Source organism: Mesorhizobium sp. M1006, assembly GCF_040318825.1.
GTDB lineage: Bacteria > Pseudomonadota > Alphaproteobacteria > Rhizobiales > Rhizobiaceae > Mesorhizobium.
In genome coordinates, this window is sequence record NZ_JAMYMZ010000011.1 from 55,195 (window position 1) to 110,443 (window position 55,249).

60 protein-coding genes, 1 tRNA gene and 1 pseudogene (2 of these 62 running past the window's edge) are annotated in these 55,249 nt (G+C 61.8%); 47 read left to right on the plus strand and 15 right to left on the minus strand.

All coding sequences use genetic code 11. The features are described 5' to 3' along the window. From coaD to NKH60_RS13105, 8 genes are all read left to right on the plus strand, one after another. Positions 1 to 20 carry the end of a pantetheine-phosphate adenylyltransferase gene (gene coaD / locus NKH60_RS13070; protein WP_352448768.1) on the plus strand. 481 nt of this gene lie to the left of the window's left edge, so the window shows 20 of its 501 coding nt (coding positions 482-501); its start codon lies beyond the left edge, outside the window; its stop codon occupies positions 18 to 20. Positions 21 to 95: 75 nt separating this feature from the next. Continuing rightward, entirely contained in the window at positions 96 to 686 is a 591-nt protein-coding gene (locus NKH60_RS13075; protein WP_352471695.1) for a peptidylprolyl isomerase, read from the plus strand. Positions 687 to 715: 29 nt separating this feature from the next. After that, positions 716 to 1,228, plus strand: a complete 513-nt coding sequence (locus NKH60_RS13080) for a peptidylprolyl isomerase (protein ID WP_352471694.1) — start codon at positions 716 to 718, stop codon at positions 1,226 to 1,228. Beyond that, positions 1,225 to 1,623, plus strand: a complete 399-nt coding sequence (locus tag NKH60_RS13085; protein ID WP_352471693.1) for a hypothetical protein — start codon at positions 1,225 to 1,227, stop codon at positions 1,621 to 1,623. Before NKH60_RS13080 ends, NKH60_RS13085 begins: the two co-directional genes overlap by 4 nt. Positions 1,624 to 1,635: 12 nt before the next feature. Continuing rightward, a complete protein-coding gene (queA, locus tag NKH60_RS13090) occupies positions 1,636 to 2,721 on the plus strand; it encodes a tRNA preQ1(34) S-adenosylmethionine ribosyltransferase-isomerase QueA (RefSeq protein WP_352471692.1) in 1,086 nt (361 codons plus the stop codon). Then, positions 2,711 to 2,980, plus strand: coding sequence for a hypothetical protein (locus NKH60_RS13095; protein ID WP_352471691.1), 270 nt, complete (start codon positions 2,711 to 2,713; stop codon positions 2,978 to 2,980). Before queA ends, NKH60_RS13095 begins: the two co-directional genes overlap by 11 nt. An 8-nt stretch (positions 2,981 to 2,988) precedes the next feature. Continuing rightward, positions 2,989 to 4,119, plus strand: coding sequence for a tRNA guanosine(34) transglycosylase Tgt (gene tgt / locus NKH60_RS13100; RefSeq protein WP_352448774.1), 1,131 nt, complete (start codon positions 2,989 to 2,991; stop codon positions 4,117 to 4,119). Positions 4,120 to 4,358: 239 nt separating this feature from the next. After that, a complete protein-coding gene (locus tag NKH60_RS13105; protein WP_352872380.1) occupies positions 4,359 to 5,714 on the plus strand; it encodes a glycosyltransferase family protein in 1,356 nt (451 codons plus the stop codon). A 9-nt stretch (positions 5,715 to 5,723) separates the two neighbouring features. Here NKH60_RS13105 and NKH60_RS13110 read toward each other — a convergent pair whose 3' ends face one another. Next, positions 5,724 to 6,143 carry a DUF4864 domain-containing protein gene (locus tag NKH60_RS13110; protein WP_352455762.1) on the minus strand — a complete coding sequence of 140 codons (420 nt, stop codon included), beginning with the start codon at positions 6,141 to 6,143 and terminating at the stop codon, positions 5,724 to 5,726. Between the two features lie 236 nt (positions 6,144 to 6,379). On the opposite strand from NKH60_RS13110, the gene NKH60_RS13115 reads away from it, so the two are divergent. The 15 genes from NKH60_RS13115 (at position 6,380) to glpK (ending at position 22,831) form a co-directional block, all read left to right on the plus strand. Continuing rightward, on the plus strand, positions 6,380 to 6,616 hold the full coding sequence (locus tag NKH60_RS13115; protein ID WP_023674883.1) for an Lrp/AsnC ligand binding domain-containing protein: 237 nt from the start codon (positions 6,380 to 6,382) through the stop codon (positions 6,614 to 6,616). 172 nt (positions 6,617 to 6,788) lie between these two features. Then, positions 6,789 to 8,201 carry a circularly permuted type 2 ATP-grasp protein gene (locus tag NKH60_RS13120; protein WP_352613762.1) on the plus strand — a complete coding sequence of 471 codons (1,413 nt, stop codon included), beginning with the start codon at positions 6,789 to 6,791 and terminating at the stop codon, positions 8,199 to 8,201. A gap of 185 nt (positions 8,202 to 8,386) precedes the next feature. After that, entirely contained in the window at positions 8,387 to 9,328 is a 942-nt protein-coding gene (locus NKH60_RS13125) for an alpha-E domain-containing protein (RefSeq protein ID WP_023674885.1), read from the plus strand. 61 nt (positions 9,329 to 9,389) lie between these two features. After that, complete coding sequence (locus tag NKH60_RS13130) at positions 9,390 to 10,184, plus strand: transglutaminase family protein (protein ID WP_352455718.1); 795 nt, start codon at positions 9,390 to 9,392, stop codon at positions 10,182 to 10,184. A gap of 31 nt (positions 10,185 to 10,215) precedes the next feature. After that, a complete protein-coding gene (locus NKH60_RS13135; RefSeq protein WP_352448780.1) occupies positions 10,216 to 10,947 on the plus strand; it encodes a proteasome-type protease in 732 nt (243 codons plus the stop codon). Positions 10,948 to 11,005: 58 nt separating this feature from the next. Then, the gene (locus tag NKH60_RS13140) at positions 11,006 to 12,418 is read left to right on the plus strand and encodes a pyridoxal phosphate-dependent decarboxylase family protein (protein ID WP_352872383.1); all 1,413 of its coding nucleotides are present in this window, start codon (positions 11,006 to 11,008) and stop codon (positions 12,416 to 12,418) included. A gap of 128 nt (positions 12,419 to 12,546) precedes the next feature. Continuing rightward, the gene (locus tag NKH60_RS13145; RefSeq protein WP_023674889.1) at positions 12,547 to 13,314 is read left to right on the plus strand and encodes a DeoR/GlpR family DNA-binding transcription regulator; all 768 of its coding nucleotides are present in this window, start codon (positions 12,547 to 12,549) and stop codon (positions 13,312 to 13,314) included. A gap of 125 nt (positions 13,315 to 13,439) precedes the next feature. Continuing rightward, complete coding sequence (gene glpD, locus NKH60_RS13150; protein WP_352833086.1) at positions 13,440 to 14,966, plus strand: glycerol-3-phosphate dehydrogenase; 1,527 nt, start codon at positions 13,440 to 13,442, stop codon at positions 14,964 to 14,966. Between the two features lie 39 nt (positions 14,967 to 15,005). Beyond that, entirely contained in the window at positions 15,006 to 16,085 is a 1,080-nt protein-coding gene (locus NKH60_RS13155) for an ABC transporter ATP-binding protein (protein WP_352540586.1), read from the plus strand. Between the two features lie 9 nt (positions 16,086 to 16,094). Further along, positions 16,095 to 17,162, plus strand: coding sequence for an ABC transporter ATP-binding protein (locus NKH60_RS13160; protein WP_352471682.1), 1,068 nt, complete (start codon positions 16,095 to 16,097; stop codon positions 17,160 to 17,162). 1 nt (position 17,163) lies between these two features. Further along, the gene (locus NKH60_RS13165; protein WP_023674893.1) at positions 17,164 to 18,030 is read left to right on the plus strand and encodes a carbohydrate ABC transporter permease; all 867 of its coding nucleotides are present in this window, start codon (positions 17,164 to 17,166) and stop codon (positions 18,028 to 18,030) included. Position 18,031: 1 nt separating this feature from the next. After that, positions 18,032 to 18,946: a carbohydrate ABC transporter permease gene (locus NKH60_RS13170; protein ID WP_352448784.1), complete on the plus strand. Its 915-nt coding sequence runs from the start codon at positions 18,032 to 18,034 to the stop codon at positions 18,944 to 18,946. A 173-nt stretch (positions 18,947 to 19,119) separates the two neighbouring features. Next, positions 19,120 to 19,386, plus strand: coding sequence for a DUF2160 domain-containing protein (locus tag NKH60_RS13175; protein ID WP_352471796.1), 267 nt, complete (start codon positions 19,120 to 19,122; stop codon positions 19,384 to 19,386). 78 nt (positions 19,387 to 19,464) lie between these two features. Beyond that, a complete protein-coding gene (locus tag NKH60_RS13180; protein ID WP_352471681.1) occupies positions 19,465 to 21,192 on the plus strand; it encodes an ABC transporter substrate-binding protein in 1,728 nt (575 codons plus the stop codon). A gap of 145 nt (positions 21,193 to 21,337) precedes the next feature. Continuing rightward, the gene (glpK, locus tag NKH60_RS13185; protein WP_352471680.1) at positions 21,338 to 22,831 is read left to right on the plus strand and encodes a glycerol kinase GlpK; all 1,494 of its coding nucleotides are present in this window, start codon (positions 21,338 to 21,340) and stop codon (positions 22,829 to 22,831) included. 78 nt (positions 22,832 to 22,909) lie between these two features. On the opposite strand, the gene NKH60_RS13190 is transcribed toward glpK, so the two are convergent. After that, positions 22,910 to 23,383, minus strand: a complete 474-nt coding sequence (locus NKH60_RS13190; protein ID WP_352833081.1) for a BA14K family protein — start codon at positions 23,381 to 23,383, stop codon at positions 22,910 to 22,912. Positions 23,384 to 23,690: 307 nt separating this feature from the next. Between NKH60_RS13190 and NKH60_RS13195 the strand changes: the two genes are divergently transcribed. Further along, a tRNA-Lys gene (locus NKH60_RS13195) sits at positions 23,691 to 23,766 on the plus strand. An 88-nt stretch (positions 23,767 to 23,854) separates the two neighbouring features. Here the strand turns inward: NKH60_RS13195 and NKH60_RS13200 are convergent. Genes NKH60_RS13200 through NKH60_RS13220 form a run of 5 tightly spaced genes read right to left on the minus strand, consistent with a single transcriptional unit; the run spans position 23,855 to position 28,312 of the window. Further along, complete coding sequence (locus NKH60_RS13200; protein WP_352833078.1) at positions 23,855 to 24,250, minus strand: hypothetical protein; 396 nt, start codon at positions 24,248 to 24,250, stop codon at positions 23,855 to 23,857. Between the two features lie 46 nt (positions 24,251 to 24,296). Next, positions 24,297 to 25,421, minus strand: a complete 1,125-nt coding sequence (dprA, locus tag NKH60_RS13205; protein WP_352833075.1) for a DNA-processing protein DprA — start codon at positions 25,419 to 25,421, stop codon at positions 24,297 to 24,299. Beyond that, the gene (gene plsY, locus NKH60_RS13210; RefSeq protein WP_352682860.1) at positions 25,418 to 26,005 is read right to left on the minus strand and encodes a glycerol-3-phosphate 1-O-acyltransferase PlsY; all 588 of its coding nucleotides are present in this window, start codon (positions 26,003 to 26,005) and stop codon (positions 25,418 to 25,420) included. Before plsY ends, dprA begins: the two co-directional genes overlap by 4 nt. A gap of 58 nt (positions 26,006 to 26,063) precedes the next feature. After that, on the minus strand, positions 26,064 to 27,350 hold the full coding sequence (locus NKH60_RS13215) for a dihydroorotase (RefSeq protein WP_352872387.1): 1,287 nt from the start codon (positions 27,348 to 27,350) through the stop codon (positions 26,064 to 26,066). Further along, on the minus strand, positions 27,350 to 28,312 hold the full coding sequence (locus NKH60_RS13220; RefSeq protein WP_352448791.1) for an aspartate carbamoyltransferase catalytic subunit: 963 nt from the start codon (positions 28,310 to 28,312) through the stop codon (positions 27,350 to 27,352). The genes NKH60_RS13215 and NKH60_RS13220 overlap by 1 nt, the downstream gene beginning before the upstream one ends. 155 nt (positions 28,313 to 28,467) lie before the next feature. Here NKH60_RS13220 and NKH60_RS13225 point away from each other — a divergent pair, with 155 nt between their 5' ends. From NKH60_RS13225 to NKH60_RS13235, 3 genes are all read left to right on the plus strand, one after another. Next, positions 28,468 to 30,096 (plus strand): DNA alkylation response protein, encoded by a 1,629-nt coding sequence (locus NKH60_RS13225; protein ID WP_352471675.1) that lies wholly within the window; start codon positions 28,468 to 28,470, stop codon positions 30,094 to 30,096. A gap of 159 nt (positions 30,097 to 30,255) precedes the next feature. After that, positions 30,256 to 30,810 carry a hypothetical protein gene (locus tag NKH60_RS13230; RefSeq protein WP_352471674.1) on the plus strand — a complete coding sequence of 185 codons (555 nt, stop codon included), beginning with the start codon at positions 30,256 to 30,258 and terminating at the stop codon, positions 30,808 to 30,810. Then, on the plus strand, positions 30,810 to 31,121 hold the full coding sequence (locus NKH60_RS13235; protein ID WP_352471672.1) for a DUF6105 family protein: 312 nt from the start codon (positions 30,810 to 30,812) through the stop codon (positions 31,119 to 31,121). The genes NKH60_RS13230 and NKH60_RS13235 overlap by 1 nt, the downstream gene beginning before the upstream one ends. Here the strand turns inward: NKH60_RS13235 and ruvX are convergent. Next, entirely contained in the window at positions 31,088 to 31,573 is a 486-nt protein-coding gene (gene ruvX / locus NKH60_RS13240) for a Holliday junction resolvase RuvX (protein WP_352833069.1), read from the minus strand. The genes NKH60_RS13235 and ruvX overlap by 34 nt on opposite strands. 116 nt (positions 31,574 to 31,689) lie before the next feature. Here ruvX and NKH60_RS13245 point away from each other — a divergent pair, with 116 nt between their 5' ends. From NKH60_RS13245 to NKH60_RS13270, 6 genes are all read left to right on the plus strand, one after another. Further along, positions 31,690 to 32,397 (plus strand): metal-dependent hydrolase, encoded by a 708-nt coding sequence (locus NKH60_RS13245; protein ID WP_352471670.1) that lies wholly within the window; start codon positions 31,690 to 31,692, stop codon positions 32,395 to 32,397. Positions 32,398 to 32,421: 24 nt separating this feature from the next. Beyond that, positions 32,422 to 32,838 carry a hypothetical protein gene (locus tag NKH60_RS13250; protein ID WP_352471669.1) on the plus strand — a complete coding sequence of 139 codons (417 nt, stop codon included), beginning with the start codon at positions 32,422 to 32,424 and terminating at the stop codon, positions 32,836 to 32,838. A gap of 76 nt (positions 32,839 to 32,914) precedes the next feature. After that, positions 32,915 to 33,202 (plus strand): Asp-tRNA(Asn)/Glu-tRNA(Gln) amidotransferase subunit GatC, encoded by a 288-nt coding sequence (gene gatC / locus NKH60_RS13255; protein ID WP_023674910.1) that lies wholly within the window; start codon positions 32,915 to 32,917, stop codon positions 33,200 to 33,202. A gap of 7 nt (positions 33,203 to 33,209) precedes the next feature. Continuing rightward, positions 33,210 to 33,668: a GNAT family N-acetyltransferase gene (locus tag NKH60_RS13260; protein ID WP_352502374.1), complete on the plus strand. Its 459-nt coding sequence runs from the start codon at positions 33,210 to 33,212 to the stop codon at positions 33,666 to 33,668. Beyond that, entirely contained in the window at positions 33,668 to 35,233 is a 1,566-nt protein-coding gene (locus NKH60_RS13265) for an amidase (RefSeq protein WP_352682830.1), read from the plus strand. The genes NKH60_RS13260 and NKH60_RS13265 overlap by 1 nt, the downstream gene beginning before the upstream one ends. A 27-nt stretch (positions 35,234 to 35,260) precedes the next feature. Next, positions 35,261 to 36,070: a YdcF family protein gene (locus NKH60_RS13270; protein WP_352682828.1), complete on the plus strand. Its 810-nt coding sequence runs from the start codon at positions 35,261 to 35,263 to the stop codon at positions 36,068 to 36,070. On the opposite strand, the gene NKH60_RS13275 is transcribed toward NKH60_RS13270, so the two are convergent. Further along, positions 36,007 to 36,762, minus strand: coding sequence for a DUF599 domain-containing protein (locus tag NKH60_RS13275; RefSeq protein ID WP_352682826.1), 756 nt, complete (start codon positions 36,760 to 36,762; stop codon positions 36,007 to 36,009). The two genes, NKH60_RS13270 and NKH60_RS13275, sit on opposite strands and share 64 nt — an antisense overlap. 170 nt (positions 36,763 to 36,932) lie before the next feature. Between NKH60_RS13275 and NKH60_RS13280 the strand changes: the two genes are divergently transcribed. The 4 genes from NKH60_RS13280 to NKH60_RS13295 all read left to right on the plus strand — a co-directional run bounded on the left by NKH60_RS13280 (position 36,933) and on the right by NKH60_RS13295 (position 40,413). Then, positions 36,933 to 38,336, plus strand: coding sequence for an L-serine ammonia-lyase (locus NKH60_RS13280; protein WP_352833067.1), 1,404 nt, complete (start codon positions 36,933 to 36,935; stop codon positions 38,334 to 38,336). Positions 38,337 to 38,421: 85 nt separating this feature from the next. Beyond that, positions 38,422 to 38,859, plus strand: coding sequence for a DUF1489 family protein (locus NKH60_RS13285; protein ID WP_352466463.1), 438 nt, complete (start codon positions 38,422 to 38,424; stop codon positions 38,857 to 38,859). A gap of 124 nt (positions 38,860 to 38,983) precedes the next feature. Continuing rightward, on the plus strand, positions 38,984 to 39,715 hold the full coding sequence (locus NKH60_RS13290; RefSeq protein ID WP_352833064.1) for a vWA domain-containing protein: 732 nt from the start codon (positions 38,984 to 38,986) through the stop codon (positions 39,713 to 39,715). Continuing rightward, on the plus strand, positions 39,715 to 40,413 hold the full coding sequence (locus NKH60_RS13295; RefSeq protein ID WP_352833061.1) for a DnaJ domain-containing protein: 699 nt from the start codon (positions 39,715 to 39,717) through the stop codon (positions 40,411 to 40,413). The genes NKH60_RS13290 and NKH60_RS13295 overlap by 1 nt, the downstream gene beginning before the upstream one ends. 48 nt (positions 40,414 to 40,461) lie before the next feature. On the opposite strand, the gene NKH60_RS13300 is transcribed toward NKH60_RS13295, so the two are convergent. Beyond that, positions 40,462 to 41,850, minus strand: a complete 1,389-nt coding sequence (locus tag NKH60_RS13300) for an SPOR domain-containing protein (RefSeq protein WP_352540574.1) — start codon at positions 41,848 to 41,850, stop codon at positions 40,462 to 40,464. 298 nt (positions 41,851 to 42,148) lie between these two features. On the opposite strand from NKH60_RS13300, the gene NKH60_RS13305 reads away from it, so the two are divergent. From NKH60_RS13305 to clpA, 3 genes are all read left to right on the plus strand, one after another. Next, positions 42,149 to 42,478, plus strand: coding sequence for a phasin family protein (locus NKH60_RS13305; RefSeq protein ID WP_352471661.1), 330 nt, complete (start codon positions 42,149 to 42,151; stop codon positions 42,476 to 42,478). A 274-nt stretch (positions 42,479 to 42,752) separates the two neighbouring features. Then, positions 42,753 to 43,079 carry an ATP-dependent Clp protease adapter ClpS gene (clpS, locus tag NKH60_RS13310; RefSeq protein ID WP_023717744.1) on the plus strand — a complete coding sequence of 109 codons (327 nt, stop codon included), beginning with the start codon at positions 42,753 to 42,755 and terminating at the stop codon, positions 43,077 to 43,079. A gap of 6 nt (positions 43,080 to 43,085) precedes the next feature. Further along, positions 43,086 to 45,554, plus strand: coding sequence for an ATP-dependent Clp protease ATP-binding subunit ClpA (clpA, locus tag NKH60_RS13315; protein ID WP_352448808.1), 2,469 nt, complete (start codon positions 43,086 to 43,088; stop codon positions 45,552 to 45,554). Between the two features lie 93 nt (positions 45,555 to 45,647). Here the strand turns inward: clpA and NKH60_RS13320 are convergent, their stop codons facing one another. The 4 genes from NKH60_RS13320 to NKH60_RS13335 all read right to left on the minus strand — a co-directional run bounded on the left by NKH60_RS13320 (position 45,648) and on the right by NKH60_RS13335 (position 48,662). After that, positions 45,648 to 46,079 (minus strand): HIT family protein, encoded by a 432-nt coding sequence (locus NKH60_RS13320; protein WP_352872397.1) that lies wholly within the window; start codon positions 46,077 to 46,079, stop codon positions 45,648 to 45,650. A 120-nt stretch (positions 46,080 to 46,199) separates the two neighbouring features. Beyond that, on the minus strand, positions 46,200 to 47,414 hold the full coding sequence (locus NKH60_RS13325; RefSeq protein ID WP_352872399.1) for a GNAT family N-acetyltransferase: 1,215 nt from the start codon (positions 47,412 to 47,414) through the stop codon (positions 46,200 to 46,202). A 40-nt stretch (positions 47,415 to 47,454) separates the two neighbouring features. Then, positions 47,455 to 48,183: a glycerophosphodiester phosphodiesterase gene (locus NKH60_RS13330; protein ID WP_352833057.1), complete on the minus strand. Its 729-nt coding sequence runs from the start codon at positions 48,181 to 48,183 to the stop codon at positions 47,455 to 47,457. A 14-nt stretch (positions 48,184 to 48,197) separates the two neighbouring features. Continuing rightward, complete coding sequence (locus NKH60_RS13335; RefSeq protein WP_352448812.1) at positions 48,198 to 48,662, minus strand: RidA family protein; 465 nt, start codon at positions 48,660 to 48,662, stop codon at positions 48,198 to 48,200. 138 nt (positions 48,663 to 48,800) lie between these two features. Between NKH60_RS13335 and NKH60_RS13340 the strand changes: the two genes are divergently transcribed. The 5 genes from NKH60_RS13340 (at position 48,801) to tsf (ending at position 53,428) form a co-directional block, all read left to right on the plus strand. Next, positions 48,801 to 49,628, plus strand: a complete 828-nt coding sequence (locus tag NKH60_RS13340) for a cell envelope integrity EipB family protein (protein ID WP_023674927.1) — start codon at positions 48,801 to 48,803, stop codon at positions 49,626 to 49,628. Between the two features lie 135 nt (positions 49,629 to 49,763). Next, on the plus strand, positions 49,764 to 51,062 hold the full coding sequence (locus NKH60_RS13345) for a lysophospholipid acyltransferase family protein (protein WP_352872402.1): 1,299 nt from the start codon (positions 49,764 to 49,766) through the stop codon (positions 51,060 to 51,062). A gap of 42 nt (positions 51,063 to 51,104) precedes the next feature. Then, positions 51,105 to 51,383 (plus strand): DUF4031 domain-containing protein, encoded by a 279-nt coding sequence (locus NKH60_RS13350; RefSeq protein ID WP_352540673.1) that lies wholly within the window; start codon positions 51,105 to 51,107, stop codon positions 51,381 to 51,383. 204 nt (positions 51,384 to 51,587) lie between these two features. After that, complete coding sequence (rpsB, locus tag NKH60_RS13355) at positions 51,588 to 52,385, plus strand: 30S ribosomal protein S2 (RefSeq protein ID WP_352872404.1); 798 nt, start codon at positions 51,588 to 51,590, stop codon at positions 52,383 to 52,385. A gap of 119 nt (positions 52,386 to 52,504) precedes the next feature. Then, complete coding sequence (gene tsf, locus NKH60_RS13360; RefSeq protein WP_352471655.1) at positions 52,505 to 53,428, plus strand: translation elongation factor Ts; 924 nt, start codon at positions 52,505 to 52,507, stop codon at positions 53,426 to 53,428. On the opposite strand, the gene NKH60_RS13365 is transcribed toward tsf, so the two are convergent. After that, entirely contained in the window at positions 53,418 to 54,368 is a 951-nt protein-coding gene (locus NKH60_RS13365; RefSeq protein WP_352872406.1) for a LysR family transcriptional regulator, read from the minus strand. The two genes, tsf and NKH60_RS13365, sit on opposite strands and share 11 nt — an antisense overlap. 114 nt (positions 54,369 to 54,482) lie before the next feature. On the opposite strand from NKH60_RS13365, the gene NKH60_RS13370 reads away from it, so the two are divergent. Both NKH60_RS13370 and NKH60_RS13375 read left to right on the plus strand, forming a co-directional pair. Next, a complete protein-coding gene (locus NKH60_RS13370; RefSeq protein WP_352872408.1) occupies positions 54,483 to 54,911 on the plus strand; it encodes a nuclear transport factor 2 family protein in 429 nt (142 codons plus the stop codon). 54 nt (positions 54,912 to 54,965) lie between these two features. Continuing rightward, a pseudogene (locus NKH60_RS13375) lies at positions 54,966 to 55,249 on the plus strand (aldo/keto reductase); it runs 822 nt beyond the window's last position.

Consider the following 55,249-nt stretch of genomic DNA (forward strand, 5'->3'; position numbering starts at 1 on the left):
CCGCCAAATTCGCGAAATAAATGCATGTCACCCAAAAGTGGAACCCGGCTTTGGGTAACGACATGCATGAACGAAGATATTCGGAGAAAGATCCCATGCAGCTGAAAAAGCTTGCCTTCTTGCTTGCCGTGCTTGCCGGTCTTGTGACCGCATCCGTGTCGGCCTTTGCCGCCGATCCGGAAAACACCATGATCGTAACGCTGAAGGACGGCGACGTGACCATCGCGCTGAGGCCCGACCTTGCGCCGAAGCACGTCGCGCAGATCAAAAAGCTGGTGCGCCAGGGCGCCTACGACAACGTCGCCTTTCACCGCGTCATTGACGGGTTCATGGCGCAGACCGGCGACGTCAAGTTCGGCAACATGAAGAGCGGCTTCAATGCCGACGCTGTCGGCACCGGCGGCTCCGATCTTCCTGACCTGCCGGCCGAATTCTCCAGCACCGAGCACTACCAGCGCGGCGTGGTCGGCATGGCCCGCTCCGACGATCCGAATTCCGCCAATTCGCAATTCTTCATCATGTTCGCGCCGGCACCGCCGCTCGATGGCCAGTACACCATCGTTGGCAATGTCGTCAGCGGCATGGAGTTGGTGGACCACATCAAGAAAGGCGACGAGGCGCAGAACGGCACGGTGACCGACCCCGATCGCATGATCAAGGTGCGCATCGCCGCGGACGGCAAGTAACCTCAATTGTTCAAAAGGATATTTCTGACATGGCCGAAATCAAGGACCGCGAGAACGCGCTTATCATGGACACGACCAAGGGCAAGGTCGTCATCGAATTGTTTCCAGATCTGGCGCCCGGCCATGTCGACCGTATCAAGGAGCTGGCGCGCGAAGGCGCCTATGACGGCGTGGTCTTCCACCGCGTCATCGACGGCTTCATGGCGCAGACCGGCGACGTGAAGTTCGGCAATTCCAACAAGCCGTCTTTCGCGCCATCGCGCGCCGGCACTGGCGGTTCCGACAAACCCGATCTGAAGGCCGAGTTCTCCAACGCCAACCACGGCCGCGGCACCTGCTCGATGGCGCGCTCGCAGAACCCGAACTCGGCCAATTCGCAGTTCTTCATCTGCTTCGACGATGCCGCCTTCCTCAACCGCCAGTACACGGTATGGGGCCAGGTCATCGAAGGCATGGACAACGTCGACAAGATCAAGCGCGGCGAACCGGTGCAGGATCCTGACAAGATCGTATCGCTCAAGGTCGCGGCCGACGTGAAATGACCAGCCGGGCTGTCGCGGCCATCGCAATTATGCTCGCCGCGGCGGCCACTCCGGCGCTGGCGACGGAATCGATCGTCTGCAGCGCCGACGGCGGCGCGGCATCGATTGATGTTTTGATGGGACACACGGCCGTCATTGCGGTGGCGCGTGTGTGGCTGGATGCCGGCGGCAAGACATGGACCACGGACGGACAGCCAGGCTCAACGAAAGTTATCGTTGGACAGGCATTCGAAGACGACGAGCGCATGCTGATCGATCTCACTGATGAGGGCCTCAGCTCGATCGTCGCCAAATTGCGGCTGGTCAAGGCCAGCGAGCAGTCCAGCTTCGCGATGGGCGGCACATTGAGCATAGACGGTGTCGGCGCCTGGGCGGTGACCTGCCCGGAACCTTGAGGCGGGGATCTCTTGCGCGTCGACCTTTTCGACTTCGATCTGCCGGAGGAGCGCATCGCGCTTCGCCCAGCCGAGCCGCGCGACAGTGCCAGGATGCTGGTGGTCAGGCCGGGTGAGGGGCTCGAAGACCGGACGGTGCGCGACCTGCCGGCCCTGCTCAAGGCCGGTGATGTGCTGGTCTTCAACGACACCAAGGTCATTCCGGCACAGCTGAAAGGCATCAGGCGGCGCGGCGAGGCGGCGGCGCAGGTCGAAGCCACGCTGCATATGCGGATGGCGCCCGACCGCTGGCTCGCCTTCATGCGTCCGGGCAAGCGCATCGCCGCCGGCGATCGTATCCATTTCGGTCATGACGCCAATTCCTGCCTTCTCGGCCAGCTCGACGCGATCGTGATCGAGAAGGGAGAAGGCGGCGAGGTGCTGCTCGGCTTCGACCTGTCAGGTCCGTTCCTCGACGAGGCGCTGCATGCAGTCGGCCACATCCCGCTGCCGCCCTACATCGCCTCCAAGCGTGACGACGACGAACGCGACCGCAGCGACTATCAGACCATTTATGCGAGGGAGGAGGGCGCGGTCGCCGCGCCGACGGCAGGGCTGCATTTCACGCCGGAGCTGTTTGCGACGCTCGACGCCAAGGGCATAGAGCGCCGTTTCGTCACGCTGCATGTCGGCGCCGGCACGTTCCTGCCGGTGAAGGCGGACGACACCGCCGACCACAAGATGCACGCCGAAACCGGTTCGGTCAGCCCGGAAACCGCCGAGGCGCTGAATGCGGCGAAAGCAAAAGGAGGGCGCATTATCGCCGTCGGCACGACATCGCTGCGCTTATTGGAGAGCGCGGCTGGCGAGGACGGCAGGCTGGCCGCATGGTCAGGCCCGACAGACATCTTCATCACGCCCGGCTATCGTTTCAAGACCGCAGACTTGCTGATGACCAATTTCCATCTGCCGCGTTCGACGCTGTTCATGCTGGTTTCGGCCTTCTGCGGTTTGCAGACGATGCGGGCGGCCTATGCGCATGCCATCGAGAATCGCTACAGGTTTTATTCCTATGGAGACGCAAGTCTTCTGTTCAGGGAGGATACCGATGGACGATGACCTGGAAACCTTCGACCGGGAAGCCTTGATCGCCGAGGTCAGGAAACTGCGCGCCGGCATCCGCCAACACCGCGACGCCACCGGCCATGATCTGTGCTGGCACCATCCCGACCTCTGGTCACTTTTGCCCGAAAAGACCGACCCGGCGATTGCCGTGCCGCCGTGGCCGAAATTCATGCGCGGCTGCATCCGCTACCGGCAATCACTCGACAAGCAGGCCCCGGACGCGCCGGTATTCGACAAGGAGTTCGATGGCTAGGGAATTCAATGACTGACGCATTCACCTTCAAGGTGCTGGCGACCGACGGCAGGGCGCGGCGTGGTGCAATCACCATGCCGCGCGGGGAAATCCGCACGCCTGCCTTCATGCCGGTCGGTACCGGCGGCACGGTGAAGGCCATGTATATGGATCAGGTGCGCGGCGTCGGCTCGGACATTATCCTCGGCAACACCTACCACCTGATGCTAAGACCCGGCGCCGAGCGCGTGGCGCGGCTCGGCGGCCTGCATGAATTCGCCCGCTGGCCGCATCCAATCCTGACCGACAGCGGCGGCTTCCAGGTGATGTCGCTGTCGAAGCTGCGGAAACTGACCGAGAACGGCGTTACCTTCCGTTCGCATATCGACGGCGGCGCCTACGAGATGTCGCCAGAGCGTTCGATAGAGATCCAGGGGCTGCTCGATTCCGACATCCAGATGCAGCTCGACGAATGCACGGCTCTGCCGGCCAAGCAGAACGAGATCGAGCGTGCCATGGAGTTGTCGTTGCGCTGGGCCGAGCGTTGCAAGACGGCATTCGGCGAGCAGCCCGGCAAGGCGATGTTCGGCATTGTGCAAGGCGGCGACGTGCCGGATCTGCGGCTGCGCTCGGCGCAGGCGCTGAAGGCAATGGAGCTGAAGGGTTACGCGATCGGCGGGCTGGCTGTCGGCGAGCCGCAAGCGGTGATGCTGGAGATGCTCGACATCACTTGCCCGGAGCTGCCGGCTGACCGGCCGCGCTACCTGATGGGCGTCGGCACCCCGGACGACATTTTGAAGTCGGTTGCGCGCGGCATCGACATGTTCGACTGCGTGATGCCGACGCGGGCAGGGCGCCACGGCCTTGCCTACACACGGCGCGGCAAGGTCAATCTGCGCAACGCCCGCCATGCCGACGATCCGCGTCCGCTCGATGAGGAAAGCGACTGCCCGGCCGCACGCGACTATTCGCGGGCCTACTTGCACCATCTGGTGCGCTCGCAAGAGGCGCTTGGGGCGATGCTCCTGACCTGGAACAATCTGTCCTATTACCAGCAGCTGATGCGCGATATTCGTGAAGCGATCGAGGCTGGCAGGTTCGCCGAACAAGCCGAGATCATCACGCAGCAATGGGCAAACGGTGACCTCGCCGTCCGGTAGGCATGCTCGCCAGGAATCCGGCTCCAGGGAGGAGTTGCCCCTGCCATGAACTGTTTTGAAACGACTGCCTAATAAGCATTGCCGGACGACATCGGGCGAGGATCAAGAACCTGTTCGTTTCGCGGCACGTTTCAGTTCCTGGCACGACGGTGCGGACGAACGGCATCGCTTCGCCTTCGCCCTCCGTGGCTGTCCAGCGATGGACGGCTGGGTCGTTGCTTGCCGCTCTGATAATCGCCGTGACCGGTCTGGTCTTGCGCTTGCTTGGCGCGCGCGGCGACCTTTGGCTGGACGAGATCTGGAGCTTTGCGCTGATCGAGCCGCTGACGTCGATCGACCAGATATTCTGGCACGTCAATCACGACAACAATCATTTCCTCAACTCGGTCTATCTCTATCTCATTGGCCCCGATGCTTCGCCGCTGATCCAGCGAGGTCTGTCGATAGCATTAGGCGTTGCCACGATCGCTGCGGCGGCAGCGAGCGCCGCATCGCGCGGACGACAGGCGATGATTGCCACAAGCGTGTTGTTTGCCGTGAGCTACCCAATGGTCCATTACGGCTCGGAGGCGCGCGGCTATGCCGGCCTTGTGCTGTTCACGCTGCTTTCGGTGGTTTTTCTGGAGCGCCGGCTCGACAATAGACGGTGGTCTGGCGCGGCCTTGGCAGCGGCGATCCTTTTCGGCTTCCTGTGCCATCTCACCATGATCGGAATGGTGGCGGTCCTCGCAATCTGGACCGCCTGGCTCGCCTGGCAGCGTACGGCGAAGGTCGGCCGCGTCGTTGCGGACCTGGCGTCGATCTTCCTGCCGGGCTTGCTTGCCGTGCTGCCGCTGGCTGTCGGCGTGTTTGTCGGCTGCAGGCTGTTCGGCTTCAGTGTCGGTGGTGTTTCGCCATTCTCGATTGCCGCCTTCGCGCAGGGCTATGGCGGGATGATCCGCTCTCTGTTCGGCCTGCCACCCTGGTTTGGCGACGGGCCTTATATCGTTGCCGCCTGCGGTCTTGTCGGCCTCTCCGCCGGTGTCTGGCGCGGTCGTCGAGCCAGCCTTTATGCCATCGGGATTATCGGACTGCCTTTGCTCATGGCGGCGGCGCATCTGCCCAACCTTGAGTTCCCGCGCTATTTCATCATCAGCGGAACATTGCTGCTGCTCTGGGCCGGCGAGATGATTGGCCGCGGCTTGGATGCTCGCGGGACTGCCAGGCTGCTTGCGATGGGAGCGCTGGCGATCGTGGTGAGTGGAAGCATTTCGTCGCTGCTTCAGTTCTATCAATATGGACGCGGCTCCTACGCCGCTATCGTTGATGAAATGACCAGGAACGGCGCAACCACCTATGCCAGCGACGGTAATTTCCGCACCCCCATTGTCGTCAACTATTTTGCGGCGCGAATGGATCGTCGGGCATTGCTGGTTCCAGACGACGGGATGTGCACCGAACGGCCCGCCTGGCTAGTCCTCGAGGGGGACGTGGACAAACAAGCCGAACATATCGAACGGACGGCCGCATGCGCTCTGGCCTATGAACGGGCCGATGCGTCGAGGCATTGGGGGTTTTCAGGCCTGAGCTGGACGCTCTACCGGCGACAGGATTGAAACACCCCTTTAGGTGCTGAGCGACGTGGACGCACGCAGGCTGCAGCCGGTGATCCGAAAGCTGCCGTCAGGCTGTAGTTCGAGCGTGTAGACCGCCTCGTAGTCCTTGCCATCCGGGCCGACGATGAGCACTTGCTGGATGATCGAGGTCGGGCTCGTCTCGCGAACCTTGCCGAAGGAGTAGGTCTGCGGTTGGCGCACCGGCGGATAGCCTTTTGTCACCATGTTCATGAAGGTATCGACAGTCGGAAAGATGCGTTTCACATTCGGTGCGGCAAAGCTGTAGGCCGTCATTCCGTCATTGGCGATGAAGGCCCTCAACTGCCCATCGATGACTGTCTGCGCCGCTTTGACTTCGGCGTCGCCAGCAAAGGCCTGGGATGCGAAAATGAATGGAACGACTGCGAATGCGAAAAACGCGCGGCGCATGGCCTGTCTCCGTTGTCCCTGAGAAATCGCTGCCTGAAGGTACATGATACCATACGCTTTGCAGTGCTTCAGGGTTTCAGCCGAGCGCAAACATTCGGCGTGGCAGTCCGTGTCCGAGCCGAGAAAGCATTGTCGAGGCGAGAACAGCCTGAGCGATTGCCGATGCTTGAAAGCCGGGCGGCAGTCTGCCACAAGGGCCGCTCGATTAGAGCGTGCGATGTGAGCAGGACCAGGCAATGAAGGCATTTTTCGTGCAGATAAAATGCGATCTGGGCAAGGCCTACGACGTTGCCAGCGCCCTGGCCGATGCCGAGATCGCTTCGGAAATCTACTCGACAGCCGGAAACTACGACCTGCTCGCCAAATTCTATGTCGACGACGAGGAAGACATCGGCCACTTCGTCAACGAGAAAGTGCAGATTCTTCCCGGCATCAAGGACACGTTCACGGTCGTCACCTTTCGCGCGTTTTGATCCGCATCCGGCATGTGCCCCGACACCAGGCAAAGCCTGATCAAGGCCCTATTGGTGCTGCCTTAATTTTAGGCAAGTGCGATATACTGATCGCCGGCGCCCAACAAATCACCGATTGCGCTTGATTTTCTCCAGCCAGGCCAGTGAAATGGCGCCACAGGGGAGTATGCGATTGGCAGCGTTCGATGAAATGCTTCCGGAAGTTTCCGGGCTGAGAAAACCGTATTCGGCTTACGATCGCTGGCTGAAGGAACAGGACCCGGCCAGACTTACCGAGAAGATGCAGGACGCCGAACGCGTCTTTCGCAAGACAGGCATCACTTTCGCCGTCTACGGCGAGCAGGAAGCATCGGAGCGGCTGATACCCTTCGATATCGTTCCGCGCATCATTTCGGGCAACGAATGGCGACGGCTGACGCAAGGCATCGAGCAGCGCGTCCAGGCGCTGAACGCCTTTCTCGACGACATCTACCATCGCCAGGAGATCTTACGCGCCGGCCGGGTGCCGAAGGAGTTGATCGCCAAGAACGAGGCGTTCCTGCCCGAGATGATCGGGGTGCGGCCGCCGGCCGGCGTCTATACCCACATCATCGGCGTCGACATCGTACGCATCAGCGAGAACGAGTTCTACGTGCTGGAGGACAATGCGCGCACGCCGTCCGGCGTCTCCTACATGCTGGAGAATCGCGAGACGATGATGCAGCTCTTCCCTGAGCTGTTCCAGCAGATCAAGGTGCGGCCGGTTGAGAATTACCCGCAGCTCTTGCGCCAGTCGCTGGCGGCAGTGCGGCCGCAAAGCACCAAGGGCGCGCCGACCATTGCCGTGCTGACGCCGGGCAGCTTCAACTCGGCCTATTTCGAACATGCTTTCCTTGCCGACCAGATGGGCGTGCAGCTTGTCGAGGGGCAGGATCTGCGCGTCGTCGATGGCCATGTCGCGATGCGCACCACCGAGGGCTACAAGCAGATCGACGTGCTTTACCGTCGTGTCGACGACTCGTTCCTCGATCCGCTGACCTTCCGCCCCGACTCGGCACTTGGCGTGCCGGGCATTATGGACGTCTACCGCGCCGGCAACATCACGATCGCCAATGCGCCGGGAACCGGCATCGCCGACGACAAGGCGATTTATTCCTACATGCCCGAAATCGTCGAATTCTATACCGGCCGCAAGGCGATCCTCGGCAACATCCCGACCTGGCGCTGCTCGGAGCCGGACAGCCTGAAATACGTGCTCGAACACATCGACGAATTGGTGATCAAGGAAGTCCACGGCTCCGGCGGTTACGGCATGCTGGTCGGTCCGGCGGCGACCAAGAAGGAATGCGAAGAGTTTTCCAAAAAGCTCGCGGCAAAACCGTCGAACTACATCGCCCAGCCGACGCTGGCGCTGTCGACCTGTCCGATCCTGACGGACAAGGGGCTGGCGCCGCGCCATGTCGATCTGCGCCCCTATGTGCTGGTTTCCGACCGTATCCAGATCGTGCCCGGCGGGCTGACCCGAGTAGCGCTCAAGGAAGGCTCGCTGGTCGTCAATTCCTCGCAAGGCGGGGGCACGAAGGATACGTGGGTGTTGGATGATTAGAGTGAAAGTAGTGAATAGTGAATAGTGAATAGTGAATAGTGAATAGTGAATAGTGAATAGGTAAGGATGTGGGTCGTTGATGTTGGTGAAATGCCCTGAAGTGAAGCGCGCGGAACCGTGCCCTGGAATCCGGATAGTCACCATTCACCATTCACCTTTCACTATTCACCACAGGACCGCCTGACATGCTTCTCGGCCGCACCGCCAACGGGCTCTACTGGATGAACCGCTACATCGAGCGGGCGGAAAACATGGCGCGGCTGGTGGATGCCGGCTTGCGCATGGCGCTGACTCGTACTCAGAACGCTTCGGAGGAGTGGAATTCGGTGCTGCTCAGCGCCGGTTCGGACGCCAGCTTCACGCAGAAATATTCCGACTACACCGCCGCCAATGTCGCCGACTATCTGCTGCGCGACACATCGAACCCGTCGAGCACGATGTCGTCTATCGAAACGGCCCGTAACAATGCCCGCATGGTGCGTACCGCACTGACGCGTGAAACCTGGGAAAGCATCAACGAAGCCTGGATGTCGCTGAAGCGGATGCTGGCCAAGCCGATCGACGAGCGCGACCTGCCCAACGCGCTCGACGCAATCAAGCGCGAGACGGCGCTGATCCGCGGCTCGTTCTACGGCACGATGCTGCGCAACGAGATTTTCGATTTCTCGCAGCTCGGCACTTATGTCGAACGCGCCGACAACACCGCGCGTATCCTGGATGTGAAATACTACGTGCTGTTGCCGTCGATCTCCTGGGTCGGCTCGACGCTCGACAACTACCAGTGGGAATCGATCCTGCGCTCGGTGTCGGCGCACCGTTCCTATCGCTGGGTCTATGATGCCGACTACAAGCCGAGCAACATCGCCGATTATCTGATCCTCAACGTCCGCATGCCGCGCTCGCTGACCTTTTGCTACCGCTTCCTGACGGAGCATCTCAAATTCCTGGGTGACGACTATGGGGAGCGCCACGCCTGTCATGCGACGGCTGCCAAGACCCAGGCCATGCTGACGGCCGGGTCGATCAAGGATATTTTCGACGCCGGCCTGCACGAATTCCTGGCCAATTTCATCCGCGACAACACCAGGCTCGGCGACGAGATCGCGCAGGATTACAGGTTCTATTGAGCATGATCCCAAAAAGCGGAGACCGGTTTTCGGAAAAGCTCATGCTCCAGGGACGAGTGCGATGCGGCTGAAGATCACCCACCGGACCGAATACCGCTACGATGCGCCGGTGCACTATCTGTTGCAGCGTTTGCGGCTGCTCCCGGTGAACGGGCGCACCCAGACGGTACTGTCCTGGGCGCTGAAGATCGAAGGCGCACGCGAGGAAGTGCGCTTCACCGACCATTTCGGCAATGATACCCGGCTGTTGAGCGTCGAGGGCGAGCGCGACTTCATCACCGTCGAAGCAGCCGGCGAAGTGGTGACGCGCGACACCGCTGGCGTCTGCGGACCGCACCAGGGTTTCGCGCCGCTCTGGCTGTTCGGCCAGGAAACGCCGCTGACGACGATCGGCAGCGGCATTCGCGAGCTTGCTGCCTCGGTCGGCAAGGGTACCGACATCGAAAGGCTGCACCGGTTGATGGCGGTGATCGGCGAGCGCGTCGCTTATACGCCGGACACCACCAACGTGACGACGCCGGCCGAAGAGGCCCTGGCGCTCAAGACCGGCGTTTGCCAGGACCACAGCCACATCTTCGTTGCCGCGGCGCGTGCCATGGATTTTCCGGCCCGCTATATCAGCGGCTACCTGATGATGGATGCGGCCATCGAGCAGGCGGCAAGCCACGCCTGGGCCGAGGCGCATGTCTCGGGCCTCGGCTGGGTCGCCTTCGATGTCGCCAACGGCATTTCTCCGGACGAGCGTTATGTGAAGGTGGCGACCGGCCGCGATTATCGCGACGCCACGCCGGTATCTGGAATTCGGCTGGGACAGGCGGAAGAACAGCTTGCGGTCACCGTCACCGTGGAGCAGTAATCCCCGGCAAGATTGTTGCCAAAGAGATTCGATGACCTATTGCGTCGGCCTGAAGATCGATCGCGGGCTCGTGTTCATGTCGGACACGCGCACCAACGCCGGCATGGATTCGATCTCGACCTTCAGGAAGATGCATGTCTGGGAAGAGCCGGGCGAGCGCGTCATCGTTTTGATGTCGGCCGGCAATCTGGCGACGACGCAGGCCGTGGTCAGCCTGCTCGACGAACGCACCAAGGCAGTGGCGGAGCGCCGTGCCACACTGCTCGAAACGCCCTCCATGTACCAGACAGTCCGGTTGGTCGGAGACACCGTCAAGGAGGTCATCGCCAGTTCGTCGCCGGCGGGCGAAAAGGCGGATTCCTACTTCAACGCCTCCTTCATCCTCGGCGGTCAGATCAAGGGCAGCGCGCCGCGCCTGTTCATGATCTATCCGGAAGGCAATTTCATCGAATCCACCGACGACACGCCGTTCTTCCAGATCGGTGAGACCAAATACGGCAAGCCGATCATTATCCGTGCGTATGAAAAGACCATGAGTTTCGCCGAGACGGTGAAGTTGCTGCTGGTGTCGTTCGACTCGACGCTGAAGTCGAACCTGTCGGTCGGCCTGCCGCTCGACCTGCTGTTCTATGAAAAGGACACTTTCAAGGTCGGCCTCAAAAAGCGAATAACCCAGGACGATCAATATTATCGTACGATCTCGGATAGCTGGTCGAACGCGCTGAAGACCGCCTTTGCCAGTCTGCCTGATTTTCCCGAATGAAAACCTTCGTTTTTCGTGCTCTTTGATCGCGGCTCGATGAGGCGCTACGGAGGCGAAGATGAATAGCAACGAATTCCGCGAATGGTCGCTGCGAGCGGCTGAATGGGGCGCCGACTACAGAAACAGCCTTCGCGAAAAACCGGTGCGGCCGCTTGTCGAGCCGGGCGAAATCTTCAAAAGCATCGATGCCGCGCCGCCGGAAGACGGCGAAACGATGCAGGCAATCTTCGCCGATTTCGAACAAAAGATCTTGCCGGGCATGACGCACTGGCAGCATCCGCGTTTCTTCGCCTATTTCCCGGCTAACGCGGCACCGGTCTCCGTCGTGGCCGAGTATCTGGTTTCCGCGATGGCCGCGCAATGCATGCTCTGGCAGACCTCGCCGGCGGCAACCGAGCTCGAGACGCGTGTCGTCGACTGGATGCGGCAGGCGCTTGGTTTGCCGGAGGGATTTTCCGGCGTCATGCAGGATTCGGCTTCATCGGCGACGCTTGCCGCCGTGCTGACAATGCGCGAGCGCGCGCTCGACTGGCAAGGCAACAAGAACGGCTTGCAAGGGCAGCCGGTCGTGCGGATCTATTCTTCCGACCAGGTCCATACTTCTATCGACCGGGCGATCTGGGTGTCGGGCATCGGCGAGGCGAACCTCGTGCGCATTCCGGTCGCCGGACGCTTCCGCGCCATGCAGACGGCGGCTCTGGAAGCCGCGATCGTTACCGACCGCGAAAACGGCATGCTGCCGGCGGGCATCATCGCCAGCGTCGGCGGCACAAGTACCGGCGGCACCGACAATGTGGCGGCTGTTGCCGAGGTGGCGAAGCGGCACGGGCTCTACCTGCATGTCGATGCCGCATGGGCCGGCTCCGCCATGATCTGCCACGAGTTCCGGCATTTCTGGACCGGCGCCGAAAATGCCGATTCCATCGTCTTCAACCCGCATAAATGGTTGGGGGCACAGTTCGATTGCTCGATGCAGTTCATCCGCCAGCCGGAAGAGCTGGTCCGCACGCTGGCGATCAAGCCCGAATTCCTGAAAACGCATGGCCGCGACGGGGTCATCAACTACTCCGAATGGTCGGTGCCGCTCGGACGGAGGTTCCGCGCTCTGAAACTTTGGTTCCTGCTGCGTGCGTATGGCTTGGAAAATCTGCGGAACATGATCCGCAACCATGTTGCCTGGAGCGAGAGCCTCGCCGCGCGGCTGGCTCGGGAACCGGATTTCGAGATCGTCACGGAACCCATGCTGTCGCTATTCTCATTCCGCCATCTCGCGGCTGCGGCCATCGACTCTGACGAGCACAATTTGCGGTTGGTCAGCGCGATCAACGATGACGGCCGCATTTACCTGACGCAGACCCGGGTGGACGGGCAGGTGGCGATCCGCTTTCAGGTCGGGCAGTTCGAAACGACTGCGGCGGACGTCGATACTGCTTTCTCGGTCATCACTGAGATCGCGCGGGGGCTGAGTTGATAGCCTCGTCGAGATTGCGCCGGAGCTTTTCTCGCTGCAGTCGCCCGATTTTCATTAGCCGGCCCATACCTGTTCATGGCTTTCGTTTTCAGCTATAGACGAGAAAAACGAAAATGAGAGGTTGCTAGATGTATCTGTCGCCGCGTCATTCCGAAATCATCCAGATGGCCAAGGACCATGGCCGCGTACTGGTCGAGGAGCTGGCGACGCATTTCAACGTGACGCCGCAGACGATCCGCAAGGATCTCAACGATCTCTGCGACCAGCGCCTTTTGTCCCGCATCCATGGCGGGGCATTGTTCCCCTCCGGCATCGAGAACATGGAATATGAGGCTCGGCGCAAGATCGCCGCCGAGGAGAAGGAGGCGATCGGCCGCGCAGCAGCCCGGCTGATCCCCGATAACGCGTCTCTATTCATCAATATCGGGACAACGACGGAAGCTGTCAGCAAGTCGCTGCTCGATCACAGCGGCCTGATGGTCATCACCAATAACATCAATGTTGCCAACAGGATGCGTATATATCCTTCGATCGAGGTGGTGATCGCCGGCGGTGTCGTGCGCGGTTCCGACGGCGGTGTGGTCGGCGAGGCCGCGGTCGATTTCATCAGGCAGTTCAAGGTCGATTTTGCGGTGATCGGCGCCTCGGCCATCGACCATGACGGCGCACTGCTCGACTTCGATTTTCGCGAGGTGAAGGTGGCTCAGGCGATCATCGCCAACGCCCGACATGTGATCTTGGTGTCGGACCAGACCAAATTCGAGCGCACCGCGCCCGTCCGCATCGGCCATCTGTCGCAGGTCAACACCTTTATCACCGATCGTTGCGACATCCCGTCGGTGCGTAAGATCTGCCAGGAGGCAGAAGTTCAGCTGATCGAAACGTCGCTATCCTAGAGATGCCGTCGCGGCATCTTCCGCCTATCACATTTCGTTTGACATTCGTTATCATTTCGAAATAATTCCCGTACGGTTTCGCAAGAACCCAAAAATGCTGCAATGCGAAATCGAGGGAGGATTCTTTGAGCGCATCACCGATTCATGACATTTTCGTCATCGGTGGCGGCATCAATGGCTGCGGCATCGCCCGCGATGCCGTTGGACGTGGCTTTTCGGTCTTTCTTGCCGAGATGAACGATCTGGCCAGCGGGACCTCTTCCGGCTCGACCAAACTGATCCATGGCGGCTTGCGCTATCTCGAATTCTACGAATTCCGCCTGGTACGCGAAGCGCTGATGGAACGCGAGGTCCTGTGGAGGAACGCGCCGCACATCATCTGGCCGATGCGCTTCGTGCTGCCATACGCCAAGGGGCTGCGTCCGGCCTGGCTGATCCGGCTCGGGCTTTTCCTCTACGACCATATTGGCGGGCGCAAATTGCTGCCGCCGACGAAAACGCTGGACATGGCTAAGGATCCGGCCGGCAAGCCGCTGAAGCCGCTGTTTCGAAAGGCGTTCGAATATTCGGACGGTTGGGTCAACGATGCCCGGCTGGTTGTGTTGAACGCCCGCGACGCTGCCGAACGCGGTGCAACCATTCGAACCCGAACAAAGGTCGTCAGCGCACGCCGCGAAGGCAATCTCTGGACGGTCAGGCTTGAAAATGTGCGGACCGGCGATACCGAGGAGGTCAAGGCGCGGCTGCTGGTCAATGCCGCCGGCCCGTGGGTCGATCAGGTGCTGTCGGCCACCGTCGGCCTGAACGACGTGCACAATGTCCGCCTCGTACAAGGCAGCCATATCGTCGTGGGCAAGAAATTCGACGACCCACGCGCCTATTTCTTTCAGAACAAGGACGGGCGCATCATTTTCGCCATCCCTTACGAGGACGAATTCACGCTCATCGGCACCACCGACCGTGACTATCCCGGCGATCCGCACGACGTCAGGATCAGTGACGCCGAGATCGGCTATCTCTGCGCTGCGGCAAGCGAATATTTCGCGCAGCCGGTCAAGCCGTCGGATATCGTCTGGACCTATTCCGCGGTGCGACCGCTCTACGACGATGGCGCCTCAAAGGCGCAGGAAGCCACCCGAGACTATGTGCTGAAGGCCGATGGAGGCGAGGGTGCCGCCCCGATCGTCAACGCCTTTGGCGGCAAGATCACGACCTACCGCCGATTGTCGGAATCGATGCTCGAGAAGATCGAGGGTTTTCTCGGCAAGCGCGGCAAACCATGGACGGCAAACGCGCCGCTGCCCGGCGGTGACTTTCCCGTCACCGGCTTCGATGCCGAGGTGGCGAAATTGAAAACGGCGTACCCGTTCCTCGACGCCCGGCTGGCCCGCCGGTTGACCCGGCTCTACGGCACCCGCGCAAGGAAGCTGCTGGGCCTCGCCAAGTCGAACGTCGATCTTGGCCGCAACTTCGGCGCCGATCTCTACGAAGCCGAGGTGCGCTACCTCGTCGAAAACGAATGGGCGATGACTGCCGAGGATGTATTGTGGCGCCGGACCAAGCGCGGCCTGCGTCTCAGCCGTGAGCAGGCGGCAGTGCTCGACGAGTTCATGCGCGGAATAAGCCGGCAGCACGTAGCGGCTGCCGAATAGGAACGGCCGACTGATGCAGAAAGCCTGGGAGGAGGCATCATGCTTGAACTGAGAAACGTGACGAAGACGGTGGGTGCGGCGGAACATATCCGCGACGTCTCGCTGACGCTTCAGCACGGCTCGCTCAACGTCCTGCTCGGGCCGACGCTCTCCGGCAAGACCAGCCTGATGCGGCTGATGGCGGGCCTCGACGTGCCGACCTCGGGCTCGGTCTGGTTTGATGGCAAGGATGTCACCGGCATGCCGGTGCAAAAGCGCAACGTCGCCATGGTCTACCAGCAATTCATCAATTATCCGGCGATGACGGTCTACGAAAACATCGCCTCACCGCTGCGGGTGGCCGGCACGGATCAGGCAACGATCGACAGGGAGGTGCGCAATGCCGCCGCCCTTCTCAAACTAACGCCCTATCTCGACCGGACGCCTCTCAGTCTGTCGGGCGGCCAGCAGCAGCGCACCGCGCTGGCCCGCGCGATCGTCAAGAATGCCAGCCTCGTGCTGCTCGACGAGCCGCTCGCCAATCTCGACTACAAGCTGCGCGAAGAATTACGCGCGGAACTGCCGAAAGTCTTCGCGGCCGCCGGTACAATCTTTGTTTATGCCACGACCGAGCCGCACGAAGCCTTGCTGCTCGGCGGCAACACGGCGACGCTTTCCGAAGGCAGCATCACCCAGTTCGGGCCGACCATCGAAGTGTTCCGCAAACCGGTTGATCTGGTGACGGCGAGAACCTTCGCCGATCCGCCGCTCAACACCATCGTGCTTGCCAAGAAGGGTCTGGATTTCCTGCTCGAGGGCGGCGTGAAATTGCCGGTGCCGGCGGAACTCTTCGGCATTGCCGATGCGATCTATACGATCGGGTTCCAGCCGCATCATCTGTCCCTCGATCGGCCCAACGCCGCCGCAGTGCCGGTGCGCGCAAAGGTGACGATCACCGAGATCACCGGATCGGAAAGCTTCGTCCATCTCGATTTTGCCGATGCGCGCTGGGTCATGCTGACCCATGGTATTCGCGACTTCGAGCCGGACGAGGAGGTCGAGGTGTTCATCGACCCGCGCCACATCATGGTCTTTGACGAGCACGGCCGTGCCGTGGCCGCGCCGAAGCTGGCGGCCTAGGAGGAAGCGATGGCGCGCATCGATGTCAATCATATCCGCCACTCCTATCTGCAGAACCCGCGCACGGATGCCGATTTCGCGCTGAAGGAAGTGCACCACACGTTCGAGGATGGCGGCGCTTATGCGCTGCTCGGCCCATCCGGCTGCGGCAAGACCACGCTGCTCAACATCATTTCGGGATTGCTGCATCCCTCGCATGGCCAGCTGCTGTTCAACGGCAGGGACGTGACCAATCTGTCGACCCAAGAGCGCAACATTGCCCAGGTCTTCCAGTTCCCGGTGATCTACGACACGATGACCGTCTACGACAATCTGGCGTTCCCGCTGCGCAATCGCGGCGTGCCGGAGCCCGACGTCGACCGCAAGGTGCGCGAGACGCTGGAGATGACCGGGCTGGCCGATATGGCCAAACGAAAGGCGCGCGGACTGACCGCCGACCAGAAGCAGAAGATCTCGCTCGGGCGCGGGCTGGTGCGCTCCGACGTCAACGCCATCCTGTTCGACGAGCCTTTGACAGTCATCGACCCGCATATGAAATGGGTGCTGCGCTCGCAGTTGAAGCAGCTTCACCGCCGCTTCGGCTACACCATGGTCTATGTCACGCACGACCAGACCGAGGCGTTGACCTTCGCCGACAGGGTGGTCGTCATGTATGACGGCGAAATCGTGCAGATCGGCACACCGGCGGAGCTGTTCGAGCGCCCGCGCCACACCTTTGTCGGCTATTTCATCGGCTCGCCCGGCATGAATGTCATGCCGGTGGCGATCGACGGCAAGACAGCGAAGCTGGGCTCGCAGCAGATCGAACTGCCGGGCGTGCCCAAGGCGGGCGGCGGCGCCATCGAACTCGGCATCCGTCCCGAATATGTGCGCCTGGGCAGTAAGGGCATGGCCGTCCGGATCAGCAAGGTCGAGGACGTCGGCCGCCACAAGGTGGTCCGTGCCAATCTTGAAGGGCGCGAGATCGCCGCCGTCATCGGCGAGGACGAGACAGTTCCGGCTGATCCGAAGGTGCGGTTCGACCCGGCCGGCATCAACATCTATGCCAATTCCTGGCGCGTCGAGATGGGAGCCTGAAGTGGAAAAGACCTGGAACAACAGAGCCTGGTTCCTGGTGCTGCCGGTGCTGCTGCTGGTGGCGTTCTCGGCGGTCATACCGCTGATGACGGTCGTCAATTATTCGGTGCAGGACACTTTCGGCAATAACGTCTTCTTCTGGGCCGGCACGGAATGGTTCGAGGAACTGCTTTCCTCCAGCCGCTTTTGGCAGGCGATGATCCGCAACCTTGTCTTCTCCTTCATCATCCTGGCGATCGAAGTGCCGCTCGGCATCTTCATTGCGCTCAATATGCCGAAGAAGGGTTGGGGCGTGCCTGTTTGCCTTGTTTTGATGGCGTTGCCGCTGCTGATCCCGTGGAACGTCGTCGGCACCATCTGGCAGGTGTTCGGGCGCAACGACATTGGCCTGCTCGGTTATTACGTCAACGCGCTCGGCATCGACTATAATTATGTGCAAGACCCATACGACGCCTGGGTCACGGTCATCATCATGGACGTCTGGCATTGGACCAGCCTCGTCGTTCTGCTCTGCTACGCCGGCCTGGTCTCGATCCCGGATGCCTTTTATCAGGCGGCCAAGATCGACGGTGCCTCGCGCTGGGCGGTGTTCCGCTACATCCAGCTGCCGAAGATGAACCGCGTGCTGCTGATCGCCGTGCTGCTGCGCTTCATGGATAGCTTCATGATCTACACCGAACCGTTCGTGGTGACCGGCGGCGGACCCGGCAACTCGACGACCTTTCTTTCGATCGATCTCGTCAAGACCGCGCTCGGCCAGTTCGACCTCGGCCCGGCGGCGGCGATGTCGCTGGTCTACTTCCTTATCGTCCTGTTGTTGTCATGGGTGTTCTACACCGTGATGACCAATTACGACGCGGAGCGTTGAGATGAGCCGCACCGAAGAGAGAGCCGATAGGGTGAGCGAGACGACAGCTTCGGAAGGGCTCGCCAGCACGCTACGGCAGGACGAGATCGCACGGCTGATGCGCCGTCGCGGCGAGGAGTCGCGTTGGTGGTGGATCGTGCCGACGCTCTACATCATCGTTCTGCTTTTGCCGATCTACTGGCTCATCAATATGAGCTTCAAGACCAATGGCGAGATCGTCTCGTCGCTGACGCTCTACCCGCACGCACCGACATTGGCGAATTACCGCACCATCTTCACCGACGCGTCCTGGTATTCGGGCTACATCAACTCGATCACCTATGTGGTTATGAACATGGTGATTTCGGTGGCTGCGGCACTGCCTGCTGCCTATGCCTTTTCGCGCTATCGCTTCCTCGGCGACAAGCATCTGTTCTTCTGGCTGCTGACCAACCGCATGGCGCCGCCGGCGGTGTTCGCGCTGCCATTCTTCCAGCTTTATTCGGCCTTCGGCCTTATCGACACCCACATCGCCGTGGCTCTGGCGCATTGCCTGTTCAACGTGCCGCTGGCGGTGTGGATCCTCGAAGGCTTCATGTCGGGCGTACCCAAGGAGATCGACGAGACCGCCTATATCGACGGCTATTCGTTCCCGCGCTTCTTCATCAAGATCTTCATGCCGCTGATTGCGAGCGGCATCGGCGTGGCGTGCTTCTTCTGCTTCATGTTCTCGTGGGTCGAGCTGCTGATCGCCCGTACGCTGACGACAACCGATGCCAAGCCGATCGCCGCGACCATGACCCGCACCGTTTCGGCCGCCGGCATGGATTGGGGGCTGCTCGCCGCAGCCGGCGTGCTGACGCTGATTCCCGGCGCGCTCGTCATCTGGTTTGTGCGCAACTACATCGCCAAGGGCTTTGCCCTGGGGAGGGTATGATGGAGCAGGTCGACAGAAGCCCATGGTGGTGGGCCGTGCTGCTTCTCGCCCTGGTCGTCGTGGCCTGGGTGGCACTTCAAATCGATTTCGTGGCAATAACGGTAGGCTTCAGCGATCCGGCTAATATCCGCCTGTGGGGCTTTAACCTCTCGTCCAACCTCGATTTTTCGTGGATGGCCTGGACGTGGCCGACCGCGGCCTTCTTTGGAACCATCTTTCTGCTGCTTTGCGGCATGGCCTTGTGGGAATACGTCTCGCCGGGCGGCAATCCGCGCGTCGGCGTGCTGCGGTTCGAAACGACGCGCGGCGACCGCCTGTTCCTGTCGCTGCTTGGCAGCGCCTTTATCCATCTCGCTTGGCTGGGTCTAGTCGGACCCAATCTGTGGTGGGCTCTCGCTCTCTCCGTGGTCTACGCCGTCGGCGTGTTCCGCTACGTATAGAGGGGGAAACTGTTGGAACGGCGGCGTGCCGGCCGCCGATCCAGATCGCACTTTGAACTTTAACAGTGGAGGAAATACATGCGACGGCAATTCTTGACATCAACAACTGCGCTTGTCCTGTTGCTCGGGGCAAGCAATGCCTATGCCGGAATGGACGAGGCCAAGGCCTTCCTCGATAAGGAAATCGGGCCCCTTTCGACGCTTTCGCGCGCGGACCAGGAAGCCGAGATGCAATGGTTCATCGATGCCGCGAAACCTTTCGCCGGCATGGATATCAAGGTGGTTTCCGAAACCATCGCCACGCATCAGTATGAATCGCAGGTGCTGGCGCCGGCCTTTACGGCCATCACCGGCATCAAGGTTACGCATGACGTCATCCAGGAAGGCGACGTCGTCGAGAAGATCCAGACCCAGATGCAGACCGGCCAGAACCTCTATGACGGCTGGGTCAACGATTCCGATCTGATCGGCACGCACTGGCGCTACCAGCAGGTGCGCAACCTGACCGACTGGATGGCAGGCGACGGCAAGGATGTCACCAATCCGAATCTCGACCTGAAGGATTTCATTGGCACCTCGTTCACCACCGCGCCCGACAAGAAGCTCTACCAGCTTCCCGACCAGCAGTTCGCGAACCTCTACTGGTTCCGTTACGACTGGTTCAACGACGAGAAGAACAAGGCGGACTTCAAGGCCAAATACGGCTACGACCTCGGCGTGCCGGTCAATTGGTCGGCCTATGAGGACATCGCCGAGTTCTTCACCGGGCGTGAGATCGACGGCAAGAAGGTCTACGGCCATATGGACTATGGCAAGAAGGACCCGTCGCTCGGCTGGCGGTTCACCGACGCCTGGCTGTCGATGGCCGGCAATGGCGACAAGGGCATTCCGAACGGTCTGCCCGTCGACGAATGGGGCATCAAGGTCGACGAGAATTCGCGTCCGGTCGGTTCCTGCACGGCGCGCGGCGGCGACACCAATGGTCCGGCTTCCGTCTATGCCATCCAGAAGTACCTCGATTGGCTGAAGGCCTATGCACCGGCGGAAGCCCAAGGCATGACCTTCTCCGAATCGGGGCCAGTTCCGGCGCAGGGCGCGGTTGCCCAGCAGATCTTCTGGTACACCGCCTTCACCGCCAGCATGGTCGACGCCAGCGCCAAGGCGGTGCTGAACGACGACGGCACGCCGAAGTGGCGCATGGCGCCGTCGCCGCATGGCGTCTACTGGAAGGACGGCATGAAGCTCGGCTATCAGGACGTCGGTTCCTGGACGCTGATGAAGTCGACGCCGACCGACCGCGCCAAGGCCGCCTGGCTCTACGCGCAGTTCGTCACCTCGAAGACGGTCGACGTGAAGAAGAGCCATGTCGGCCTGACCTTCATCCGCGAGAGCACGATCCACGACAAGAGCTTCACCGAACGTGCGCCAAAGCTCGGCGGCCTGATCGAGTTCTACCGCTCGCCAGCGCGCGTCCAGTGGTCGCCGACCGGCACCAACGTGCCGGACTATCCGAAGCTGGCACAGCTCTGGTGGCAGGCGATCGGCGATGCTTCGTCGGGTGCCAAGAGCGCGCAGGAAGCGATGGACTCGCTCTGCGCCGAGCAGGAAAAGGTGATGAGCCGCATCGAGAAGTCGGGCGTTCAGGGCGATATTGGCCCGAAGATGGCCGAAGAGCATGACCTCGCCTACTGGAATGCGGACGCGGTCAAGAAGGGCAATCTCGCTCCTCAGCTCAAGATCGAGAACGAGAAGGAAAAGCCGGTCACCATCAACTACGACGAGCTGGTGAAGAGCTGGCAGCAATAGGACCGTTTGATGCGGGCGTCCGCGCCCGCATCGCCATGCTCAGGGGAGGCGGCATGTTGCCGTCTCCCCTGTTTGCGTGAACGGCTCCGCGCCATCTGGCGTCGAGACATCGCAGCACCTTGAATTCGCTTCGACGGGAGAGAGAATGACCGGATATATCCTTGCAATCGACCAGGGGACGACATCGAGCCGGGCGATCCTGTTCGACGACAAGATGATGGTCGTCGGCAGCGGGCAAAAGGAATTCACCCAATATTATCCGGCCTCCGGCTGGGTCGAGCACGATCCCGAGGAGATATGGGCAAGCGTCGTGGAAACGGTGAAGGCCGCGCTGAAGACAGCCGGCCGCAACGCAGCGGAAGTCGCCGCGATCGGCATCACCAACCAGCGCGAAACGGTCGTCATCTGGGACAAACAGACCGGCAAGCCGATCCACAACGCGATTGTCTGGCAAGATCGTCGCACCGCGCCGCTATGCCAGAAACTGAAGAAGCTGGGGCTGGAGAAGAAATTCACGAAAAAGACCGGCCTGCTGCTCGATCCCTATTTCTCCGGCACCAAGATCGCCTGGATGCTGGACAAGGTGAAGGGCGCCAGAAAATGCGCCGAGAAGGGCGAACTGCTGGCCGGCACCATCGACAGTTTTTTGATCTGGCGGCTGACCGGCGGCAAGATCCACGCCACTGACGCCACCAACGCCTCGCGCACGCTGGTCTACAACATCGAACAAAACGCCTGGGACGACGAGCTGCTGGCCATTCTTGGCATACCTGCAAGAATGCTGCCACAGGTGAAAGATTGTGCCGACGATTTTGGAATCACGGACAAGAGCCTGTTTGGTGCGGAGCTCAGAATCCTCGGTGTGGCCGGCGACCAGCATGCGGCGGCAATCGGCCAGGCCTGTTTCGAGCCAGGCATGATGAAGTCGACCTACGGCACCGGCTGCTTTGCGCTGCTCAACACCGGAAGCGATCTGGTGCGTTCTAAGAACCGGCTTTTGACCACCATCGCCTACAGGCTGAACGGCAAGACCACCTATGCGCTGGAGGGCTCGATCTTTATCGCCGGCGCCGCCGTGCAATGGCTGCGGGACGGCATCAAAGTGATCGGCAAGGCCGAGCAGAGCGGCAAATTGGCTGCGGAAGCCGATCCAACGCAGAACGTCTATCTGGTGCCGGCTTTCGTCGGGCTCGGCGCACCGCACTGGGATGCCGAGGCGCGCGGCGCCATCTTCGGGCTGACCCGCAATTCGGGGCCGGCGGAATTTGCCCGCGCGGCACTGGAATCCGTTGCGTTCCAAACGCGCGATCTGCTTGACGCCATGCGCCGGGACTGGAAAGGCGCCTCGGTCAAGACCGTGCTCAGGGTCGATGGCGGCATGGTGGCGTCGGACTGGACGATGCAGCGGCTGGCCGACATTCTCGATGCGCCGGTCGACCGGCCGACAATTCTCGAGACGACAGCACTCGGTGCGGCTTGGCTGGCCGGCTCGAAGGCGGGTGTCTGGCCGAAGGCCGCGGAATTCGCCAGGAGCTGGGCGCTCGAGCGCCGGTTCAAGCCGGACATGGATGCTTCGACACGTGCCGCCAAGCTGGCAGGTTGGCGCCACGCTGTGCGCAGGACGCTAAGTGCGCAATAGGCAGGGATGCCACCGGATTCGCACTAATGAAAAACCCGCGCCGTTGCGGGCGCGGGCTTGCAGCCTCTAATCTGGGACTCAGTAAGGCGACCGGCACTGCCGGCGCGGACCGTAGTTGGGCTGGTAAGTGTTGTCAGAAGCGCGATAGCTCCGATAACGGTCATAGCACCACTGCACGTGGGCATCGCCACGATAGACACGATTCTGGTTGACGATCGCGCCGGTAATCAGCGCTCCAGTAGCAAACGCAGCCAGCGGGAACCAGAAATCGCCGTGACGGCGATAGCCGCGACGATATTCGCGATAGCCGCGATGGCCACGCCAGTACATGCCTTCGTCACGCGAAAAATTGCGACGGAAATCGCGACGCGAGAAATCGCGATTGAAATTCCGGTGCCTCCGCCACGGCTCGTACTGGACGGTCTGGACATTCGAGGTGAGCCCCTGGGCCGGGGGCGCATAGCTGGGCTGAGCGTTGACTGGCACGATCTCCGCGGCAGCGAATGAGATCGAAAGAGTGGTCGCCAGCAGGCCCGACATGATCCTATTCATGGTCTTCTCCTTGAAACGCTAGTCCCTTATCGCGGAAAAACGGACAGGCTGCGCAAATTGTTCCGCCAAAAATCCCAAGTTGCTGATCCGCAAAGGTTCTTCCGATTTGCTGCTTGCCTTTGTCGGCATAGGGCGAGCTTCGGTCTTGCGCGAGAACGAGGCCGTTCCGTCGACGCCGAAGCGCTCCGCAAGGCATGATGACACTGCAGGACAGTCCGGTTTGCGAGCCGTCTTTTTCCGGTTGACCGGCAGAGGCACTCTCCCTATGTTCCGCGCAATTTCGAGGGCGGCCTTTCTGAGCCCGCGGGAGCGCGTAGCTCAGCCGGTAGAGCAACTGACTTTTAATCAGTAGGTCATGGGTTCGAATCCCATCGCGCTCACCAAAATCAAGATTGTCCAACCCGGAGACATAGGTAACAGATTGTACCTAAGACATGGGTGACAACCTCGTGCCGAACGCATGCAGTGGCCTTAGCCGCCCGCCCCATCGTCCATCATCGTGCCGGTGAGCGCCTCATACGCTCTGCTGCACAGCTGTGAATGCGGACAATCCTTCAAGATAAGCACTGGCACCACGGTGAGAACCGCTGCGGCAAGGATTTGCAGGCAAAGACCGACGGCGCTTACCTTCCTGCCGAACACACCGGCCAGGAAAAAGTAGAGACCCTGGGCCATGCAGGCTGCCGTCAGAATGCCCAGAAGCGTGCTGGTCGCTCTTGCGAAGGGCGTTATGTAGCCGTCGGGAAAACCCGACATGCCGAGATCCGTCGACCATTGCAGCGCCAGCATGACACTCAGCGCTGACCAGACGAGGGCCGTCATACGAGTGAACAGCATCTGCTTTGGTTTGTTGCTCGGATCGGCCATCGGAATCACGTCGGGATTGCTTGCGGTGACATGCGCAAGCTCTCGGTCAGATCAGCGAGACGTTGCCGCCGGGATGGCGTTCGAGCCGTCCGGCGAGGTCGAGCTCCAGCAGCACCATGAACACTTGAGCGGGATGCAGGCCGGTGTGACGGATGATCTCGTCGACTGCTACCGGCGTCGGGCCGAGCGCCTCGACAACGCGGTCGCGGTCGTCCTCGCGCGGCGGCGGTGTTGCTGAAAAGTCGGGCGGCTCTTCAAGCGGCGATGTCCTTGGCGACCAGCCGCCGACCAGCGGCGCTATCGCACTGGTGATATCGGCGGCCTCGGTGACAAGGATGGCGCCGTCCTTGAGCAGGCCATTGGTGCCGGCGGCGCGCGGATCGAGCGGCGAACCGGGAACGGCGAAAACCAGCCGGCCCATCTCGCCGGCAAGCCGGGCGCTGATCAGTGAGCCGGAGCGCTGTGCGGCCTCGACCACCACCAATCCCAATGCAGCACCGGCGACGAGCCGGTTGCGGCGCGGAAAATCCTGTGCGCGTGGCTGCCAGCCAAACGGCATTTCGGAAATGATGGCGCCGCCGCGCTCGGCGATCTCGTCGCACAGGCCGGCATTTTCGGGCGGGTAGGGCAAATCGAGGCCGCCGGCGAGCACGCCGATTGTGCCAGTCGCAAGGCTGCCATGGTGCGCGGCCGTATCGATGCCGCGCGCCAGGCCGGAGACGATGCCATAGCCGTCGCGGCCGAGATCCGCCGCCAGCATCCGCGCCATCTTGATGCCGGCCAGCGATGCGTTGCGAGCGCCGACGATGGCGACCGCTGGCAAGCGGAACACCGCGCTATTGCCCCTGACCGCGAGCAGCGGCGGCGGATGATCCATGCTTTTCATCAGCGGCGGATAATCCGCTTCGCCGATGCCGACGAAGCGGGCGCCAGCCCGCCGGGCGGTCTCCAGCTCCGCCTCGGTCTCGGCAATGGACGGGATGCGGACGATTTTTTTGGCGCCACCCGAAATCATCAGCTCGGGCAGCATCGATAGCGCTGCTTCGGCCGAACCGAACCGGTTGATCAGGTCGCGAAAGGAAGCCGGGCCGACATTCGGCGTGCGGATCAGACGAAGCCAGCTCAGCCGCTGCCGGTCGCTGAGGCGCGGCCCGGCGTCGGGCTCGCTCACTCCTTGGCCCCGATCTTACCCTCGGTGCCGGCAAGCAGCCGCGCAATGTTGGCGCGGTGCTTTACGATGACGATTAGGCTCATCGCCGCGAAAAGCCCGGCAATCTGCGGCGTGCTCAGGAAATACAGCGCCATGGGCACCACGACTGCTGCCGTCAGTGCCGCAAGCGAGGAGAAGCGGAACAGGAAGGCCACCGCCAGCCAGACGACGGCGAAGATCAGCGCCGCCTGCCAGGCAAGGCCGATCAGCACGCCAAGGTAAGTGGCGACACCCTTGCCCCCCTTGAAGCCGAGCCAGACCGGAAAGAGATGACCTAAAAACGCGCCGAAGCCGGCCCAAAGTCCGAACTCGGGCGCAAAGCGGCCTGCGATCAGCACCGCCGCGGTGCCTTTAAGGGCGTCGAGCAGAAGCGTGGCCGCGGCCAAGCTCTTGTTGCCGGTGCGCAGCACATTGGTGGCGCCGATGTTGCCGGAGCCGATGTTGCGCACGTCGCCGAGGCCGGCGGCACGGGTGATCAGCAGGCCAAACGGGATCGAGCCGAGAAGATAGCCGAACACCAATGCCAAGACGGGACTGTAAGCCATTGTTCCCCCGAACTTTCCTTGGCTGAGCGGATTTTAAGCCGTGACACCTGTTTTCGTCCTAGGCCGAAAACACTGTGCGGCCCGCCACTATCGTTTGCAAGACCTTGCCTTGCAGTCGTGCGCCTTCGAAACAGGTGTTTTTCGAGCGTGAGCGGATGCCGCTCTCGCTGACGACCCATGGCTCGTCCAGATCGACGAGCGAAAGGTCGGCCAATGCCCCCGGTTTCAGCGTGCCGCCGGGCAGGCCGAACAATCTTGCCGGCGCGGTCGAGAGTGTCTCGACCAGCCGGAGCAGCGTCACGTCGCCATTGTGATAGAGCCGCAGCGCTGCGCCTAGCAGCGTTTCCAGGCCGATGGCGCCGGCCGCGGCATCGGCAAAGGGAAGGCGCTTGGTGTCGACGTCCTGCGGGTCGTGCGAGGAGACGATGAGATCGATGGTGCCGTCCTTGATCGCTTCGATCATCGCCAGCCGGTCTTCCTCGGCGCGCAGCGGCGGCGTCAGCCGGAAGAAGGTGCGGTACTCGCCGACATCATTCTCGTTGAGCGACAGATTGTGGATCGACACGCCTGATGTGACATTGGCGCCATCGGCTTTCGCGCGTGCTACCGCGCTTGCCGCCATAGCCGTCGAAATCTTGGCAGCGTGATAGGCGCCGCCGGTCAGGCGAGCCAACGCGAGATCGCGCTCCAAGGGGATCGATTCGGCTTCGCGCGGAATGCCGGCAAGGCCAAGCCAGCTTGCGTAAAGGCCTTCGTTCATCACGCCGGCCGAAGCGAGGTCGGCGTCTTGGGTTTCATGCGCGATGACGCCACCGAAATCGCGCGCATAGGTCAGCGCGCGGCGCATCACCAGCGCGCTGGCAATAGAATGCCGGCCATCGGTGAAGGCGACCGCGCCGGCCTCGCGCAGCAGGCCGAATTCGGTCATCTCGCGGCCTTCCAGCCCCTTGGTGATCGCTGCTGCCGGCAAGATGTTGACGATTGCGGTGTCCTTGGCGGTGCGCAGCACGAACTCGACCAGTGCGACATTGTCGATCACCGGGTCGGTATCGGGCATCATGACGATTGAGGTGACGCCGCCGGCCGCCGCAGCGATGCTCGCCGAAGCAATGGTCTCCCGGTGTTCGCCGCCGGGTTCGCCGATGAAGACGCGCGCGTCGATCAATCCGGGGATGATAGTCTTGCCGGCGCAGTCGATGATGGTGGCGCCGTCGGGCGCGCCCTGGTTCAAGGCCGCCTTGCCGGCGGCAACGATTTTGCGGCCTTCAACGATGACGGTGCCGACCTCATCGATGCCGCGCGACGGGTCGACGATGTGGGCCCGGCGGAAGACCGTAATGCTCATCAGGCGCGGCCCTCGTGATTTCGACGGGGGTCGAGCAGCGCTTCCATAACCGCCATGCGCACGGCGACGCCCATCTCAACCTGTTCCTGGATAACGCTTTGCGGGCCGTCGGCGATCTCGGAGGCGATCTCGACGCCGCGGTTCATCGGGCCGGGATGCATGACCAGCGCACCGTCCTTGGCCGCCTTCAGCTTCTCCGCGTCGAGGCCGAAATAGCGGAAATATTCGCGCACCGACGGTACGAAAGCGCCTTCCATGCGTTCGCGCTGCAGGCGCAGCATCATTACCACGTCGGCGTCCTTCAGACCCTCGGCCATGGAACGTGTGACGATGACGCCCATCTTCTCGATGCCGGCGGGCAAAAGCGTCGAAGGGGCGACGACCCTGACCTGGGCACCAAGCGCGTTGAGCAGGATGATGTTGGAGCGGGCCACGCGCGAATGCAGGATGTCGCCGCAGATCGCCACGATCAGCTTCGACAACGGACCCTTGACGCGGCGGATGGTCAGTGCGTCGAGCAGCGCCTGGGTAGGGTGCTCATGGGCGCCGTCGCCGGCATTGACCACCGAACAGCCGACTTTTTGGGCAAGAAGTGCTGCCGCGCCGGCCGATTGATGGCGGATGATCAATATGTCGGGACGCATGGCATTCAGCGTCATCGCCGTATCGATCAGCGTCTCGCCCTTTTTCACCGACGAACTCGCTACGGACATGTTCATGACGTCGGCGCCGAGCCGTTTGCCGGCCAGCTCGAATGACGATTGCGTACGGGTCGAGGCTTCGTAGAAGAGATTGATCTGGGTGCGGCCGCGCAGCGTCGATGTCTTCTTGTCCGACTGCCGCGAGATGGCAACGGCCCTGTCCGCCCGGTCGAGCAGAAGCTCGATGTCGGCAGGGGAAAGATCGCGGATGCCCAGAAGATGGCGGTGGGGATAAAGCGGCAGGGACGATGCGTCGGTCATCTCAAGTCGCTGCTATAGGGGGGAGGCTCCGCGGCTGCAAGCACCGGCTTGGGATTGGATTGGTTCTCCCCGGTATTTTCGTCGCGCGCCGCTGGCCATAGGCTATAAACCGCCTTGGCTTTGGATTCGCAGCCTTCAGGTGATAAGGACGAAGCGTGACTGACGACGTGACCAACCAGCCGCCGCCGCTGGCCGGCGGCAACGCCTGGCGGGGCGATCCGTTGCTGATCCAGCTTGCCGAGCGCTTTTCCGATCCGGTGCGCAAGGACCTCGACGGGCTTGGCCGGTTCGTTCTGACCCATGAGGCGCAGGAACTGGCCCGTCTTGCCAATGTCGAGATGCCGAAGCTCAGGACCCATGACCGCCAGGGCCGGCGCATCGACCAGGTCGAGTTCCATCCCGCCTATCACGCGCTCATGCGCCGCTCTGTTGCCAACGGGCTGCATTCGTCGGTCTGGGAGAATGGCGACGCCGAGATCGGCCGGCGCCACCAGGTGCGCGCTGCACGCTTTTACCTCACGGCTGAGCTCGAGACCGGACATCTCTGCCCGATCACCATGACCAGCGCTTCGCTGGCAGCGCTGATGGCCAGCCCGAAGCTGTTTCGCGAATGGGCGCCTCGGGTGACGACGCGCAAATACGATCAAAGCCAGAAGCCTCCGGTCGAAAAAGCCGGGCTGACGCTCGGCATGGGCATGACCGAGAAGCAAGGCGGCACCGATGTCCGTGCCAACGTCACCAGGGCCGAGCGCGCCGGCAGCGGGTTTTATCGCCTGACCGGCCACAAATGGTTCATGTCGGCGCCGATGTCGGATGCCTTCCTGGTGCTCGGACAGGTGCCGGAGGGACTGTCGTGCTTTCTCGTTCCCCGCCTGCTCGGCGACGGATCCGGCAACGGCTTCCGTTTTCAACGGCTGAAGGACAAACTCGGCAACCGATCCAATGCCTCGTCGGAGGTGGAATTCGTCAATGCCATCGGCGAGATGGTCGGCGAGCCCGGCGCGGGCGTGAAGACGATCATGGACATGGTGACCCTGACGCGGCTCGACTGTGCCGTCGCCTCATCGGCGATCATGCGGGCCGGACTGGCCGAGGCCGTCCACCACACGCGCCACCGCAAGGTGTTCGGAACCAATCTGGTCGAGCAGCCGCTGATGCAGCGGGTGCTGGCCGATATGGCGCTCGACGTTGCCGCCGCTACTGCGCTGTCGTTCCGGCTGGCGCGCTCCTTCGACGAGGCGGCCGGCGACCGCGGCGAGGCGGCCTTCGCGCGCGCCATGACGCCGGTCGTCAAATACTGGGTCTGCAAGATTGCGCCGCCGCTGCTCTATGAAGCGATGGAGTGCCTCGGCGGCAATGGCTATGTCGAGGAGGGGCCGCTCGCCCGCTACTATCGCGAAGCTCCGGTCAACGCGATATGGGAGGGATCCGGCAACGTCATGGCGCTCGACGTGCTACGTGTGCTGGGGCGTGCACCCGGCCTGTTCGATGACGTGCTGGCCGGCATCGACCGCGATCTCGGCGCCGGCGGACGCGGCACCGTCGGCGTGCTCAAAGCGGCAATGCAGGTCGCTGCAACCGACGAGGGCTCGGCGCGGCTCTTGACCGAGCAATTGGCATTGTCGGCGGCGGCGGCAGAGCTTCGCAGGTTGGGGGCAGGGCGGATCGCCGACGCCTTCGTCGAAACGCGCCTCGCCGGCCAGTGGCGCAATACCTATGGCATGATCGATTCCCGCCATGATGCGCGCATGATCATCGATACGCTCTACCCGCCGATCAACTAAGGGCCGTCGCCCAATTCGCTGCCGCTCTCGCGAGCCTGTGGATGGCCGTTAACCTTAACGAATGGTTTCCATTGCGGCGGCCGGTGGCAAAGCCCAGTGTTATGGTTAAGGCAAGGATTGTTCAGCTTGAGCGGCTTTGCCCTGCGAAGCAGGAGCGTCATGCGGCATATTCTGAGCTCTTTTCTGGCATTGCATTGGGCGGCCGTTTTCGCCCTGCTGGCGTTCATTTGCATCGACGGGAATCGAGGCGTGGCGACGGCCCTTGGCGTACTGGGCGTTCCCGTCCAGAACACTCGATTTGCCGATCTCGAAAACGCCGTCGTCGTGGCGCCGCTCGCCGTGGCACTGCTTGTCGTCGCGGTGCTGTTCTGCTGGGCCTTTGTTGAAGCACTGACCAGCGACACGACCAACCCGGATCCCGCCGACAGCGTCATGCGAATCGCCTTCATTTCCGCCTTAGGCGTGCTGTCGCTGATCGTCATCGGCGGCGCCGCGCAAGGTATCAATGGGCTGTTCATGATTGTCGCGGTGCAATTGGCGGCACTTCTGGCGTCCTATGTCGCGGTGCTCGCGGAGCGGCGGTCGACCGTTGCCGCGGCAGCTCCAGGGACCGGCGAAATCCGAGCGGCCGCGCATGTCATGGCCAAGGCAGCGGCGCATAATTCCTCGCTTGCCCGCATTTCCGGCCGGCTGGATTCGAGGGATGACCGCTGATGCGCACCTTGTTCGCGCTGTGGGCGGCTCCGCTCCTCTTGTTTTGGGGCTGGTTCTTTCTGTCGCTCAACGACATCAATTTCGGCTATGTCATGCTGAGCCGCCAATTACACGATCTCGTCTTCCAGCTCTATGGACAGATGCTCGGCGTCGATCCGGCGCTCATTCCGGGCATGGTGGCGAAAGCTTGCGTATTCGACGGCGTGCTGCTGGTGGCGTTCTGGGCATTTCGCCGCCGCAAGACGATTGGTGGCTGGATCACGGCGATGCGCAACCGCTATTTCGACCAGGCATCGACGCCGAGCGCCTGAAGCCGGTCGAGAACGCCCTGGAGGATGAAAGCGGCCGCCGCTGAATCGATCTTGCCGGCGCGTTTCTTGCGGGAAAAATCCATCTCGATCAGTGTTCGCTCGGCCGCCACCGTCGACAGCCTTTCGTCCCAAAAGACGAACGGCAGATCGGTCAATCCAGCCATGTTGCGGACGAAAGCGCGGGATTTTTGGGCGCGCGGGCCTTCCGAGCCGTCCATGTTGATGGGGAGGCCGATTGCCACGGCGCCGGCATTCTCCTTCTGCAACAGGGCGAGCAGCACTGCGGCATCGAGCGAGAATTTCTTGCGCATGATGACGGGGCGCGGGTGCGCGAACGACAAGCCGCGGTCCGAAACCGCCACGCCGATCGTTTTGTCGCCAAGGTCGAGACCGGCCAGGGTCTTGCCGCCGCCCAGCCGGGCCGGCAACTCCTCGATGGTGATGATGCCCAACGGCTTTTCCTTTGACCGCGACGCCGCACGTCCTATACGCGCAAAGCGTGCGCGGCACTTTAATTTCGCCGTCGGCGTTCTATCCTCTACCGAAGCAAAAATCGAGGAAAGCATTGATGAAACTGACCTGGTACGGACATTCGGCATTCAGAATCGAAATCGAAGGCGCGAAAATCCTCATCGACCCCTATCTGGTCGGCAATCCGTCATGGGCGGGCGGCTGGGAAGGGCCGGCCGAAGGGATCACGCACGTGTTGCTCACCCATGGCCACAGTGACCACATCAGCGGCGCCGTCGAAGTGCTCAAGAAGAGCGGCGCGATGCTGGTCGCCAATTTCGAGATTTGCATGTACCTGGTCGGCAAGGGTGTCGGTGACAAGCAGATCAATCCCGGCAATATCGGCGGCACCGTCGATTGCGGCGGCTTCACCACCACCTTCGTTCAGGCTCTGCATTCATCGTCCTTTCCGGGCGAGGGTGGCCAGAATACCTATCTCGGCAATCCGGGCGGGCTCGTCCTGCACTTTCCCGAGGACAAGACGCTTTATCATATGGGCGACACCGACATTTTTTCCGACATGGCGCTGATCAACGAGTTGCACGAACCGAAGATCGGCATCGTGCCGATCGGCGACCGCTTCACCATGGGTGGCGCGGTAGCAGCCCTTGCCTGCCAGCGTTTCTTCAAGTTCGAGACGGTCGTTCCCGCTCACTTCGGCACATTTCCGATGATCGATCAGACCGCCGACAAATTCGTGGCCGGGCTGGATGGATCGGGTGTGAAAGTTGCGTTGCCGAAGATCGGCGAGACGATTACGCTGTAAAGAAAGCCGGTCCGGAACGATACGATGCGCTTGAGAAATTCTCTTTGCATTTCAATGCTGGTTGCCGCGTCGCCGACGCTGGCCGCGGAAAATTTCATCGAGGGCGTCTATCTGCAATCGGAGGACCTCTGCGCGCAGGCCAAAAAGGATACGCTGCAGACGGTGATCGAGGGCGGCAATATCGTGCTGTCGGCAAATGGCCTGGAAAGCATCGAATATAATTGTGAATTCCTGCAGATCACCAAAGCGACACGCTCACCGAGCTGGGCGGTGACCGCTATATGCCAGGAGCCGGGCTACGTCTTTCCCGATGTTCTCTCACTGACACAGATGAGCCCGAAGCAGATCGACCTGGTATCGGTTCGGCCTGCCGCCGACGAAGGCGAGCAGAGCGGCAACGGCGGCAGTTATTTCCTCTGCGACGGCGTGGCGATGCCATAGGGCAGTTGAAGGCACGATGCATGTTGCGTGGCACGCGCCGCGCCGCTATAGCGCTGGTTTTCCCCGAGGCACAAACATGTCCGTTGATATAAAAACTGTGAAGCGCGTCGCGCATCTTGCCCGTATTGCGGTGAGCGAGGAGGATGCAGAGCGCATGACCGGCGAATTGAACGCCATTTTGGGCTTTGTCGAGCAGTTGAACGAGGTCGATGTTTCCGGCGTCGAGCCGATGACCTCGGTCACGCCGATGGCAATGAAAAAGCGCCAGGACGTCGTCACCGACGGCGGCAAGGCAGCCGACATCGTCGCCAATGCACCGGCGACCGAAGAAAATTTCTTCCTTGTGCCGAAGGTCGTGGAGTAGCAGGCCGATGGCAATCGACATCGCGGCTGAGACGCCGCTGCAGGACGATGTGCGTGGGCTGATCGAGGAGCTCAACGCCACATTGCTGGAGCTGACGCCGCCAGAGCATTGCTACCACTTGACGGTCGAGCAGATGGCGGACCGCAACACGACCGTCTTCATCGCCCGCGACAACGGCCTTGCCATCGGGTGCGGCGCACTGAAGCGCCACGATGCTGTCGTAGGCGAGGTCAAGCGCATGTATACGCGACCGTCGCATCGCGGCCACAAGATCGGCGCGAAGATTGTCGAGCGTATCGAGGCGCTGGCGCGCCAAGAAGGGCTTAAGCGTCTGGTGCTGGAGACGGGCGACCGTCATCCCGCCGCCTGGACCGTCTACGAACGCGCCGGTTTTTCGCGCTGCGGCCCGGTACTGGATTATCCCGATTCCGAGTGGTCGGTGTTTTACGAAAAGAGCCTTGCCTGATGAGCGACCTTACCCAGCTGACGATTTCGCAGGCCCGCGCCAAATTGCGCTCCAGGGAGATCACCGCCACCGAAATCACCGAGGCTTATCTATCGGCGGTCGAGCGAGCCAATCCGGCGCTCAATGCCTACGTCGTGGTCACCGACGACAAGGCGCGCGACATGGCCAAGACCTCCGACGCGAAACTGGCCAAGGGCGAGGGCGGGTCGCTTGAGGGTATCCCGCTCGGCATCAAGGATCTGTTCGGCACCGAAGGCGTCCACACCCAGGCCTGCAGCCATGTGCTGGACGGCTTCAAGCCGTGCTACGAATCGACGGTCACCGCCAATCTGTGGGCGGATGGTGCCGTCATGCTCGGCAAGCTCAACATGGACGAGTTCGCCATGGGCTCGTCCAACGAGACCTCGCATTACGGGCCGGTCATCAACCCGTGGCGGCGTTCGCGCCTCGACACGGTGGTGATGCCGACGACACATCAGGGCGAGGGCGGCTTCGTTTCGGCGGGCGGCACCAGGACCGCGCGCACGTTGGACAATGCCCAACTGGTGCCGGGCGGTTCGTCCGGAGGCTCGGCGTCAGCCGTCTCGGCCTTCCTGTGCGCCGGCGCTACCGCGACCGACACCGGCGGCTCGATCCGCCAGCCCGCCGCCTTCACCGGCACGGTCGGCATCAAGCCGACCTACGGCCGCTGCTCGCGCTGGGGGATCGTAGCTTTCGCCTCTTCGCTCGACCAGGCCGGGCCGATCGCGCGCGACGTCCGCGATGCCGCGATCCTGTTGAAGTCGATGGCTTCGGTCGACCCGAAGGACACGACGTCCGTCGACCTGCCGGTGCCGGACTACGAGGCGGCGATCGGCCGCCCGATCAAAGGCATGAAGGTCGGCATCCCAAAGGAATATCGTGTCGACGACATGCCCGCGGAGATCGAGGCGCTGTGGCAGAAAGGCATTGCCTGGCTGCGGGATGCCGGCGCCGAGATCGTCGATATCTCGCTGCCGCACACAAAATATGCGCTGCCGGCCTATTACATCGTGGCGCCGGCCGAAGCCTCGTCCAACCTCGCCCGTTACGATGGCGTCCGCTATGGCTTGCGCGTGCCCGGCAAGGACATTGTCGACATGTATGAAAAGACCCGCGCCGCCGGCTTCGGGCGGGAGGTCAAGCGCCGCATCATGATCGGCACCTATGTGCTTTCCGCCGGCTACTACGATGCCTACTATCTGCAGGCGCAGAAGGTTCGAACCCTGATCAAGCGTGACTTCGAAAATGTGTTTGCAGCAGGCGTCGACGTCATCCTGACGCCGGCAACGCCTTCCGCTGCCTTCGGCATCGCCGACGAGGACATGGCCGCCGACCCGGTCAAGATGTATCTCAATGACATTTTTACGGTGACGGTGAACATGGCCGGCTTGCCCGGCATAGCGGTTCCAGCCGGGCTCGACGCCAAGGGGCTGCCGCTCGGCCTGCAGCTGATCGGCCGGCCTTTCGACGAGGAGACGCTGTTCCAGACCGCCCACGTCATCGAACAGGCGGCCGGCACATTTCAGCCGGAAAAATGGTGGTAGGATCGTTTCTCATCTGAGGGGTGAGGGATGTTCTTCTATGTCTCCAAGGTTCTGTGGCTCTTCGTCCAGCCGCTTAATCTCGCGATCATCCTGCTGCTGGCTGGATTGCTTGCGGCATTGGTCGGGCGCAAGAGGCTGTTTGCCACCGGCAGCGTGCTGGCATTCCTTGTCCTTGGACTCTCGGCGTGGACCTCGCTCGGCGCAGTGATGCTTAATCCGCTCGAGGAGCGTTTCCCTAGGCCAGCCCTGCCGGAACGAGTTGACGGAATCATTGTGCTCGGCGGCGGTATGGAGAGCGCCATCAACTTCGTCCGCAGCGGCTATGAACTCAACGCCAGTGGCGATCGAATGGTCGAGGCAGCGGTGCTGGCACTGCGTTTTCCGACAGCTAAGGTCGTCATTTCAGGTGGCCCCATTGCAATGGTCCGCGAAGACGAGGGCGATGCGGCGACAGCTCCACGCCTGTTCACTGCGCTCGGCGTGACGGCCGATCGGCTGATCCTTGAGGGCAAATCACGCAACACCTACGAGAATGCGGTCTTCACCAAACAACTGATCACGCCAAAGCCGGGCGAGACCTGGCTGCTGGTGACCTCGGCCTTCCACATGCCACGCGCCAAGGCGCTGTTCGACAAAGCCGGTTTTGCGACGGTTCCGTGGCCGGTCGACTACCGCACCTCCGGCAGGGAAGGCATCGGCCTGTTCCGCACGGATGCCAACGAAGCACTGCAGACCACAACCATCGCGACCCGTGAATGGATCGGGCTGATTGCCTACTGGCTGTCGGGCCGGATAGACCGGCCTTTTCCGGCGCCGGATGTTGGGCCGGGCGGCTGACCGAGCACCGCCTGCCGCGCCGCCGAGAAAAACTGGCGGCGCACCAGCACCGCCAGGAGCAGCAGCGTCGACAGGACGAACACCGCGGGATCGACGAACCAGCCAAGATAGCCAATCGAGAAGAACACGCCGCGCAGGCCCGAATTGAAATGCTTTCCGGCCAACATGTTCATGCGCGCGGCACGCCACACCGCCGTTTCGGTGACCGGATTGCGCGACGCCTCGCCATGCGGAATCGGCACGGCGCCGATCAGGATCGAGCAATAGTTGAACAGCCGGTAAGCCCAGCCGAATTTGAAGAAGGAAAAGGCCAGGATCAGCACCAGCCCGAGCACCTTCGTCTGGAAGGCTGCGCGTGAGGACGTGGCGCCAAACGGCAGGTCGCTCAGCACGGTCAGAACCTGATCGGAGGCGCCGAGCAGGGCAAAACAGCCGCCGATCGCAATCAGCGAACTGGAGGCAAAGAAGGCGGTCCCCTGTTGCAGCCCGCTCATGATAGCGGTGTCGACGATGCGGATCTCGCGTTCGGCCATGGTCTGCATCCAGGCCTCGCGCTGCGTGTTCATAGCCCTCGTCAGCGACATGCGGCTGACCAGCATTCCATCGGCGGCGAGCGTATGCAGCACCCACGCGGTAAGGAAGAACCCCAGCGCCGCAAGGTCGGCCGTCGATAGGTGAAAGGAATCGCTCATGCGTTGCTTTTACCACAGGCGGCAGTAATGCTTCGATGGCCGAAGTTGGAATGTCGCTGCCGGAGCAAACAAGGTCGGCAGGCGCAGCGCCGCAATCTTCAAAACAGCGGAAAACATCATGGGAATTCCTATATGTAGACCTCAACAGGGTCCCAGGAGAAAACACCCACGTGTTCCTTTCGGTTTTCGACTTGTTCAAGATCGGCATCGGCCCATCGAGTTCGCACACGATGGGGCCGATGACGGCCGCGCGGCGGTTTCTCGACGAGATTGCGGGAGACGACTGGCCGCGCCCGGCCGGCGCCAAGATCGACCGGATCGCTGCCAGCCTGCATGGCTCGCTCGCCTACACCGGCATCGGCCATGGCTCCGACCGAGCCGTGGTGCTCGGCCTCGCGGGCCAGACGCCGCAGACGGTGGATCCCGACCTAGCAGACGGCATCGTCGCTGGCATCGCCGCCGAGAAACGGATTTCGCCGCCCGGCCATCCGTCCTACCGTTTCGACCCGGCAACGGATCTGGTGCTGGATCGCAAGACGCCGCTGCCGGGTCACGCCAACGGCATGGCGTTCTCTGCCCATGATGCCGGCGACCGGTTGCTGCTGAGGCGCGTCTACTATTCGATTGGCGGCGGCTTCGTAGTGTCCGAGGAAGAACTGCAGCGGATGAAAGCGAGGGGCTCGGCGACAACCGAAGGCAAGAAGGTTCCGTATCCGTTCAGGAACGCCGTCGAAATGCTGTCCATGGCAGCGAAAAGCGGGCTTTCCATTGCCGAGATGAAGCGCGTCAACGAGGAGACACAGATGTCGCGCGGGGAGCTCGACGCCGGCCTCGACGGCATCTGGAGCGCCATGAAGGGCTGCATCGAGCGCGGCCTGTCGCAAGACGGCATCATGCCGGGCGGACTCAAGGTGCGCCGCCGTGCCCGGATGCTGCACGACAAGCTGCAGGAGCAATGGCAGCAGAACCGGCCTAACCCGCTGCTCGCCAACGACTGGCTGTCGATCTATGCGATGGCGGTCAATGAGGAGAACGCTGCCGGCGGCCGTGTCGTCACCGCGCCAACCAATGGGGCGGCCGGCACTCTGCCCGCAGTGCTGCGCTACTGGTTGCATTTCCATCCCGAAGCCGACCAGCCCAGCATCCGCGATTTCCTGCTGACGGCGGCGGCCGTCGGCGGCATCATCAAAACCAATGCTTCGATCTCGGGGGCGGAAGTCGGCTGCCAGGGCGAGGTCGGTTCGGCTTCGGCAATGGCTGCGGCGGGATTGTGCGCCGTCATGGGCGGCACGCCCGAGCAGGTCGAGAATGCTGCCGAGATCGCGCTGGAACATCATCTCGGCATGACCTGCGATCCGGTCGGCGGCCTGGTGCAGGTGCCGTGTATCGAGCGCAACGCGCTTGGTGCCGTCAAGGCGGTGACCGCCGCTTCGCTGGCCATCAAGGGCGACGGCGTTCATTTCGTGCCGCTCGATGCCGCGATCGAGACGATGCGCCAGACCGGCCTCGACATGAACGAAAAGTACAAAGAAACCAGCCTTGGCGGATTGGCCGTCAATGTCGTGGAGTGCTGAGCGCCAATCTGGCGGCATGGACCACCACTGTGGAGAAGTCGATCAGGCCGTTGACGCGTTCGCGTGCTGGACTAAACCTTAAACGATGTCTCTCAATCTCATAAAGCTTTGCGTCGGCTGTGACAGCGTCGAGGATCTGGAAGAGTGGATTGCCTTCCGTCTCGACGAGCGGCGCCGCGCCGGCGAACCGGCCGAGCACTACCACACCACCCGCATGGTGCCGACGCGTGGCGCCGAGATTACCGACGGCGGCTCGCTCTACTGGGTGATCAAGGGCAATGTCCAATGCCGCCAGCTGATCACCGAAATCCGGCCCTTCACCGATGACGAGGGCATCGGCCGTTGCCATCTGATCCTCGATCCCGAGGTCGTGCGCACTGACTGGCAACCGCGCCGTGCATTCCAGGGGTGGCGCTACCTGAAGCCGGCGGACGCGCCGGCCGATCTCGGCAAGGGCAAAGCCGGGCTGATCGAGATGCCGCCGAAGCTCAGGCGTGAGCTTGCCGATCTCGGCCTGCTCTGACGCCGAGAAGCGCAACGCCAAGACCACCAGCCGAAGCGCTGTCCGCAGGTGCCATCATCACAGGTCCTCCAGGTCGCCTCATCTGGGCTTGCAAGCCGGGGGACAACGCCACATCTTGAATGTCATGAGCGACAAGAAGCAGCCCGTGCCTGCAAGGGCCAATCCTGCGCCGGTCGAGTCTCAATCGAGCACCGGCGAGATCGACGCGTTTCTCCGTCAGGCAAGGACGCTCGCTGCATCCGCCACCTGTTCAGGCAGGCTGATCCTGTCCCTCGACGCGACAATGAGCCGCCAGCCGACCTGGGATCTCGCCTGTGCGCTGCAGGCCGAGATGTTCGACGCCGTCGGCAAGGCCGGGGCGCTCAAGGTTCAACTTGTCTATTTTCGCGGCCTTGGCGAGTGCCGCTCATCCGCATTCGTCACCGATACCGCAGCTCTGAAACAGCTGATGACGCGCATCAACTGCCGCAGCGGCCGTACCCAGATCGGCAAGGTGCTCGCCCACGCGCTGAAACAGACGGCGGCGGCCAAGGTCAACGCGCTGGTCTATATCGGCGACGCGATGGAAGAAAACATAGATGATCTGGCCGAAAAGGCCGGCAGCCTCGGTCTGCACGGCGTTCCTGTCTTCGTCTTTCAGGAGGGCCATGATGCCGCTGCGGAAAAGGCGTTCAAGGAAATTGCGCGGCTGTCGAAAGGGGCCTGGTTCAGGTTCGATCGGCGGGCTGCCGCGACGTTGGCCGGCCTGCTTTCGTCCGTCGCCGTGTTTGCCACCGGCGGGCTGAAGGCACTGGAGGCCCGGGGCAGGCCGGAAGACCGACTGATGATCGAGCATATGCGGGGCGGCGGAAACTGATGGGCGCGATTATCGCTTTCGTAGCATTGCTTCTGGTGTTTCTCGGCATGCTCACCATCTTCCTGCGCGCCGATCCGGCGAAGCTTGCAGGCGGCATGAGGACGCTTGGACCTGTGCTGCTCGGGCTGGTCGGCGTCGCCGTGCTGCTGGTCGGGCGCGAGGGCATCGGGGGCTTGATCCTGTCGGCTGCGCTCGCCTGGTACGGCTCCATGCGCATGAATCGGCCGGCAGCCAAACTGGCGGCGGGCAAGCGTTCGACAGTTCGTACGGCGGCGCTTGAGATGGAACTCGATCACGATACCGGCGGCCTCGAAGGCCTTGTGCTGGCCGGGCGCCATGAAGGCAAGATGCTTGGCTCGATGGGGCTTGCCGAATTGCAGCAACTCTATCGCGAACTCTCCGGCGATCCGGAGAGCCGCCAATTGCTAGAGACGTATCTTGACGGCCGATTTCCCATCTGGCGCAAAGACGCTGATGCGAATGGTGGCGAAGGGCTGGGTGTTGCGCCAAGTTCTGGCGCCATGACTAAGGAGGAGGCCTACAAGATCCTTGGTCTTGAAGCGGGGGCTGCCGCGGCGGATGTCCGCAAGGCGCACCGCCGCCTGATGCAGCGCCTGCACCCCGATATCGGTGGCACGTCCTTCCTGGCGGCGCGGATCAATGAAGCCAAGGACGTCTTGCTCTCCAATCACAACTAGTCTCCTTCGACGCAAAAACTTCGGGACAGATATCGTTTCGCGCGCCGCTTACTGCTGGACGGCGTAGCACTCGATCTTCTTCTTTTTCAAAGCGTTGCAGGCTTTCCAGGCAGCCGTCTTCGAACCGAAACCACCGAACCGGGCGCGGTAGTAGGTGACACCGTCCTTGTCGAAGGCGACGGTGAAACCGGAGGCATCGGTCAGAACGGAGGGCGCCTGCTTCGTCGCTTTGTCGAGGAAAGCCTTCGCTTCGGCCTGTTTTGGCGAAGAGGCGACCTGTATTGCCCAGCCGGATGGCACCGACGCCGTGCTGACCGGATCGACCTCTGCCGCCGGTTCGGCATAGGCTGCGGCGACCCGGGCTGTCGCCACGTCGTCCACCGTCGACACAGCCGTCGTCTTGACCCTCTTGGCCTGAACGACCGGAGCGGTCTCTTCAACGACGGGCGCATTTTCCTCGACAAGAGAGGCAACGGCATCGTCGTCCGGCTTACTGTCCGGTGTCGGCGCGTCATGCTTCGGTAGAAGCACCTTGGCCAAGGCTGAAATCGGATTGCCGCCGCCGGCCTTGGCAATCAGCACGCCGCCGCCGCGCGACGACGCCTGCGGCATGTAGGCATTGATCAACCCGGCCATCTGGCTGTCGCGGCTGCCGCCGGACCTGCCGCCCATGACCACCGCTACGATGCGCCGATCGCCATCCGAGACCGAGGAGACCAGATTGTAACCGGAGGCGCGGGTGTAACCGGTCTTGATGCCGTCGACGCCCTTGATGCGTCCGAGCAGACGATTGTGGCCGTTGATGCGCTGCCGCCCGTAAAGAAAGGAGCGCTGCGAGAAATAGCCGTAATATTGCGGGAAATGCTCTCTCAGGGCGATGCCGAGCATCGCCATGTCGCGCGCGGTCGTGAACTGGCCGGGATCAGGCAAGCCGTTGGCGTTGCGGAAAACGGTTCCCCTCATGCCCAGCGCCCGCGCCTTGGCGGTCATCATGCGGGCGAAATTGGCTTCGTTGCCGCCGAGCGTCTCGCCAAGCGCCGTTGCGGAATCGTTTGCCGATTTGGTCACCATCGACAGGATCGCGGTCTCGACCGTGACCGAGCCGCCCCGCTTGACGCCGAGCTTCGTCGGCGGTTCGGCAGCGGCATTGGCCGAGAACACGACCGGGGAATTCTTGCTGATCCTGCCCTTCGCCAACGCCTCGAACGTCAGATAGAGCGTCATCATCTTGGTAAGCGAAGCCGGATAGCGCCGGCCATCGGCATCCGACGAATAAAGCACCTTGCCGGTCTTGGCATCGATGACGATGGCCGCCGACTTGGCCGCCATGGATGAAGCCGCGTCCGCGACGACGAAGCTCATCGCCATGGCGAGGATCATGATCGTTTTGAAGGGGGACACGGATTTGGAAACGAAGCCCGACAACGCCTTACGCACTGATAGTTCCTTTGAATTTCCGTTGCCTTGGAGGCGGCAAAGGGTCCTGCCTCACCTCCGGCCACGCTAACGCAGGCAGCGTTACCAATCCGTTTATGGTAACCGCCGCGTTCACCATTTTCTGTGGGATTGAGCTTCTCTTTATTCGAATCTTAGCGAATGCCGGCAGCTCACGATCCGCATTGCCGCGGGAATCTTGACTTTTGTGCACTGCACAATATATTTACACGCATTGCACAACGCGGCCCGGACAAGCCGCGTCTATCATCCAAGGCAACCGTTCAAGGGAATGCGTGAAATGACCCAGACCTATGAAGATTTCAGCAAATACGGCAAGGAATTTGCGGACACCGGATTGAAGAGCTTCGCCTCGCTGTCCAAGGGGGCGCAGGCTATCGCCGCCGAGGCGGGTGAGTACACCAAGAAAAGCTTCGAAGCCGGTAGCGCCGCTGTCGAGAAGCTCTTTTCCGCCAAGTCGCTGGACAAGGCGATCGATATCCAGTCCGACTATGCCAAGCAGTCCTATGAGAGCTTCGTCACCGAGGCCACCAAGCTTGGCGATCTCTATGCCGAACTCGCCAAGGAAGCTTACAAGCCGTTCGAATCGATCGTCGCCAAGGCGAAGTAAATTCGACGAACATTCCGAGCCGGCCCTTGGGCTTGCAAAGACAGACCCGGTCGCGAACGCGCGGCCGGGTTTTTTCATGCCGGCCCGAAATCGGGGGCCTGCGGTCTTCACGATTTGAAAAATCGGTCAAGTTTGGCCACCTAGCCATATTGTCAGCTAAACAGAAGGGCTTAAAATCGTCCATCGAACACCTACATGTCGAGCATGCATGAGGATTCGAAAGAGGCAGGACTACGTGACTATAGGTTTGACTGCCACGAGCTACGTGGTGCGAATGCAGAACGGCAGCAACGGCAATGAGGCCGGTCGCGGCACGGCCGTCATCACGCGCACAAAAACCAAGACCAAGAAGCCCAGTCTGTATCGGGTCCTCATTCTTAACGACGACTACACACCCATGGAATTCGTGGTCCACGTGCTGGAGCGCTTTTTCCAGAAGGACCGCGAAGCCGCCACACGCATAATGCTTCATGTTCACAATCATGGGGTGGGCGAGTGCGGGGTCTATACATTCGAAGTGGCCGAGACCAAAGTGTCTCAGGTCATGGATTTCGCCCGACAGAATCAGCATCCGCTGCAATGCGTGATGGAGAAGAAGTGAGGTAACATGCCGGCTTTCTCCCAAGGCCTGGAAAAGGCGCTTCACCAAGCGCTGACGCTCGCCAATGAGCGGCACCATGAATATGCAACCCTTGAACATTTGCTGCTCGCCCTGATCGACGACACCGAGGCGGCCGCTGTCATGCGTGCCTGCAACGTCGATCTCGACGAGTTGAAGCATACGGTCCTCACCTATATCGACACCGAGCTCGACAACCTCGTCACCGGCTACGATGAAGATTCCAAGCCGACTGCCGGTTTCCAGCGCGTCATCCAGCGCGCGGTGATCCATGTGCAGTCGTCAGGCCGCGAGGAAGTGTCCGGCGCCAACGTGCTCGTCGCCATCTTCGCCGAGCGCGAGAGCCACGCCGCTTACTTCCTGCAGGAACAGCAGATGACCCGCTACGACGCGGTCAACTACATCTCGCATGGCATCGCCAAGCGCCCCGGCGCTTCCGAGACGCGGACGCCGCGCGGCGCCGACGACGAGCAAGGCAGCCAGAGCGGAGCCGAGCCGCAAGAGGAAGGCGGCAAGAAGAAGCAGCAGCAGGACGCGCTGACTGCCTATTGCGTCAACCTGAACAACAAGGCCAAGGCCGGCAAGATCGATCCATTGATCGGTCGCGAGAGCGAGATCAACCGGACCATCCAGGTGCTGTGCCGCCGCTCCAAGAACAACCCGCTCTATGTCGGTGATCCTGGCGTCGGCAAGACGGCAATCGCCGAAGGCCTCGCCAAGCGCATCGTCGAGGGCGACGTTCCCGAAGTGCTGCACAATGCCACCATCTTCGCGCTCGACATGGGCACGTTGCTGGCCGGCACCCGCTATCGCGGCGATTTCGAGGAGCGGCTGAAGCAGGTCGTCAAGGAGCTCGAGGATTATCCCGGCGCCGTGCTGTTCATCGACGAAATCCACACGGTGATCGGGGCGGGGGCCACCTCCGGCGGGGCCATGGATGCGTCGAACCTGTTGAAGCCGGCGCTGTCTTCGGGCGCGATCCGCTGCATCGGCTCGACCACCTACAAGGAGTTCCGCCAGTTCTTCGAGAAGGACCGCGCGCTGGTGCGGCGCTTCCAGAAGATCGACGTCAACGAGCCGACTGTCGAGGACGCCATCGAGATCATGAAGGGCCTCAAGCCCTATTTCGAGGAGTTCCACAAGGTCCGCTACACGAGCGAGGCGATCAAGGCTTCGGTCGAGCTCTCGGCGCGTTACATCAACGACCGCAAGCTGCCGGACAAGGCGATCGACGTGATCGACGAGACCGGCGCCTCGCAGATGCTCGTGCCGGAAGCCAAGCGCAAGAAGACCATCGGTATCAAGGAGATCGAAGCGACGATCGCCACGATGGCGCGTATCCCGCCGAAGACGGTTTCCGCCGACGACGAGAAGGTGCTGCAAGGCCTCGACATCGAGTTGAAGCGCGTCGTCTACGGCCAGGACACCGCGATCACCGCGCTGACTTCGGCCATCAAGCTGGCGCGGGCCGGCCTGCGGGAACCGGAAAAGCCGATCGGCTCGTACCTGTTCTCGGGTCCGACCGGTGTCGGCAAGACGGAAGTGGCCAAGCAACTCGCCGCGTCGCTCGGCGTGGAGCTGATCCGCTTCGACATGTCGGAGTATATGGAACGCCACACCGTTTCGCGGCTGATCGGTGCCCCTCCCGGCTATGTCGGGTTCGACCAGGGCGGCCTTCTGACCGACGGCGTCGACCAGCATCCGCATTGCGTGCTGTTGCTGGACGAAGTCGAGAAGGCGCATCCGGACCTGTTCAACATCCTGTTGCAGGTCATGGACCACGGCAAGCTGACCGACCATAACGGCAAGCAGATCGACTTCCGCAATGTCATCCTGATCATGACCACCAATGCGGGCGCGTCCGATGCGCAGCGCGCGGCCATCGGTTTCGGTTCGACCAAGCGCGAAGGCGACGATGTCGAAGCGATCAACCGGCTGTTCACGCCGGAGTTCCGCAACCGTCTCGATGCGATCATTCCGTTCGGCTCGCTGCCGGTGCCGGTCATCCATCAGGTGGTGCAGAAGTTCGTCATGCAGCTGGAAGCGCAGCTTTCCGAGCGCGGCGTGACATTCGACCTGTCGCAGGATGCAATCGCATGGCTGGCCGACAAGGGCTATGACGAGCGCATGGGCGCCCGGCCGCTTGGCCGTGTCATCCAGGAGCACATCAAGAAGCCGCTGGCCGACGAGGTGCTGTTCGGCAAGCTCAAGAAGGGCGGCACGGTGCGTGTCACCGTCGAGAAGAAGGAAACCGGCGAGACCGGCCTGAAGCTCGAATCGCTCGCCGACGAGGCGCCGGTGAAGCCGAAGAAGGAAGAGCCGGACGACGCGCCGAAGGCCAAGAAGGCGGTGGCGAAAAAGCCCGCCGCGAAAAAGGCGGTGGCGCAGAAGCCGGAGCCCAAAGGTAAGGACGGCGGCAAGCGCAGCCTTGTGCCGCAACTGCCGCGTAAGAACTGACGAACCAGCCAGTAAAAAAGCCCCGGAAACGGGGCTTTTTTTGTGACACCTTCCGGTTAACCGCCCGGCGCCCGCCAGAGCGGTTGCACCGGTTCAGCTTGCCAGCGCCATCCGTATCTTGCCGGCGTTTTCGACCAGGACTTCAGGCTTTTCCATCTGTCCGCTGTGCGGTTTCAGGGGAATGCCCTCGAAGCGCGGAATGACATGGACGTGAAGGTGAAAGATAGTCTGCCCCGAAGCTGGTTCGTTGAACTGCATAACCGTGACGCCATCGGCATCGAAGGCCTTCTTTACGGCCCGCGCAACTTTCTGGACGTGAGCGAAGAGCGGGCCAAGCACCGCCGGATCCGCGTCAAGCAAGTTGCGCGACGGCGCTTTCGGCACCACCAGCGTGTGACCCTGTCCTTGCGGCATCACATCCATGAAGACAATGACCGCGTCATCCTCGTAGACGCGGTGCGAAGGGATTTCTCCGCGCAGGATTTTGGCGAAGATGTTGCTGCTGTCATAGGTTGCTTCGGCCATGGCGCGCGCTCCGGTTCTTGGCTCGCTGTCTGGTGTAGCGAAGCTGTTCCGGGCGGGCAAGACGATCGGTCGACATCGGCCGTGCCGGCCCGCTCGGCTGAGCGATTGGGGCTCGCTACTCTACTCCGCCATGTCCTTGCGGAACGGGGTGTGCTCTTCCAGATATTCGCTCATCCGCTCGACTTCGCGCCGCTCGCGCTGGAGGTAGTCGGCCACTGCATTGCGCAGACCTGGATGGGCGATGTAGTGCGCCGAATGCATCGTCACGGGCCGGTAGCCGCGCGCCAGCTTGTGCTCGCCCTGCGCACCGGCTTCAACCACCTTCAGCTTGCGCGAGATGGCGAAATCGATCGCCTGATGGTAGCAGACCTCGAAATGCAGGAACGGGTGGTCCTCGATGCAGCCCCAATTGCGGCCGTAGAGCGCGTCTGAACCGATGAAGTTGATGGCACCTGCAATGTAGCGCCCGCTGCGTTTGGCCATGACCAGCAGGATGTCGTCGGCGATGCGTTCGCCGATAAGTGAGAAGAAATCGCGGTTGAGGTAGGGCCGGCCCCATTTCCTGCTGCCGGTATCCATGTAGAACGCGAAAAAGTCGTCCCAGGCCTTTTCGGTCAGATCCTTGCCGGTCAGCCAGTCGATCGAGATGCCGTCGGCGAGGGCCTCGCGCCGCTCTTTCTTCATTGCCTTGCGCTTGCGCGAGGCTAACGTTGTGAGAAAATCGTTGTAGCTCGAAAAGCCTTCGTTGAAGAAGTGAAACTGCTGGTCGGTGCGATGCAGGAAGCCGGCCGCCGCCAATACCTGGACGTCGTCCTCCGGCGCGAAAGTAACATGCGCGGAAGACACGCCGAGCTTATCCGTCACCGCCTTCAGGCCGGTCGCAAGACCGGCCTTGACGGTGGGGATGTCCTCGCCCCTGCCGACCAGCAGGCGAGGGCCGGTGACGGGTGTGAACGGCACCGCGCATTGCAGCTTCGGATAGTAGCGCCCGCCGGCGCGTTCGAACGCGTCCGACCAGCCATGGTCGAAGACATATTCGCCCTGGCTGTGCGACTTCAGATAGCAGGGGACCGCTCCGAGCAACATGCCTCGCGCGGTTTCCAGCCTGAGGTGATGGCCTTGCCAGCCTGTGCGCCGAACAGCGCAGCCGGAATCTTCCAGCGCGCTCAAAAAAGCGAATGAGACAAGCGGGTTGTAGCCGTATTCTGCATCGCCGCGTGTAGTGCCGCCGAGGCTGTCCCATTCAGCGCTGGTAAAAGCGCCGATGCCCGCGGCGATGCGGATCGACAGCTCCGCATTCGCCGTTTGTCTTTCACAGTCGTCCCCTTGATCCATGAGGCTTACTTAAGCTCGCTGCGGACCCATACAAGCCCGCTCAGGCAAGCCGTACCAGATCGGGCTCGAATCCTTCGAACGTCATCTGGTCGGCATATTTGAAGGTCAGGTCGACGGCAGGCTGGTCGTGCACGGTCCAGGTGATCACCGGCATACCGAGTCTCTCTCGCACGAAGGAGACGAACCGGTTCGGCAGGTCGCCGGCAGCGTAGGAGGTGAAGGCGATGTCATGCGCCAGCATGGCGAAATGCGCCTCGATCAGGTGGTTGTCGTTGCCGTAGGCGGTCAACCCGCCGGGTATGCCGGGTGCATATTTCGGGAACTCGCGGATCAGCCAATGGTCGAACGACATGATCGCGGTCTTGCTCTTGTAATGCTTGAGCATCTTGCCGACGCTTTCGACCAGGCCTTCGTCATGCCCGGCAGCACCTTTCAGCTCGACAACCATCGGCACACGGCCGTCGACCAGATCAAGCGCCTGCTGCAGCGTCGGCAAATGGTCGGCGGTGCCGCCGACCTTCAGCGCCGTGATCTCGGCAGCCGTACGCTGCCAGACGAAGCCGTCCTCGCCGGTCAGCCGCCGCAGATCGCCATCGTGGATGATGACGGGGACGCCGTCGGATGATAGGTGCACGTCGCATTCGATCGCGTAGCCGCGCTCGGCCGCCGCAGCGAAGGCGGAAAGGGTGTTCTCCCAGCGCGTCTTGTTCATGTCGTGGAGGCCGCGATGGGCGACGGGCCGGGCGGTCAGCCAGGAAAGATCGGTCATGGTTGCAGTCCCGGTCATTCGACTTCGAAGATCGCTTCGATTTCCACTGCGGCATTAAGCGGCAGGGAGGCGGTGCCGACGGCGGAGCGAGCGTGCTTGCCGCGATCGCCGAGCACGGCGGCGAGAAAATCCGAGGCGCCGTTGGCAACCAGATGCTGTTCGACAAAATCCGGTGCCGAGGCGACGAAGACGGTGATCTTCACCAAGCGACGGATTTTCTCGAGATCGCCAAGTGCCGCCTGAGCCTGGGCCAATATGTTGATCGCACAGTATTTTGCGGCTTCCTTGCCGGTCGCGGTGTCGACATCGCGGCCAAGCAGTCCGCTCGCCTGGAGCTTGCCCTCCTTGAGCGGCAACTGCCCGGCGGTGAACAGCAGATTGCCGGTCCGGCAATAGGGCACGTAATTGGCGGCGGGCGCGGCGGCGGCCGGCAGCGTCACGCCGAGATCGCTTAGCCGCTTTTCGATTGTTTCGCTCATGCTATTTCCCTATTGCTTGAAGGTGCCGCGCAGGCCGGGCCGAAATTGCTATTTTTGCCTCGCTTCCGCCACGACTTTTTTTAAGCTGGACCATCTTTCCATGCGGCTTGCCATTAGCCGCGATGATCGGAGCACCCCATGCGCGCAACGCGCCTCGCATTCAACGCCGTTCTCTTGACAGCGGCTTCCTGGGCGGCTCCCGCTTTTGCGGTGCCTGCGCTGCAGGCGCATCGTGCTGTTTACGACATTTCACTCGACAAGGCTTCAGACCGTTCCGGCATTACCGGCATCACCGGCCGCATGGTCTACGAGTTCAACGGCTCGCCTTGCGAGGGCTATACGGTAAAGTTTCGTTTGGTGACCCAGATCGTAACCAGCGACAACACCAGGCTGACCGACCAGCAGATGACCACCTTCGAGGATGCCGAGGGCAAGACCTTCTCCTTCGTGAACAAATCCTTTGTCGACCAGAACCTCGACAAGGAGGTCAAGGGTACCGCAACGAAGGAAGCCAACGGTCTCAAGGTCGATATCGACAAGCCCGAGAAGAACAGCCTGGAACTCGCGCCGACCCAGTTCCCGACCCAGCAAATGGTCGAAATGATCGGCAAGGCGGAAAAGGGCGAGCGTTTCTACGAAACCAACCTGTTCGACGGCTCTGAGGATGCCAACAAGGTGGTGACCACCACCGTCGTCGTCGGCAAGCAAGCCGATGCCGACAATGCCGATCCGGAAGCGCCGGCGCTGGCCAAGCTCGCCACCGACAAATACTGGCCGGTCGACATCGCCTATTTCGATGATGCCGACAAAGGCGGCGAGGAGGTGCCGGAATACCGGATCAGCTTCAAGCTGCACAAGAACGGCATCACGCGCGATCTCGTCATGGACTATGGCGAGTTCTCGATGACCGGCAAATTGGTCAATCTGTCACTGTTCGATCAGCCAAAGACCTGCCCGTCTAAATAAGCTCGAGTGAACGGCAAGCCGCCGGCCGCTATCCGGGATAGTAGCGCTTAATCTTGCGCGGCAAGTCGCATCGACTTGAGCATGCCGCAATTGCCTATCAACGTCTTATGACGGTATGCGCCGCGGGGGAGCAGGTTGAGCAGGATCGACGTTTTTGTGGCGCCGCGGCCCAATGCGACGCTGATCAACGCCATGACATTCGTCAACCGGATTGTCATGCTGCACGGCATTCCAGGCTTTCGCGACCTGTTGCCATTCAACCGTCTGGCCGGTTTGCGCGGCGTCGCCAACGTCCGCCACATCGATTTTCCAGAGGATGACCGGCAAAGGCTGAAGGCTTGTTGCGGCGCGGGCAAGGCGACGTTCATCACGCCCAACCATCCCGAATTCTTTACCGACTGGATGATCGACAAGGAGGTCGTCTCGCGGGTGAGCCCGCTGGCGGCATCCTGGGCCACGCACGGCGTCGTCAACGGGCTTGGCCGGCTGATGCAGAAATTCTGGTTGGCCAACAATCTGATCGCGCAAATCCCGGGCAACAGCGCGGCCGCCAAGGAACATTCGGTGGCCTGGGCGCTGAAGGGGCACGGCGTGCTCCTGCATCCCGAAGGCGGTGTCGGCTGGCATGCCAACATCATTGCCCCGCTGCTGCCGGGCGCGGTCGAAATGGGGTTCGAGGCGTTGAAGCGCGGCCGCCTGACGGATCCGGATTTCAAGGTTTGGATCGCGCCCGTGATCTGGAAGCTTGCTTTCACGGGGAATGTCGAGGCAGCGCTGGCAAAGGAATGCGCCTATGTCGAGCACAGCCTGAAAATCGAACGCCGTGCCGCCGATTCGCTGCCGGAGCGCATCCATCATATCTATGCGACGTTGCTGTCTCGCGATGAGGCTGCATATGGCCTGCGGTCCGATGAGCGGGCTTCGTATGACGCACGTCAAAAGGACCTGCTGACCGAACTCGGCCGTCGCCTTGCCGAACTTGTCTCGGTCGACGCCGGCACGCTCGACAATGCCGACCTTTTGCGCCGTTCGCGGCGCTGGCTGCGGGAAAGCACGGATGGCAGCGGAAGCCAGAAGCAGGTCCGAACGCTGGCAGATGCGATCCAGCGCCTGCAGCGTGTCGGGCCGTGGGCCTCAGCCAACCCGCGCATCACGCAGGAGGAGATCGCCGAACATTTGAAGCGGATCCGCAACGATTATTGCAAGGGTACGCTGCGCGATGCGATCAACCGTTTCGTGCCGCAGCCGGCAGGCCCACGTCGCGCCTATGTCCGGGTACCGGAGCCGCTAGGCTTGCACGCCTATCAAGGCTCCGTCGAGGAGGCACTCGCCGAACTGCACGACCGGATGCAGGAGACCGTCACCAGGACGATGACGCAACTCGAGGCTGGCGGCGGCTTCATTTTCTATGCCAATCCCTTCTATCATCGTTAGCGGTGTGTTGGTCGGCGCAAGATGAAGGAGTGCGGCAAGCCTGTGGCGGTCTATGTCGATGCGGCGATCTGGAAATGGGTCGGCCACCGCTGGTGTCATCTGCTGGCAGACGACACCGACGAGCTGCATCGCTTTGCCGGGCAGCTCGGCATCAAGCGCGCGTCCTACCAAGGACCGCCAAAGACATCCGCGCCGCACTATGACATAACCGGGTTCGAGCGCGACCGCGCAGTGCGGTTAGGCGCCATCGAGTGCAGCCGCGAGGAGATCGTCGCCGTTTTCCGGCGTGTGCGGGTGCCGAAGGGGAAGATGCGGCAATGACACCGGTGCGCTGATCGCCGCACGCTGAGCCGCAAGACGCCACAGCGCTTGCGTTTGTCGCGCTTCCCCTCTATATGCGCGCTCATTCCACACACGGACTTTGGTGTCTGCCCGGGAGAAATCCGGCTGAAACCTCCGGTGGCGTTCGAGGACAAAGTCCAAAAATGCCTGTGTCCGTGGAGGCTAACCGGAAAGGAAATAAGAATGGCTCTGCCTGATTTCAGCATGCGCCAGCTATTGGAAGCTGGCATTCACTTCGGCCACCAGACCCACCGCTGGAACCCGAAAATGGCGCCCTATATCTACGGCGCCCGCAACAACATCCACATCATCGACCTCTCGCAGACAGTGCCTTTGCTGCACCAGGCGTTGAAGCAGGTTTCCGACACTGTTGCCAAGGGCGGCCGGGTGCTGTTCGTCGGCACCAAGCGCCAGGCCTCCGACATCGTCGCCGATGCCGCGCAGCGCTCGGCCCAGTACTATGTCAACTCGCGTTGGCTCGGCGGCATGCTGACCAACTGGAAGACGATCTCGAATTCCATCCAGCGCCTGCGCAAGCTCGACGAAATGCTGGCCGGCGAGGCTCAGGGCCTGACCAAGAAAGAGCGCCTCAACCTCGACCGCGAGCGTGAGAAGCTCGACAAGGCGCTGGGCGGCATCAAGGATATGGGTTCGACGCCCGATTTGATGTTCGTGATCGACACTAACAAGGAAGCGATCGCCATTCTCGAGGCCAAGCGTCTCGGCATCCCGGTCATTGCCATCATCGATTCCAACTGCGACCCGGACAAGATCGACTTCCCGATCCCCGGCAATGACGACGCGGCCCGCGCCATCCAGCTGTATTGCGATCTGATCGCGAAGGCAGCTATCGACGGCATCGCCCGTCAGCAGGGCGCGCTCGGTGTCGATATCGGCGCATCGGTCGAGGCTCCGGTCGAGCCGGCGCTCGATCAGACCCCGGCCGCCGAGAGCCCGGCAGCCCAGACCCCGGAAGCATAGTAGCGAAGGCCGGCTGCGGCCTTCATCTTTCCAATATGTTGGCGCGGTAAGCGCTACCAGCACCAGGCGCATCATCGAAAATCGATGGTGCGTCAGTGCATTTAGACAAAGAGGCGACAATGAGCATTTCGGCTGCACAGGTCAAAGAACTCCGCGACTTGACCGGCGCGGGCATGATGGACTGCAAGGCGGCGTTGAACGAGACCAACGGCAATATGGAAGAAGCCATCGACTGGCTGCGCAAGAAGGGCATTTCAAAGGCCGACAAGAAGGCTGGCCGTACCGCTGCCGAAGGCCTGATCGGCGTAGATTCCGGCGTCCGCGAGGCAGCGATCGTCGAGGTCAATTCCGAGACGGACTTCGTTGCCCGCAATGCTGCGTTCCAGGAGATCGTCGCCAATGTCGCGAAGGTCGCGCTTGCCTATGGCGGCAAGACCGAGGCCGTTGCCGCCGCTCCCTATCCGGGATCGGGCAAATCGGTCGCCGAGACCATCAAGGACGCTGTCGGCACCATCGGTGAGAATCTGGGCTTCCGCCGCTCGGCCAAGCTCACGGTCGAGCACGGCGCTGTCGCAACCTACGTTCACAATGCGGTCGCCGACGGCCTTGGCAAGCTCGGCGTGCTGGTGGCCATCGAGACGACGGGCAACGCGCATGCCGCCAACGCCTTCGCCCGTCAGGTTGCCATGCATGTCGCTGCCACCAATCCGATGGCCCTGACCACCGAAGAGCTCGATCCGGCCGCAGTGGAACGCGAGAAGGCGATCTTCGCCGACCAGGCGCGCCAGTCCGGCAAGCCGGAAGCGATCATCGAGAAGATGGTCGAAGGCCGTTTGCGCAAGTTCTATGAAGAGGTCGTGCTGCTCAAGCAGGCTTTCGTGCTCAATCCCGACATTACCGTCGAGAAGGCGCTGAAGGATGCCGAGAGCGAAATAGGCGCGCCAGCCAAAATCGCTGCCTATCTGCGCTTCGCGCTCGGTGAGGGTATCGAGAAGGAAGAGACCGATTTCGCGGCGGAAGTCGCGGCAGCGGTCAAGAAGTAACTATTCGTTTGAGAGGCTTTTTTCGGCCGGGTATCCGCGAGGATGCCCGGCCGATTTCTTGCGCGGTGTCGATGAAGGCGCGGAGCTTCGGGGCCATCGCGGCGCGGCGCGGGAAATAGAGGAACAGTCCCGGTTCCTCGATCGATGCCTCGCCAAGGACTTCGACCAGCCGGCCTGCCTCGATGTCAGGCTTGACAAGCGGCTCGAACAGATAGGCGAGGCCGATGCCGGCAAGCGCCATTTCCCTTGCCGACAGCGGATCGCTGACGACCACGCTGCCGCGTGTCTCGACGCTGATATCCTTGCCCTGATCGGATAGATCCCAGTGATAGAGCGCACGTGATCGCAACAGCCGATAGCCGATGCAGTTGTGCACGGCGAGATCGGCCAACGCCCATGGCCGCCCGCGCCGGGCGACATAGGCCGGCGAGGCAACGATGATGCTGCGGAAAGGCCCTGTCAGTCGCACCGTCACCATATCCTCGGCGATCATCTCGCCCAGCCGGATGCCGGCGTCAAAACCCTCGCCGACGATATCGCTCAGACGTTCGTCGGTGACGATCTCCACCGTCACGTCAGGGTAACGTTCCGCCATCGCCGTCAGGATGGGCATCAGCGCCAGAGGCAGCGCCAAACGCGGCGCGTCGATCCTGAGCAGTCCGCTTGCCCGGCCTTTGACAGAGCGGATACGTTCGATCCGGTCGGCAATGTCTTCCAGCGCCGGCTCCGCCGCAGCGACAAGCGCGGTGCCAGCCTCGGTCAGCGAGACGCTGCGCGTGGTGCGGGCAAACAACGGCTGGCCGATTCGCTCCTCTACCAGCCGAACCGCATGGCTGACCGCTGACGGGCTCATGCCGAGCTCGGCGGCTGCCGGCGCGAAGCCGCCACGCCGCGCGACGGCAACGATTATAGGTAGGTGGCTAAGCAGATCGCGGTCCATTCATGCATGATATCGCATAGTCCATTCGGATAATGCAATCTTATCGGTGGGGAAAGGAGGGCGCATCTTTGGCTACATCACACGGCAATCGCCGAGCAGCCAAGGAGACGTCTAATGACCGACCTCGATTCCGGACGAACCCGTAATATCGAGACCGTGCGTAAATTCTTTGATCTGATGCACCGCAAGGACATTGAGGCATGGGGCGACCTTTGGGCTGAAGATGGCCGTATACTTGTCTTCTACCCGCCGGCAGGATTTGGAAACAGCATCGATGGTAAGGCCGCGATCCTGGCGGCCTTCCGAGGCCTCTTCGGTAATTTCGAATCCTTCGATTCGCAGCTGACAGCCATCTATCCGGCAGCGGATTCGGACGCGATCGTCGTTCAGTACAAGAACCGCGCGGTGCTGATCGGCGGCACTGAATACACCAACAGCAATATCGCGATTTTCCACTTCAAGAGCGGTCTGATCAGCGCCTACCACGATTATTTCGATCCGCGCCGCTTCCAGGTGGTGGTCGATGCGCTGGCCAAGGCCTGACTGCGTATCCCAGGCAAGACCTCAATCCCGCTTTTCAAACTTCAGGAGAAATCCATGACCATGTCCTACTACACGCTCGGCAACAGCGGGCTGCGTGTCACCCGCCTGGCGCTCGGCACCATGACGTTCGGCACGGAATGGGGCTGGGGCGCGGAGAAGGAAACCGCGCGCGCCTTGGTTGATGCCTATGTCGAAGCCGGTGGCAATTTCTTCGATACCGCCGATCTCTATACCGGTGGCACGGCCGAAACCTGGCTCGGCGAATTCATCGCCGAGCGTGGGCTGCGCGACAAGGCGGTGATCAGTACCAAATTCACCTACAACGCCGAACCGGGCAA

What these genes read in the sequence shown, in the direction of transcription:
- NKH60_RS13200 (WP_352833078.1), bottom strand. Translation starts at nt 24,250, where the DNA reads ATGGCCGATCCGAGCAACAAACCAAAGCAGATGCTGTTCACTCGTATG.
- NKH60_RS13235 (WP_352471672.1), top strand. Translation starts at nt 30,810, where the DNA reads ATGCGCACCTTGTTCGCGCTGTGGGCGGCTCCGCTCCTCTTGTTTTGG.
- NKH60_RS13140 (WP_352872383.1), top strand. Translation starts at nt 11,006, where the DNA reads ATGAATAGCAACGAATTCCGCGAATGGTCGCTGCGAGCGGCTGAATGG.
- NKH60_RS13320 (WP_352872397.1), bottom strand. Translation starts at nt 46,079, where the DNA reads ATGGCCGAAGCAACCTATGACAGCAGCAACATCTTCGCCAAAATCCTG.
- gatC (WP_023674910.1), top strand. Translation starts at nt 32,915, where the DNA reads ATGTCCGTTGATATAAAAACTGTGAAGCGCGTCGCGCATCTTGCCCGT.
- NKH60_RS13110 (WP_352455762.1), bottom strand. Translation starts at nt 6,143, where the DNA reads ATGCGCCGCGCGTTTTTCGCATTCGCAGTCGTTCCATTCATTTTCGCA.
- NKH60_RS13250 (WP_352471669.1), top strand. Translation starts at nt 32,422, where the DNA reads ATGCGCTTGAGAAATTCTCTTTGCATTTCAATGCTGGTTGCCGCGTCG.
- clpA (WP_352448808.1), top strand. Translation starts at nt 43,086, where the DNA reads ATGCCGGCTTTCTCCCAAGGCCTGGAAAAGGCGCTTCACCAAGCGCTG.
- NKH60_RS13080 (WP_352471694.1), top strand. Translation starts at nt 716, where the DNA reads ATGGCCGAAATCAAGGACCGCGAGAACGCGCTTATCATGGACACGACC.
- NKH60_RS13285 (WP_352466463.1), top strand. Translation starts at nt 38,422, where the DNA reads ATGTCTCTCAATCTCATAAAGCTTTGCGTCGGCTGTGACAGCGTCGAG.
- NKH60_RS13075 (WP_352471695.1), top strand. Translation starts at nt 96, where the DNA reads ATGCAGCTGAAAAAGCTTGCCTTCTTGCTTGCCGTGCTTGCCGGTCTT.
- NKH60_RS13175 (WP_352471796.1), top strand. Translation starts at nt 19,120, where the DNA reads ATGGCCTGGACGTGGCCGACCGCGGCCTTCTTTGGAACCATCTTTCTG.
- NKH60_RS13290 (WP_352833064.1), top strand. Translation starts at nt 38,984, where the DNA reads ATGAGCGACAAGAAGCAGCCCGTGCCTGCAAGGGCCAATCCTGCGCCG.
- NKH60_RS13180 (WP_352471681.1), top strand. Translation starts at nt 19,465, where the DNA reads ATGCGACGGCAATTCTTGACATCAACAACTGCGCTTGTCCTGTTGCTC.
- glpK (WP_352471680.1), top strand. Translation starts at nt 21,338, where the DNA reads ATGACCGGATATATCCTTGCAATCGACCAGGGGACGACATCGAGCCGG.
- NKH60_RS13330 (WP_352833057.1), bottom strand. Translation starts at nt 48,183, where the DNA reads ATGACCGATCTTTCCTGGCTGACCGCCCGGCCCGTCGCCCATCGCGGC.
- NKH60_RS13155 (WP_352540586.1), top strand. Translation starts at nt 15,006, where the DNA reads ATGCTTGAACTGAGAAACGTGACGAAGACGGTGGGTGCGGCGGAACAT.
- NKH60_RS13215 (WP_352872387.1), bottom strand. Translation starts at nt 27,350, where the DNA reads ATGAGCATTACGGTCTTCCGCCGGGCCCACATCGTCGACCCGTCGCGC.
- NKH60_RS13305 (WP_352471661.1), top strand. Translation starts at nt 42,149, where the DNA reads ATGACCCAGACCTATGAAGATTTCAGCAAATACGGCAAGGAATTTGCG.
- NKH60_RS13365 (WP_352872406.1), bottom strand. Translation starts at nt 54,368, where the DNA reads ATGGACCGCGATCTGCTTAGCCACCTACCTATAATCGTTGCCGTCGCG.
- NKH60_RS13160 (WP_352471682.1), top strand. Translation starts at nt 16,095, where the DNA reads ATGGCGCGCATCGATGTCAATCATATCCGCCACTCCTATCTGCAGAAC.
- NKH60_RS13325 (WP_352872399.1), bottom strand. Translation starts at nt 47,414, where the DNA reads ATGGATCAAGGGGACGACTGTGAAAGACAAACGGCGAATGCGGAGCTG.
- NKH60_RS13130 (WP_352455718.1), top strand. Translation starts at nt 9,390, where the DNA reads ATGCGGCTGAAGATCACCCACCGGACCGAATACCGCTACGATGCGCCG.
- NKH60_RS13265 (WP_352682830.1), top strand. Translation starts at nt 33,668, where the DNA reads ATGAGCGACCTTACCCAGCTGACGATTTCGCAGGCCCGCGCCAAATTG.
- NKH60_RS13125 (WP_023674885.1), top strand. Translation starts at nt 8,387, where the DNA reads ATGCTTCTCGGCCGCACCGCCAACGGGCTCTACTGGATGAACCGCTAC.
- NKH60_RS13370 (WP_352872408.1), top strand. Translation starts at nt 54,483, where the DNA reads ATGACCGACCTCGATTCCGGACGAACCCGTAATATCGAGACCGTGCGT.
- NKH60_RS13095 (WP_352471691.1), top strand. Translation starts at nt 2,711, where the DNA reads ATGGACGATGACCTGGAAACCTTCGACCGGGAAGCCTTGATCGCCGAG.
- NKH60_RS13230 (WP_352471674.1), top strand. Translation starts at nt 30,256, where the DNA reads ATGCGGCATATTCTGAGCTCTTTTCTGGCATTGCATTGGGCGGCCGTT.
- NKH60_RS13135 (WP_352448780.1), top strand. Translation starts at nt 10,216, where the DNA reads ATGACCTATTGCGTCGGCCTGAAGATCGATCGCGGGCTCGTGTTCATG.
- rpsB (WP_352872404.1), top strand. Translation starts at nt 51,588, where the DNA reads ATGGCTCTGCCTGATTTCAGCATGCGCCAGCTATTGGAAGCTGGCATT.
- NKH60_RS13340 (WP_023674927.1), top strand. Translation starts at nt 48,801, where the DNA reads ATGCGCGCAACGCGCCTCGCATTCAACGCCGTTCTCTTGACAGCGGCT.
- NKH60_RS13260 (WP_352502374.1), top strand. Translation starts at nt 33,210, where the DNA reads ATGGCAATCGACATCGCGGCTGAGACGCCGCTGCAGGACGATGTGCGT.
- NKH60_RS13270 (WP_352682828.1), top strand. Translation starts at nt 35,261, where the DNA reads ATGTTCTTCTATGTCTCCAAGGTTCTGTGGCTCTTCGTCCAGCCGCTT.
- NKH60_RS13275 (WP_352682826.1), bottom strand. Translation starts at nt 36,762, where the DNA reads ATGAGCGATTCCTTTCACCTATCGACGGCCGACCTTGCGGCGCTGGGG.
- NKH60_RS13335 (WP_352448812.1), bottom strand. Translation starts at nt 48,662, where the DNA reads ATGAGCGAAACAATCGAAAAGCGGCTAAGCGATCTCGGCGTGACGCTG.
- NKH60_RS13220 (WP_352448791.1), bottom strand. Translation starts at nt 28,312, where the DNA reads ATGACCGACGCATCGTCCCTGCCGCTTTATCCCCACCGCCATCTTCTG.
- plsY (WP_352682860.1), bottom strand. Translation starts at nt 26,005, where the DNA reads ATGGCTTACAGTCCCGTCTTGGCATTGGTGTTCGGCTATCTTCTCGGC.
- NKH60_RS13245 (WP_352471670.1), top strand. Translation starts at nt 31,690, where the DNA reads ATGAAACTGACCTGGTACGGACATTCGGCATTCAGAATCGAAATCGAA.
- NKH60_RS13085 (WP_352471693.1), top strand. Translation starts at nt 1,225, where the DNA reads ATGACCAGCCGGGCTGTCGCGGCCATCGCAATTATGCTCGCCGCGGCG.
- tgt (WP_352448774.1), top strand. Translation starts at nt 2,989, where the DNA reads ATGACTGACGCATTCACCTTCAAGGTGCTGGCGACCGACGGCAGGGCG.
- NKH60_RS13190 (WP_352833081.1), bottom strand. Translation starts at nt 23,383, where the DNA reads ATGAATAGGATCATGTCGGGCCTGCTGGCGACCACTCTTTCGATCTCA.
- clpS (WP_023717744.1), top strand. Translation starts at nt 42,753, where the DNA reads ATGCAGAACGGCAGCAACGGCAATGAGGCCGGTCGCGGCACGGCCGTC.
- NKH60_RS13115 (WP_023674883.1), top strand. Translation starts at nt 6,380, where the DNA reads ATGAAGGCATTTTTCGTGCAGATAAAATGCGATCTGGGCAAGGCCTAC.
- tsf (WP_352471655.1), top strand. Translation starts at nt 52,505, where the DNA reads ATGAGCATTTCGGCTGCACAGGTCAAAGAACTCCGCGACTTGACCGGC.
- NKH60_RS13145 (WP_023674889.1), top strand. Translation starts at nt 12,547, where the DNA reads ATGTATCTGTCGCCGCGTCATTCCGAAATCATCCAGATGGCCAAGGAC.
- NKH60_RS13170 (WP_352448784.1), top strand. Translation starts at nt 18,032, where the DNA reads ATGAGCCGCACCGAAGAGAGAGCCGATAGGGTGAGCGAGACGACAGCT.
- NKH60_RS13295 (WP_352833061.1), top strand. Translation starts at nt 39,715, where the DNA reads ATGGGCGCGATTATCGCTTTCGTAGCATTGCTTCTGGTGTTTCTCGGC.